Annotated in this window: 46 protein-coding genes (1 of these 46 running past the window's edge); 27 read left to right on the top strand and 19 right to left on the bottom strand. The window is 41.4% G+C overall.

The window, feature by feature from the left end; all coding sequences use genetic code 11:
• The 3 genes in view from VB083_RS05185 to VB083_RS05175 are tightly spaced (each overlapping or abutting the next) and all read left to right on the top strand, a layout consistent with a single transcriptional unit that may run on beyond the window.
• Positions 1-929: the 3' portion of an ABC transporter substrate-binding protein gene (locus tag VB083_RS05185; protein ID WP_213691386.1), read on the top strand. Its footprint begins 214 nt before the window's first position; the window shows 929 of its 1,143 coding nt (coding positions 215-1,143); the start codon falls outside the window, past its left edge; its stop codon occupies positions 927-929.
• Positions 926-1,936, top strand: a complete 1,011-nt coding sequence (locus tag VB083_RS05180) for a FecCD family ABC transporter permease (RefSeq protein WP_213691387.1) — start codon at positions 926-928, stop codon at positions 1,934-1,936. The genes VB083_RS05185 and VB083_RS05180 overlap by 4 nt, the downstream gene beginning before the upstream one ends.
• Positions 1,933-2,955, top strand: a complete 1,023-nt coding sequence (locus tag VB083_RS05175; RefSeq protein WP_213696034.1) for an ABC transporter ATP-binding protein — start codon at positions 1,933-1,935, stop codon at positions 2,953-2,955. Before VB083_RS05180 ends, VB083_RS05175 begins: the two co-directional genes overlap by 4 nt.
• Before the next feature lie 3 nt (positions 2,956-2,958).
• On the opposite strand, the gene VB083_RS05170 is transcribed toward VB083_RS05175, so the two are convergent.
• The 3 genes from VB083_RS05170 to VB083_RS05160 are packed head-to-tail and all read right to left on the bottom strand — an operon-like array spanning position 2,959 to position 4,697.
• Positions 2,959-3,669 carry an energy transducer TonB gene (locus VB083_RS05170; RefSeq protein WP_213690943.1) on the bottom strand — a complete coding sequence of 237 codons (711 nt, stop codon included), beginning with the start codon at positions 3,667-3,669 and terminating at the stop codon, positions 2,959-2,961.
• A gap of 3 nt (positions 3,670-3,672) precedes the next feature.
• A complete protein-coding gene (locus tag VB083_RS05165; RefSeq protein WP_213690944.1) occupies positions 3,673-4,062 on the bottom strand; it encodes an ExbD/TolR family protein in 390 nt (129 codons plus the stop codon).
• Positions 4,063-4,064: 2 nt separating this feature from the next.
• On the bottom strand, positions 4,065-4,697 hold the full coding sequence (locus VB083_RS05160) for a MotA/TolQ/ExbB proton channel family protein (RefSeq protein WP_213690945.1): 633 nt from the start codon (positions 4,695-4,697) through the stop codon (positions 4,065-4,067).
• Positions 4,698-4,919: 222 nt separating this feature from the next.
• On the opposite strand from VB083_RS05160, the gene VB083_RS05155 reads away from it, so the two are divergent.
• Positions 4,920-6,326 carry a sodium-dependent transporter gene (locus VB083_RS05155; RefSeq protein WP_213690946.1) on the top strand — a complete coding sequence of 469 codons (1,407 nt, stop codon included), beginning with the start codon at positions 4,920-4,922 and terminating at the stop codon, positions 6,324-6,326.
• Between the two features lie 71 nt (positions 6,327-6,397).
• On the opposite strand, the gene speE is transcribed toward VB083_RS05155, so the two are convergent.
• Both speE and VB083_RS05145 read right to left on the bottom strand, forming a co-directional pair.
• On the bottom strand, positions 6,398-7,249 hold the full coding sequence (speE, locus tag VB083_RS05150) for a polyamine aminopropyltransferase (RefSeq protein ID WP_213690947.1): 852 nt from the start codon (positions 7,247-7,249) through the stop codon (positions 6,398-6,400).
• A 20-nt stretch (positions 7,250-7,269) separates the two neighbouring features.
• Complete coding sequence (locus tag VB083_RS05145; protein ID WP_307879556.1) at positions 7,270-8,457, bottom strand: type III PLP-dependent enzyme; 1,188 nt, start codon at positions 8,455-8,457, stop codon at positions 7,270-7,272.
• Positions 8,458-8,646: 189 nt separating this feature from the next.
• On the opposite strand from VB083_RS05145, the gene VB083_RS05140 reads away from it, so the two are divergent.
• A complete protein-coding gene (locus tag VB083_RS05140; protein ID WP_213690948.1) occupies positions 8,647-9,597 on the top strand; it encodes an MBL fold metallo-hydrolase in 951 nt (316 codons plus the stop codon).
• A 118-nt stretch (positions 9,598-9,715) separates the two neighbouring features.
• Positions 9,716-10,699 (top strand): glucokinase, encoded by a 984-nt coding sequence (locus VB083_RS05135; RefSeq protein WP_213690949.1) that lies wholly within the window; start codon positions 9,716-9,718, stop codon positions 10,697-10,699.
• Here VB083_RS05135 and VB083_RS05130 read toward each other — a convergent pair.
• The 3 genes from VB083_RS05130 to VB083_RS05120 are packed head-to-tail and all read right to left on the bottom strand — an operon-like array spanning position 10,645 to position 14,046.
• Positions 10,645-11,442, bottom strand: a complete 798-nt coding sequence (locus tag VB083_RS05130) for an LmeA family phospholipid-binding protein (protein WP_213690950.1) — start codon at positions 11,440-11,442, stop codon at positions 10,645-10,647. The two genes, VB083_RS05135 and VB083_RS05130, sit on opposite strands and share 55 nt — an antisense overlap.
• A gap of 40 nt (positions 11,443-11,482) precedes the next feature.
• A complete protein-coding gene (locus tag VB083_RS05125) occupies positions 11,483-12,079 on the bottom strand; it encodes a class I SAM-dependent methyltransferase (RefSeq protein WP_213690951.1) in 597 nt (198 codons plus the stop codon).
• Positions 12,076-14,046: an ATP-binding cassette domain-containing protein gene (locus tag VB083_RS05120; RefSeq protein WP_213690952.1), complete on the bottom strand. Its 1,971-nt coding sequence runs from the start codon at positions 14,044-14,046 to the stop codon at positions 12,076-12,078. Before VB083_RS05120 ends, VB083_RS05125 begins: the two co-directional genes overlap by 4 nt.
• Positions 14,047-14,183: 137 nt before the next feature.
• Here VB083_RS05120 and VB083_RS05115 point away from each other — a divergent pair, with 137 nt between their 5' ends.
• Together VB083_RS05115 and VB083_RS05110 are read left to right on the top strand one after the other, a co-directional pair.
• A complete protein-coding gene (locus VB083_RS05115) occupies positions 14,184-15,500 on the top strand; it encodes an MFS transporter (RefSeq protein WP_213690953.1) in 1,317 nt (438 codons plus the stop codon).
• 108 nt (positions 15,501-15,608) lie between these two features.
• The gene (locus tag VB083_RS05110) at positions 15,609-15,809 is read left to right on the top strand and encodes a cold-shock protein (protein ID WP_213690954.1); all 201 of its coding nucleotides are present in this window, start codon (positions 15,609-15,611) and stop codon (positions 15,807-15,809) included.
• Positions 15,810-15,896: 87 nt separating this feature from the next.
• Here the strand turns inward: VB083_RS05110 and VB083_RS05105 are convergent, their stop codons facing one another.
• A complete protein-coding gene (locus VB083_RS05105) occupies positions 15,897-17,567 on the bottom strand; it encodes a DEAD/DEAH box helicase (RefSeq protein WP_213696038.1) in 1,671 nt (556 codons plus the stop codon).
• 241 nt (positions 17,568-17,808) lie between these two features.
• On the opposite strand from VB083_RS05105, the gene VB083_RS05100 reads away from it, so the two are divergent.
• The 6 genes from VB083_RS05100 to VB083_RS05075 all read left to right on the top strand — a co-directional run bounded on the left by VB083_RS05100 (position 17,809) and on the right by VB083_RS05075 (position 26,170).
• Positions 17,809-19,125, top strand: coding sequence for a TolC family protein (locus VB083_RS05100; RefSeq protein WP_323401821.1), 1,317 nt, complete (start codon positions 17,809-17,811; stop codon positions 19,123-19,125).
• A gap of 11 nt (positions 19,126-19,136) precedes the next feature.
• Positions 19,137-20,198, top strand: coding sequence for an efflux RND transporter periplasmic adaptor subunit (locus VB083_RS05095; protein WP_213690957.1), 1,062 nt, complete (start codon positions 19,137-19,139; stop codon positions 20,196-20,198).
• Positions 20,195-23,230 (top strand): efflux RND transporter permease subunit, encoded by a 3,036-nt coding sequence (locus VB083_RS05090; protein ID WP_213690958.1) that lies wholly within the window; start codon positions 20,195-20,197, stop codon positions 23,228-23,230. Before VB083_RS05095 ends, VB083_RS05090 begins: the two co-directional genes overlap by 4 nt.
• 99 nt (positions 23,231-23,329) lie before the next feature.
• Positions 23,330-24,595: a D-serine ammonia-lyase gene (locus tag VB083_RS05085; protein ID WP_213695964.1), complete on the top strand. Its 1,266-nt coding sequence runs from the start codon at positions 23,330-23,332 to the stop codon at positions 24,593-24,595.
• A complete protein-coding gene (locus VB083_RS05080) occupies positions 24,595-25,290 on the top strand; it encodes a transglycosylase SLT domain-containing protein (protein WP_213690960.1) in 696 nt (231 codons plus the stop codon). The genes VB083_RS05085 and VB083_RS05080 overlap by 1 nt, the downstream gene beginning before the upstream one ends.
• Entirely contained in the window at positions 25,277-26,170 is an 894-nt protein-coding gene (locus tag VB083_RS05075; protein WP_213690961.1) for a DMT family transporter, read from the top strand. Before VB083_RS05080 ends, VB083_RS05075 begins: the two co-directional genes overlap by 14 nt.
• On the opposite strand, the gene VB083_RS05070 is transcribed toward VB083_RS05075, so the two are convergent.
• The gene (locus VB083_RS05070; RefSeq protein WP_213690962.1) at positions 26,155-27,354 is read right to left on the bottom strand and encodes a CdaR family transcriptional regulator; all 1,200 of its coding nucleotides are present in this window, start codon (positions 27,352-27,354) and stop codon (positions 26,155-26,157) included. The genes VB083_RS05075 and VB083_RS05070 overlap by 16 nt on opposite strands.
• 500 nt (positions 27,355-27,854) lie before the next feature.
• Between VB083_RS05070 and VB083_RS05065 the strand changes: the two genes are divergently transcribed.
• The 5 genes from VB083_RS05065 to VB083_RS05045 all read left to right on the top strand — a co-directional run bounded on the left by VB083_RS05065 (position 27,855) and on the right by VB083_RS05045 (position 33,451).
• Positions 27,855-29,153 (top strand): DUF3798 domain-containing protein, encoded by a 1,299-nt coding sequence (locus VB083_RS05065; RefSeq protein ID WP_213690963.1) that lies wholly within the window; start codon positions 27,855-27,857, stop codon positions 29,151-29,153.
• Positions 29,154-29,290: 137 nt separating this feature from the next.
• The gene (locus tag VB083_RS05060) at positions 29,291-30,901 is read left to right on the top strand and encodes a sugar ABC transporter ATP-binding protein (protein WP_213690964.1); all 1,611 of its coding nucleotides are present in this window, start codon (positions 29,291-29,293) and stop codon (positions 30,899-30,901) included.
• On the top strand, positions 30,901-31,944 hold the full coding sequence (locus VB083_RS05055) for an ABC transporter permease subunit (RefSeq protein WP_416242164.1): 1,044 nt from the start codon (positions 30,901-30,903) through the stop codon (positions 31,942-31,944). Before VB083_RS05060 ends, VB083_RS05055 begins: the two co-directional genes overlap by 1 nt.
• On the top strand, positions 31,941-33,047 hold the full coding sequence (locus tag VB083_RS05050; protein WP_374047584.1) for an ABC transporter permease: 1,107 nt from the start codon (positions 31,941-31,943) through the stop codon (positions 33,045-33,047). Before VB083_RS05055 ends, VB083_RS05050 begins: the two co-directional genes overlap by 4 nt.
• A gap of 26 nt (positions 33,048-33,073) precedes the next feature.
• Positions 33,074-33,451: a DUF6672 family protein gene (locus VB083_RS05045; RefSeq protein ID WP_213690966.1), complete on the top strand. Its 378-nt coding sequence runs from the start codon at positions 33,074-33,076 to the stop codon at positions 33,449-33,451.
• A 75-nt stretch (positions 33,452-33,526) separates the two neighbouring features.
• Here the strand turns inward: VB083_RS05045 and VB083_RS05040 are convergent, their stop codons facing one another.
• The 5 genes from VB083_RS05040 to VB083_RS05020 form a co-directional block, all read right to left on the bottom strand.
• The gene (locus tag VB083_RS05040; RefSeq protein WP_213690967.1) at positions 33,527-34,126 is read right to left on the bottom strand and encodes a nitroreductase family protein; all 600 of its coding nucleotides are present in this window, start codon (positions 34,124-34,126) and stop codon (positions 33,527-33,529) included.
• A 23-nt stretch (positions 34,127-34,149) separates the two neighbouring features.
• A complete protein-coding gene (gene mnmE, locus VB083_RS05035; protein WP_213690968.1) occupies positions 34,150-35,517 on the bottom strand; it encodes a tRNA uridine-5-carboxymethylaminomethyl(34) synthesis GTPase MnmE in 1,368 nt (455 codons plus the stop codon).
• A gap of 107 nt (positions 35,518-35,624) precedes the next feature.
• Positions 35,625-36,830 carry a PLP-dependent aminotransferase family protein gene (locus VB083_RS05030; RefSeq protein ID WP_213690969.1) on the bottom strand — a complete coding sequence of 402 codons (1,206 nt, stop codon included), beginning with the start codon at positions 36,828-36,830 and terminating at the stop codon, positions 35,625-35,627.
• A gap of 59 nt (positions 36,831-36,889) precedes the next feature.
• The gene (locus VB083_RS05025) at positions 36,890-38,113 is read right to left on the bottom strand and encodes a PLP-dependent aminotransferase family protein (RefSeq protein WP_213690970.1); all 1,224 of its coding nucleotides are present in this window, start codon (positions 38,111-38,113) and stop codon (positions 36,890-36,892) included.
• A gap of 184 nt (positions 38,114-38,297) precedes the next feature.
• The gene (locus VB083_RS05020; protein WP_323401820.1) at positions 38,298-38,927 is read right to left on the bottom strand and encodes a M48 family metallopeptidase; all 630 of its coding nucleotides are present in this window, start codon (positions 38,925-38,927) and stop codon (positions 38,298-38,300) included.
• A 327-nt stretch (positions 38,928-39,254) separates the two neighbouring features.
• On the opposite strand from VB083_RS05020, the gene carB reads away from it, so the two are divergent.
• Together carB and VB083_RS05010 are read left to right on the top strand one after the other, a co-directional pair.
• Complete coding sequence (carB, locus tag VB083_RS05015; protein WP_323401819.1) at positions 39,255-42,383, top strand: carbamoyl-phosphate synthase large subunit; 3,129 nt, start codon at positions 39,255-39,257, stop codon at positions 42,381-42,383.
• Positions 42,384-42,475: 92 nt separating this feature from the next.
• Entirely contained in the window at positions 42,476-44,437 is a 1,962-nt protein-coding gene (locus tag VB083_RS05010) for a transglycosylase SLT domain-containing protein (protein ID WP_213690973.1), read from the top strand.
• 99 nt (positions 44,438-44,536) lie between these two features.
• Here VB083_RS05010 and VB083_RS05005 read toward each other — a convergent pair whose 3' ends face one another.
• Positions 44,537-46,657, bottom strand: coding sequence for a CDC48 family AAA ATPase (locus tag VB083_RS05005; RefSeq protein WP_213690974.1), 2,121 nt, complete (start codon positions 46,655-46,657; stop codon positions 44,537-44,539).
• A 119-nt stretch (positions 46,658-46,776) separates the two neighbouring features.
• Positions 46,777-47,988, bottom strand: coding sequence for a pyridoxal phosphate-dependent aminotransferase (locus VB083_RS05000; protein ID WP_213701369.1), 1,212 nt, complete (start codon positions 47,986-47,988; stop codon positions 46,777-46,779).
• 156 nt (positions 47,989-48,144) lie between these two features.
• Between VB083_RS05000 and VB083_RS04995 the strand changes: the two genes are divergently transcribed.
• From VB083_RS04995 to VB083_RS04975, 5 genes are all read left to right on the top strand, one after another.
• Positions 48,145-49,356, top strand: a complete 1,212-nt coding sequence (locus VB083_RS04995; RefSeq protein WP_213699341.1) for a 2,3-bisphosphoglycerate-independent phosphoglycerate mutase — start codon at positions 48,145-48,147, stop codon at positions 49,354-49,356.
• 18 nt (positions 49,357-49,374) lie between these two features.
• Positions 49,375-50,394: a 3'-5' exoribonuclease YhaM family protein gene (locus tag VB083_RS04990; RefSeq protein ID WP_307879551.1), complete on the top strand. Its 1,020-nt coding sequence runs from the start codon at positions 49,375-49,377 to the stop codon at positions 50,392-50,394.
• Positions 50,395-51,366, top strand: a complete 972-nt coding sequence (locus tag VB083_RS04985; RefSeq protein ID WP_213696001.1) for an RluA family pseudouridine synthase — start codon at positions 50,395-50,397, stop codon at positions 51,364-51,366.
• A gap of 236 nt (positions 51,367-51,602) precedes the next feature.
• Positions 51,603-51,725, top strand: coding sequence for a hypothetical protein (locus tag VB083_RS04980; protein ID WP_307879550.1), 123 nt, complete (start codon positions 51,603-51,605; stop codon positions 51,723-51,725).
• 268 nt (positions 51,726-51,993) lie between these two features.
• Positions 51,994-53,274: a Glu/Leu/Phe/Val family dehydrogenase gene (locus VB083_RS04975; protein ID WP_213691821.1), complete on the top strand. Its 1,281-nt coding sequence runs from the start codon at positions 51,994-51,996 to the stop codon at positions 53,272-53,274.
• A gap of 55 nt (positions 53,275-53,329) precedes the next feature.
• Here the strand turns inward: VB083_RS04975 and VB083_RS04970 are convergent, their stop codons facing one another.
• Positions 53,330-55,066 (bottom strand): PEP/pyruvate-binding domain-containing protein, encoded by a 1,737-nt coding sequence (locus VB083_RS04970; protein ID WP_213696003.1) that lies wholly within the window; start codon positions 55,064-55,066, stop codon positions 53,330-53,332.
• Positions 55,067-55,115: 49 nt separating this feature from the next.
• Positions 55,116-56,420, bottom strand: a complete 1,305-nt coding sequence (gene asnS / locus VB083_RS04965; protein WP_213691819.1) for an asparagine--tRNA ligase — start codon at positions 56,418-56,420, stop codon at positions 55,116-55,118.
• Positions 56,421-56,506: 86 nt separating this feature from the next.
• Between asnS and VB083_RS04960 the strand changes: the two genes are divergently transcribed.
• Positions 56,507-57,571: a hypothetical protein gene (locus VB083_RS04960; RefSeq protein WP_323401818.1), complete on the top strand. Its 1,065-nt coding sequence runs from the start codon at positions 56,507-56,509 to the stop codon at positions 57,569-57,571.
• Positions 57,572-57,671 lie beyond the last annotated feature (100 nt).

Here is a 57,671-nt window from a genome sequence, read left to right as displayed (position 1 = left end):
CGATTCCCTTAGAGTATAAGAATCTACACGTTATAAAAATTCCAGTAGAGCGAATTGTTACTGCATCAATGACGATGCTCCCCTTTATAGAAAAGCTTGCCCCTCAAGAAGCTCTTGTTGCTGTCGGTGGTAAACGTTATGTTTATTCAGAGAAAATACGAAATATGGATCTTCCTGATGTGGCGTCAGATGCAGGATCTGGTTTGCGTCTTGATATAGAAAAACTTTTAGCTCTTCAGCCTGACGTTGTTTTTATCTATACATATACAGCAGCAGAAAAAGAATCGGTTGATCGCTTGAGAAAATTAGGAATACCGATTGTTATTGCTTCTGATTATTTGGAAGAAACACCTCTTGGGGTGGCAGAGTGGATTAAATTTGTCTCTCTTTTTCTGGGAAAAGAAAAAGAAGCTCAATCTTTCTTCTCAGAAATTGCCGAGAGTTATATATCGTTAAAATCCCTTGCAAGCCAGAGTTCTGATAGGCCGACTGTCATGGTTAATGCAGCCATAGGTGGAACGTGGTATGTTTCTGGAGGTCAAAGCTGGCCGGCTCATCTTATTCGAGATGCTGGAGCATGCTATCTTTGGTCTGAAGTCGAGAAGAGAGGAAGTGTTCCTATCGATTTTGAAAAGGTGGTGGAGAGGGCTCTGAATAGCAATTTCTGGATAAATACTTCTACATGGCAAAGTCTTGCCGAAGGCGAGAATGAAGATTCTCGTTATACGATATTTCGCCCTTTTAAAGAAGAAAGGGTATATAACAATAATGCACGAGTTACATCTGAAGGAGCAAATGACTACTACCAACAAGGTATAATGCGCCCCGATTTAATTCTAAAAGATCTAATTTCTATTTTCCATCCAGATCTTTTACCAACTCATAGCCTCTATTTTTATCGCCATTTAGAGGAGCGTTCTTTCCCATGAAACGTTCGTCTTTTGTTTCTATCTTTTTTTTAAGTGTCTTCTTTACAGGTTGTATTGTTGCTATTCTCTCTCTTTCCTTAGGATCTGTATCCATCCCCCTACGAGATGTCATTCGCGTACTTTTGGGGGATGGAGGAGTGGAAAATGGGTGGAAAATAATTCTTTTTGAGTTGCGTCTGCCCCGAATTTGCACATCATTAGTAGCTGGAGGAGCTCTTTCTGTTGCCGGTCTTGGAATGCAGACTCTTTTTCAAAATCCTCTCGCAGGGCCTTTTGTTTTGGGCATTAACGCAGGTGCCAGTCTAGGCGTTGCCTTGGCAACGCTTTTAGCGGGAAGTTTGGCAAGTTTAGGACTCGCAACTTCCTCGTGGCTGGGAAGCACTGTCGTTCTTATTGTGATGATGGGAGTGGCGGGCAAAGTAAAAAACAATACAACCCTTTTGATACTGGGACTTATGATTGGGTATGGAGTGAGCGCTTTTGTGAACGTTTTAATTCACTTTAGTTCTCCAGAACGAATTCAACAATTTATAGTTTGGAGTTTTGGCAGCTTCTCTTCTGTAAGTTGGCGTCAGCTTTTATTTCTTGTCCCGGCAGCATGTGTCGGATTTTGTGCCATGCTTTTCTTTGCCAAACAGCTTAATGCCCTCCTTTTAGGGGAAGCGTATGCCTCTACTATGGGAGTTTCTGTATATAGAGTACGCCTGGCTTTAATTGTAATAACGTCTCTTTTGGCTGGAAGTGTTACTGCTTTTTGCGGTCCTGTCGCTTTCCTCGGGGTTGCTGTTCCTCATTTATGTCGCCAAGCTTTGAAGACAGGAGACCACCGTATTTTAATTCCAGCATGTGCTTTATCAGGTGGCGTTCTCGCCCTTACAGCTGATTTTGTAGCTCATATGCCAGGAAGCGCGATGGTCTTGCCTCTTAATGCAGTTACGTCTCTTGTAGGGGCTCCCGTAGTGATATGGATAGTGCTTCGAAGTCGCCGTGGAGGAAATGTATCATGAAGCAAAAATCGTTTCTTCTTTCTGCAGAGAATCTTTCTATAGGATATGGAAAAGGTGGAAAAAGGCGAATTGTAGCCCAGAACCTTTCTGCGACTCTTTATGAAGGAGAGCTTGTCTGTCTTGTCGGTCCAAATGGAGCTGGTAAAACAACACTCCTAAAAACTCTTGCTGGAACTCAAAAACCTCTTGCAGGAAAGAGTAAAGCGATGGAAACTGAGATTTCGACTCTTACTCCTATCAAGCGAGCACAAACATTAAGTTTTGTTTTGTCTGGCCGACCTTTTGTACAGGGCTTTACCGTTTTTGAGCTTGCATCTTTAGGGCGTTACCCCTATACAAATTGGAGAGGAGAGCTTCAAGAGAGTGACAAGAAAACTGTTCTTCAGGCACTTTCAGATGTTAAGGTTCAACATCTGATGGAACGAGATTTTTCCGAGCTGAGTGATGGTGAAAGTCAGCGGGTGCTCATTGCCCGAGCCCTTGCCCAGGACACACCAATTTTACTGCTTGATGAACCGACGGCTTTTCTCGATTTACCTCGGAAAGTAGAGCTTCTCTCTCTCTTACGTCAATACGCTTGGGAAAAACGTAAGGGGGTTCTCATGTCGTTGCATGATATAGATTTGGCCTTGCGTTTTGCAGATCGCCTGTGGGTAATGAATCCGAGTGGCTCCTTTGTTGTAGGAACGCCGGAAGATTTGGCTCTTTCTGGTGTGATCGGAGAGGTTTTTTCTACCGATACAATCCATTTTTCAGAAGATACAGGAGAGTGGAAACTCAAAGAGAACTTGGGGGCTAGGGTCTGTGTTGAAGGAGATACCATTCCTAGTTTTTGGACAAGCAGAGCTTTGCAGAGGAAGGGATATACTCTCGTTTCTGTAAGTCAAGGGAGCTGTACCTTAATAGAAATTGAAGTTTCATCAAATTCTATTCATTGGTCGATTACTTTCCCTTCAGGGGAGAAGATCATAGCTCCTTCTATTGAAGACGTGCTTTTTGCTTTATCTCGTTCTTTTTAATCATTATTCCTTAAAAGAAAATGATATAGGTACTCTAACTTTTCCTGTAAAACTCTCTTCAAAAAGCCATGCTTTAAGGGCCTGAGTGGCGGCACGGTCCAACCGATTAAAACCGCTGCTTTGTTCAGTGTTTACCGCTACAACTTTCCCATTCTCAACGTCTGCTATGCAGATAATTTTCCCCTCTTCTCCTTTGCGACGGCTTAAAAGAGGATATTGGGGGTGAACCTTCCTTTTCACCACAAGGGAAGAAACATCGAAAAGTGTATTTGCTTGTTTTCTAGCATGTCCAGAGTTTCCGCCAGATAGCTCACTAAAAGAAGTTGTTGAAGATTTTGTTGATATATTGGTACTCTGCATGTTCCCTTCTTGCGTACTTTGCTTGTCTTCGGTCAATACTTTGTTATTTTTGCGGGTTTTAGAGAAAGTTTTAGGTTCAGGTGCCTCTTTTTTTTTCGGTGTGGTATCTTTTTTCTTTGTGACTGGAACCTCTTTTTTCTTTTCTGTTTGTGCGTTTTCACCCTTTTCTTTTTGTGGAACAGGAGATGAAGCTGATGTGCCTTTCCCCTCAGAGGAAAGAGAGACAAGACGAAGAGTCATTACTTTGGGAGCAGCGATATTAGTTTTTGCTTCGTGGGGTAGTGTAGAAAGACATAGCAATATAAAGACATGAAAGATAAGGCTTAAAAGAAAAGGACGCCTAAAGTGTTTCATGTCTTATTCCTCCTGAAGAGCAAGAGATATTTGCCCAAGTCCCTTTTCGTGAAGGCGGCTTAAGAGAGTGGCAACTTTTCCATAAGGAACGTTTCGGTCTGCAGCAAGCAGTACAAGCGTGTTACTTTTTTCCGCTTCCATTATTTTGATTGCAAGCTCTTCTTCTGATACTGGAATCTTATCCCAAAGGAGAGATCCATCTATTTGAAGAGTAACATATATAGCTTCTTCTGATCGCAAGGCATCGGCTTTCCCTTCTGGAAGTTGCACTTGCAGCTGACTTTGACCAAAAGAGGTGGTCAAAACAAAAAAAATGATCAAGATAAATAAGATATCAATTAGTGGTGTAATGTCTATTTCTGGCAAATGTTTTCTTGTTGGGCGTAATGCCATGATTACTCACCTTGTTTATATAAAGACGGATCAGTTGTTCCCATTAGCTTTTCGCGAATCAAAAAGTCAGCGCCGCGATAAAGGGTCTCTTCCTGGTCGTCAATTTTTGCAGAAAGGTAGGTGTAGGCTAACACAGTAGGTACAGCGATACTTAATCCCGCAACAGTCGTTAAAAGTGCTTGCCAAATTCCTCCTGAAAGAGCGATCATGGGAGCCTGATTTGCTTGGGGCAAGTCTCGAAAGATTTGAACCATGCCAAGAACAGTCCCCAGTAATCCCAGTAGTGGTGCTACTCGTGAAATCGTTGCCAGAAGAGAGAGACCTTTAAGCCATCGAAAGAGTTCTCTTCTTATTTGCTGTTCGAGCAAAAGTTTAAAAGCTTCCGTATCTACTTGCCAGTGTGTTACGGCTGCTATAAAGAGACGATGAAGAGACGAATCTCCTGAGCGCACAATTTTAGTGGCCTGTTCTGCATTATTTTCATAGAGAGCCTTACAAAGAGAAAGTTCAAGTTTTTCGGGATCAGTCGATGATCGCCGGAAAAAGAAAAGTCGTTCTACAAAAACAGCAAGAGCAATAATAGAGAGGAAAAATATAATCCACATAATTGGGCCGCCGGCTCTCATTATTTCCATACTACGTCACCTCTAAAATATAAAGTTATCATAAAAGTATGATGAATATCTTAGGTATTGTCAAAAGCAAAACAATTCAGCGGTTGACTCCAAAGTCCAACTATCTTAAAATTCAATACAATTTAATTCTCTCCCGAGTACGCAGTATACATGACTTTAACTCTTGGAGACATTGCTATTAGCGTTTTGTCAGACATTATCATATAAAGGGAGTGGTTCATAGTGGAAAGTTCGTCAAAACCCAGAGAAGGTTTTTCGTCTGGGTTAGCTGTTTTTTTTGCAGCTTTAGGTTCTGCTGTAGGGTTAGGTAATATCTGGAAATTTCCATATTTGACTGGTTCAAATGGTGGAGGGGCTTTTTTATTCGTTTATTTTATATGTATTTTGTTTGTAGGGATACCTGTTTTACTCTGTGAATGGTATATAGGTCGTCGTACTCGTCGAAATGCTATTGGTGCTTTTGAGACGTTAAAACCTGGAACTCCATGGAAAGGTATCGGTTTTATGGGGGTCTTATCCGCATATCTTATTATGTTTTACTATACATGTGTTGCGGGGTGGGTTTACTTTTACTGCTTTAAGGCATTTACGGGGGCTTTTGCCGCAGTAACAGCAAGTAGTGCAGAGGAGCTTTTCGGTCAGGTTATTGGAGTTGGGACAGCAGGTCAGTCTTTCTTCTCCAAAGAAGTGCTTTCGCCGATTTTTTGGCAGGTTATAGTCCTTTGTGTTGTGGGCACAGGTATTTCCATGGGTGTTCGAGCTGGAATTGAACGAATTACCAAAACACTCATGCCTCTACTCTTCATCCTCATCATTATTTGTGATATTAGAGCTCTTACATTACCTGGAGCAGGCCAGGGTATTCATTTCTTATTCCATGTAGACTTTTCGAAAATTACACCAGCAGTTATGTTAAGTGCTTTAGGACTTGCTTTCTTCAAACTGTCTCTTGCTATGGGAATTATGATTACGTATGGTTCATACTTCACAGAAGATGTTCACATGTTTAAAACGGCCGGGAAAGTTGCTCTTTCTGATACTCTTGTTTCGATGTTAGCCGGATTGGCCATATTCCCAACAGTCTTTTCTTTTGGCATGGAGCCCACAGCGGGGCCTGGTTTGCTTTTCATGACCATTCCTTTGGTCTTTTCCAAAATGCCTTTGGGAACACTGCTTCTTGCGGCTTTCTTTTTGCTCACATCTTTTGCAGCAACGACAGCGTTGCTTTCTTTGATGGAAGTCCCCGTTGCTTTTTGGTCTGAAGAGTTTAATGTGTCAAGGAAGAAAGCAACATTTCTCAATTGCCTTTTTATCGGTCTTGTTGGAATCACAGCAACTCTGTCTGTTGATAGTTCCAGCCTTTTAGGTGGCATTAAATTCTTTGGAGATGGGTTCTTTGATTTTTATGATCATCTTTCCGCTAATATAATTATGCCGCTCGGAGGTTTTTTAATAGCTGTTTTTGTTGGTTACTTTATAAAGAAAGACGATATTCAGTACGAATTATCCAATCATGGAACATTATGTAACGAGTCATATATTTCCTTTTTCTCTTTCGTTGTTCGTTATGTTTCACCTGCACTTCTTATCATCATTTTCTTGAACACGATCGGTGTCATTGCTTTTTAGTTTATAACGAAGCAGAAATGGAAAAGCCCTCACTTTTCATTGTCAAAAGTGAGGGCTTCTTTATTCATTATTTACGCGTTATCGAGAAGATTTTTCAAGAAGGGTGGCAATGTAAAAGCGGACCTATGTATATCTTCTGTATAATATTTCGTTCCTTCTGGAATAGCGCTTCGGGGAACAGACGGATCTAGTTTTTTAGAACCTATAGTATATGTCCACATCCCAGTGGGGTAAGTGGGCATAGCCCCCCAACAAACAGAAACGACTGGGTAGACTTTTTTCATCTCCGTGTAAGCTCCTGTCATAACATTAGCATCGGAAAAAGGAGATTCGGTCTGAGCTAACATCATGCCGTCTTCTTTCAGAGCATTCTTTACATCTTCATAGAAATTAGCTTCAAAGAGTCCTGCGGCGAATTCAACTGGGTCCGTACTATCAACTATGGCTACGTCAAATTCGTTAGAAACTGAACGAATATAGGCCAAAGCATCCATGCTTCGAACATCTGCCCTTGGGTCGTCCATAGCACAACTCAGTGTCGGGAGATATTTTTTCGCTGCATCAATGACGTCTTTATCAATGTCGATCATTGTTGCTTTTTCGACATTTTTATGACGTAATACCTCTCGCAGAACTCCGCCATCACCTCCACCAACAATAAGTACTCGTTTGGGGTCTGGATGAGCGCAGAGAACAGTGTGTGCCATCATTTCCGAGTAACAAAACTCATCTCGTTCGGCAATTTGTATTGCACCATCAAGAATAAGCATGCGGCCGTATTCCATAGTCTCAACGAGAGTAATATCCTGATACTCAGATTTCTTATTGACAAGAACTTGATTAATACGAAGACTGAGCTTCATATTGGGGGTTTGTTCCTCTGTAACCCAGAGCTCGTTGAATCTTTTAGCTCGACGTTCCAATATTTCTCATCTCCTTTGACTTATTTTTCTCGTGGCAAAATATATGCCGATAGAGGGGGGAATCCATTAAAATACACAGAAGAATAACTTTGTGTGTAAGCTCCAGTAGATAATACGTATATTCGGTCCCCTTCCTCAAGAGTTAATGGCAATTCGTACTTGTACTGTTCATAGAGAATGTCCATACTGTCACATGTAGGACCTGCAATGATAACGTCTTGTGCAAGCCCCTTCTTTTCAACATAAATGGGGTATTTTATTGATTCATCAAGTGTTTCGATAAGTCCCCCAAATTTTCCTGCATCGAGATAGACCCATCGGTACTGGTTAAATTCTGATTTCCTTGAAATAAGAACAACTTCAGAGATTAAAACACCAGCGTCACCTGCCATATAACGTCCAGGCTCAAGAATAATGTCAGGAAGATTTTCTCCAAAGTCTTCTTTCAGGAATCGTGTGATTTCAGTTCCATATACATCCGGCCCCACTGTAGGGTCAATATAACGGGAAGGAAATCCTCCTCCGAGATTTATCATCTGGAGATGGATACCTTTTTCTGCTGCCGAGTCAAAAAGATACTTGCATGTAGAAATAGCGTGATCCCATTGTCCTATATCGCGTTGTTGAGAGCCTACGTGAAAAGAGACTCCGTACGGATCAAGCCCGAGGTCTTTGGCCATAAGTATAAGTTTGTAAATTGTGTCGGGATGAGCCCCAAATTTTCTGGAAAGTGGCCAGTCTGCCCCACTTCCATCAGTAAGAATTCGGAAGAAAACTTTCGAGCCAGGGGCATATTTCGAAAGTTTGTAAAGATCGTTTTCCGAATCTGTTGCGAAAAGTCGAACGCCCTTTTCATAGGCATAAGCAATATCTTTAGCTTTTTTTATCGTGTTGCCGTAGCTTACACGATCTGGTGTAGCTCCCAGAGCTAGAACTTGATTGAGTTCATAGACTGATGCGATATCAAAACAGCTGCCCTTTTTTACGAGCAGTTTCACCACGTCATCGAGCGGATTGGCTTTGACGGCATAATAAATTTTTGCAAAAGGCATGCCTTTTTGTAGAGAATCGTATTGATTTTCGATGACATCAAGGTCAACGACAAGGCACGGCGTTTCTTTATCAGCCGCAAATTCCTTAATACGTTCGAATCGTTCTCTCGTCATAAATCGTGAGAGATCAAATTCGTAGTGATGGGATGTTTCCACTGCAGCACCTCCAATAAATATTTTAGTTTATCTGTACTTATGGTAACGGTTTGATGCTTTTTGTACAAGAAAAGAAAGTGTTATTCTTGACAGCTTCGTCAGACTCTTCTTACACTAGTAACCTAAAACATCAAGTATAAGAAGATACATGATTTTTCTTTAAAAAGATAGACCATGGAGGGAAAAATAATGTTGAACGTTCATACACTTTGTAAAAAATCGTTATTCCATCTCGTAGCCACCTTTTCTAGTGGCTCTTTACATCTTATCGACTTGCCTTTGCCACGCCCTGGCTTTGAAAATTTCCTTTCGACCTGGCTAATCAGAGACACTAAAAGAAAGAGAATCCTTTTAGTAGATCCAGGTCCTACGTCAACTTTGCCTCAGCTTTATGATTCACTTGAAAAACTCGGTATTTCTACCATAGATTATGTATTACTTACTCATATTCATATGGATCACGCAGGAGGAATGGGAGATTTCTTAGCAACCTTCCCAGATGCAAAGATTGTTGCTCCTTCCAATGGGATTAAGCACCTTATAGATCCTTCCAGGCTTGAAAGAGCAAGTAGAGAGACATTGCGAGAAATGGCTGAGACCTATGGACGGATGAGGCCTGTTCCTGCAGATGCTTTTATAGATCCGGAACAGATAGAAGGTATATCATTTATGATGACGCCTGGCCATGCACCTCACCACCAGTCAATTTTTTATGATATTGAAGAGGAGGCTCCTTTGCTTTTTGTTGGAGAGGCAGCGGGCACATATATTGGTGATGCAGAGGGAGTAAACTTCTACTTGAGACCTGCAACGCCCCCTCGATTTTTCTTTGATAAAGCTGAAGGCTCTGTTATGAAATTGATGGAAAGAGCATCGTCTCTTTTATGTTATGCACACTATGGATATGTTCGGCATTCAGAAGTGTTTCTTTCTAGAGCGTTAGCGCAGTTGAGGTTGTGGAAAAGCATACTTGAAAAAGAGTCTGGAACACTCGAAGAATTAATGGATATAATATTAGAAAAAGATAGCAACTTAAAATCTTTTTCATCTTTGACAGCAGGAGAGCAGGCACGAGAACGATACTTTACTTTGAATAGTCTCAAAGGTTTTGTAGAAGAAATTGCCTCAAAAAAAGAATAAGGAGATTTTGAATGAAAGAAAAAATAATGCGACTTTGTTTCATTCTCCTTTTTATAGCGTGTATTGCGTGGCTTCAGATTTTCTTGGCTCGTCTTTTTTCGAACTGAGGAGGCAAATAATGCTGATATTAGCAGCTGATATTGGAGGAACATCAAGTCGTTTTGCCCTTTTTTCCATATTGAAAGGGAAACTTTCTCTCGAAAAAATAATACAAAAAAAGACAAAGGAGTATGCATCTTTTTTTGAGATTTTGGAAGAGATTGCTAGTGAAGATTCCAGCTTTTCTTTTGACAGTGTATCGAGTGGTGTTCTTGCGCTGCCTGGTCCGGTAAACAGTAAAAATGACGTTGTTTTAACAAATGTTTCATGGTCCGTTCCTATACGGGCCCTTCGGCAGCAATATAACAAAACTTCTTTTTATGTCGTTAACGATTTTATTGCTCAAGTATACGGTTGTCTTGCTCTTAAAGAGGAGGATTGCATTATTATTCAGAAAGGGAAACCTGATCCTGGCGGAGTTCTTGCGGCCATTGGCGCAGGAACTGGATTAGGGCATGGTGCAGCAATTCCTTTACCTTCTCAAAAATATATTCCCCTTCCATCAGAAGGAGGACATTCGACGTTTTCTTTTCTTCAAGAAGAACATTCATATGAGTCTTTTTTAAAAAAAAGACTTTCTCTTTCATATATAACGAAAGAGATTGTTGTTTCTGGAAAGGGACTTTCTCTTTTACATGAATTTTTAACGGGGCGCTACCTTTCTCCGCCAGAAGTTGTTTCGAATACTGTCGGTTCTTCACTTACTACAATGCTTTTCTCTTCGTTTTATGCGCGGGCATGCAGAGATTTATGTCTCTACACTTTGCCCACAAGAGGACTTTTCATTACAGGAGGCATAGCCATTTCCAACCCGTGGATCATAGATAACAATATGTTTAGAAAAGAGTTTAATTTTTCCTTTTCACACAGCCAGCTTTTGGGTCAGATCCCTGTGTATCTTCTCAGAAATGAGGCCAATGGCTTGTGGGGCGCTATCTATTATTTTCTTCAGTGTCTCTCTGGTGCTGAACACATAATTGGTTTTAATGATTCTTTTTCATAACGGTAAATAATGCCGTCAAAAGGTTCAGGTTCTTTTGCACTGGAAAGCGTAATAGACGTGTCATCATACGCTATAGAAGTAAGCTTTAACGGAAAAACAAATTTGCTTAAATCTAGAAGAGGTTGAATTTGTGATACAGCTTTTTCTGTAACAAAATCAGGAACATCGACTCGATTGACCCGAACTTTATAATCGTCAAGCCAGATTTGTTGTTGGTTTACTATTTTTAGGCGGCTTTCAATTTCTATAAGGATGTCGAGTTTCAGAAGCAGACGAACAAGGTAATATCCCTTAGCATAAATTCCATCGGGACTAATATCTAATTGTATATTATGCCAATGATCATCATCTCCAAATTCTTTTTGGAGTAAGTTTCTGTTTATGTCATCTTCACAGATGACACCTTTAGCATGGATATTCATAATATAGTTAACTTGAGGGCCTTCTTCGCCCCATGTAGTTATGGGGGAGAGTTGTACTCCCATGGCTCTAAGCGAAAGACTTTTGATACGAACTCCACCAATAATAGCCCCCTGTATATCCATGTACATATCACGAATATATCCATTTTCGTTGGGTTCTTCATCAAAAACAATAGTCATCTTTTCGGGATCAAGTTCTTTAATGAAATGATGTTGAAGACGTTGACCTGTAGTCAGCGCTGATATTTCTTGCCCCCAAAGAGGAGCGGAATGAAATATGAGGATAATGGAAAGCAAGCACAGAAGAGAGTTTCGCCTCATTGTATACCCTCCTAAGGAATTAAATAAAATAGACCTAAAGTCATTTTATCATTAATAGATTCTTTTTTTGATAGAGATGGATAAACCAATATCCTTTGTTAATTTCTTTTTGCAAAATATAATTTCGTTGAGAGACTTTTTCTTTTAGTTTTTGGGGAGTAACGTAAAAAACAGGAGAGATGAATTTTTCTTCAAGCCAGCCTATCATTGTGGCAAGAAGAGAGCTTTTGTTAAATTCGTAAATGAGTAAAAATCCATCAGGAGAGAGAATACGGTCAATTTCTTCAAGAAGAGCGTCTTGTTGTTCTATATGATGATATGCGTCAGAGAGGATTATTCCATGAAAATAGTTATCTTTATATGGAGTAGATTTGCCGTCACCAATAGTAGTTATTACAGGGGAATCGTCTAAATAACGGATCATATCTGGACTCGTGTCTATAACATGTATTTCTCGCTGTTCTCCAAGGAGCTTGCGAGCCAGATAACCGGTTCCTCCTCCTATGTCAAGAATGCGTTGATTAGCCTTGAGTGGGGCTAATTTTAAAATATGTTTAGTTTTATAAAGGCCTGTGACGATCATGAAAAAATCGTAAAAATGAGCAAATCTTTTGAAAGGATCCTGAACTTTTTTCATGATGAAGTCTCTTGCATCACTTCTTTTTCAACGAAGTCTATCTGTTCCATAAGACTTTCCCATTCTTTCATATATTGACTCAACAAAGCATTAATTTCGTTATATCGAACCATGATTTTTTGCACTTCCTGAGAATTTTCCAAGAAAGTGGGGTCGCAGAGCATTGATTCAATCTCTTGTTTTTCTTCTTCTGTCTTCTCAATTTTTTCTTCAAGAGGAGAAAGATGTTTCATGATTTTTTGCTTCTCCCTGTAAAGCAGATTTCTTTGTTCTGCTTCTTTGCGTTTTCTTTCTTTTTCGTCATTTTTGCTTGATACGTTTTCTTTTTCTTTGCTAGCTTCTATATCTTTTTGCTGGTTAAGCCGTTCAGCTCTTTTTTCTATGAAATATGAATAATTTCCGGGGTAATCAAATATTTCCCCATCTCGAATTTCTATAACTCTCGTTACAAGATTATCAAGAAAATACCTGTCGTGAGAGACGATAATGACAGTCCCTCCATATTCAGTTAGTGCTTGTTGAAAAACATCACGAGTTTGCATATCGAGATGGTTTGTAGGTTCGTCTAGGATAAGAAGATTGGTTTCTTCTAAAAGAAGTTTCAACAGAGCTACTCGCGATTTCTCGCCACCGGAAAGAACGGAGATAGATTTATATATATCATCCCCAGAAAAAAGGAAGGCCCCGAGAAGGCTTCTTTTTTCCATATCTGTTCCAAGATATCCTGTATGTGAAATTTCTTCCCAGATTGTACGGGAATAGGTTAGGTTTTTAGCACTTTCCTGAGAAAAGAACCCCATTTTTACATTGTAACCAAGAGATACTTCTCCGTATGTAGGTTGTTCCGACAAGCTAATAAGGCGAGATAGAGTGGATTTCCCCGCGCCATTGACACCAACAAGGGCAATTTTTTCCCCGCGATGAACAGTAAAGGAGATGTGTTGAAAAACGGTGTGATTCCCGTAATCCTTTTGCACGTCTTTTACAGATAGAACTTCATGCCCGCTACGGGGAGATTGAGGAAAATGAATGCCAATAACTTTTTGAGAGTCATCGATTTCAACAATATTCATCTTTTCAAGTCTCTTTATTCTGCTTTGGACTTGAGTTGCCTTTGTGGCTTTATAGCGAAAACGTTCTATAAAAGCCATTTCTTTCTCTATTTCAGAGCGTTGTTTGCGAGCTATTCGTTCTAGCTCCTCTTCTCGTCGTGCTTTTTCTTCCAGATACCATGTAAAATTCCCTTTATATACAGTAATGTTTTCATGAGAGAGTTCTGCGATTGAAGAACAGATTTTATCAAGAAAATGTCTATCATGTGAGATCGTTATAAGCGTTCCGCTAAAATGAGAGAGCCAGTCTTCAAGCCATTCCATACTTTCAGTGTCAAGATGGTTCGTAGGTTCATCAAGAAGAAGAACGTTAGGGGAAGAGAGCAGAATGGCAGCCAGAGAGATTCGCATTTTCCATCCTCCAGAAAACTCCCCTGTATATCGTTGTCCATCTTCTTCTGCGAAACCAAGCCCCTTCAGTACTTTTTGTGCCATTGCCGTAAATTCATATCCACCCAGTTGCTCATATTGGTGAACGAGAAGATCGTGTCTTTTTAAAAGAGTTTTGTATCCTTCCCCTTGGTTTTGAGCTGTTTGAGCAACGTTTTCTTCAATGATTCGGAGCTCTTTTTCCAAAGAATCTATTCCAGCCTGTTTTTTCAGATAGTTGAGAAGGGGGATATTTTCTATCTCTACCAGATCTTGCGGAAGATATCCGATACGCGAATTTCTGGGAAAGGTTATATTTCCTTCTTTGGGCTCAATCAGCCCCATTAAGATTTTAAGAAGGGTTGTTTTCCCACTTCCGTTATTTCCTACGAGCCCAACTTTACTGCCCATATTGATGGCCCAGTTAAGATTGCTATAGAGTTGTTGTTCCCCAAAGAAATGCGTAATATTTATTAATTGAATCATTCTTCTCACCTTTTATCCCTATTCTGCGGCAGGAATTATACCATGTAAACATAAAAGAAGAAGAGTCCTCTTGTGTATGCTATGATACTATTTTCTGATGATTGTAGAGAGTTGACCGTTTATCGGAGGGATTTGTAATGCAAAGTAAGGGTGGAATGAGCAAAGGATTACATTATCGCTGGGTTGTTTGGGGAATTATGGTTCTAGCCTACATGGTTGTTTTTTTCCATCGTCTTGCAGCAGGAGTTGTTCGCAGTGATCTTGTAGATTCCTTTGGTTTGAGCGGCGCAGCTTTTGGTACATTAGCTTCTCTCTATTTTTATGCATATATGATTATGCAAATTCCTGTTGGTCTTTTAGTTGATTCTCTGGGAGCAAGGATCACAGTTTCTGTTGGTATTTTTATAGCTGGAATAGGAGCTCTTCTTTTTGGGTCTGCCCCTACCACTTTTGTTCTTTTTTCAGGCCGTTTTTTTGTCGGAATAGGCGTAGCCACAGTTTTTGTATCTATACTGAAGGTACAATCAAAATGGTTTAGGGAACGTGAATTTGCTACGGTTTCTGGCATGACGTCTCTTATTGGTAATGGAGGGGGCCTCTTGGCTCAAACACCTCTTGCCTGGGCTGTTGCTCTTCTTACATGGAGAAACACCTTTTTGGCAATAGGCATATTTTCCATCTTTTTAGCTGTTGCATGCTATCTCTTAATTCGTAATACTCCTCAAGATTTGGGATTCCCTCCCATTAACGAAGTTGATATATCAAATAGTGATGTTCTAAAAAAAGAGATAGAGAAGAAAGAGAGCCTAAAAGAAGGGTTTAAACAGGTTCTTCGAGTTCGGCGTTTATGGCCTGTGATCCTCTTCTTCGCATTAAATCAGGGAGCAAGTCTCTCTTTTACCAGCGCTTGGGGCGTTGCCTTTATGGAATCTGTCTATGCTCTTCCTACATCTGTGGCTTCTTCGTATATAGCAATTATATTGGTGGGATTAATGCTTGGCAGCCTCTTTTCAGGTTGGTTTTCAGATAAAGTGGGGCGAAGAAGATGGCCTATGTTTTTGCTCGTTTCTTTAAACATTGCAACATGGGGTATTTTAGTTTTCTATAATGGAGGACATCCGCCGATTTGGTTGTTAAAACCCCTCTATTTCGTGATGGGGGTGTCAACTACTGCGTATGTAATGTCATGGGCTCTTGCGCGTGAGTTGGCTCCCTCACGCTTTACAGGTATTGCCATATCCTTAATGAATACAGGTTGTTTTTTATCTATAGGGCTTTTTACGACACTCATTGGGAAAATTCTTGATCGTTACGCTGGTATTCTTGATAGTATTCCCCTTTTCCAACGGGCATTGCTTCCGTGTTTTGTTGCGGTAGTCTTAAGTTTTATTTGTATATTTTTTATTCCCGAGACAAAATGTATAAATATTTATGAAAAGAATTGTGCAGGATGATAAAACCTTAAATATTGCTTGACAGTATTTACTCGATCAGGTATCGTTTAATGGCCGTATTAATGTGTATAAACGGCTCTATATTCTGCATTAGGAGGATTCATTTTTATGGCTCAGGGCACAGTGAAATGGTTTAACGATAGCAAGGGTTACGGTTTTATAACAACAGATGAGGGTAAAGATGTTTTCGTGCATTATAGTGCAATTATGGGTGACGGATTCAAGACCCTAAGTGAAAATCAGAGAGTGTCTTTTGACGTTACTCAGGGGGATAAGGGGCCCCAGGCTGCTAACGTTCAGAAAATGTAATTACGATCATACTTTACATTCGTTGAAATAGACATTAGTCAAAATAAAGAGAGGAGCCTAGGCTCCTCTCTTTTATATTTAATGTTCCTATCGTTTTTTACGTTGTCTTGGGGCCTTATGTCCCCATTTCTCACTGGATTTACGTTGTGGTTTCTTTTCTTCGGCAAGTAAACCTCGCTCGATAAGGCGATTTCCCAATCGTTCAAAGTCTTTTTCTGCTGCTGGTAACAGTTCTACATGGGCATGATCATTTTTAAGGCGAATAGCGCCAACTCCGGACTTATTAATGTTCAAAGTTGAGCATATGACTCTTAATATTTTCCCTACATCCCAACCGTGATCAGTGCCTCTCTCTATTCGTATGACGGTTTTATGAGAGTGACCAGAGCCAAAGCTTTCTTTTTTCCTGTTTCTTCTAGATGTCCGTCCTTGTTTCATTTCTTGATCAAGGTCTGCTGAGAGTTCATAGCCAGCATTTTTACGAGAAAAAAGAAGGCCAAGTAGCCGCGAAGCTAGAGCACGACTTTCGTGACACTCGAGAAGAGAGTCTGCCCACTCGAGATTCTCCTGTGTTTCATAATGTTCAGCAGCAAAAATTTTTTCTTCATAAAGAATACGTTGTTTCTTACGGATATCCTTGGGGTCGGGAACATTTTTCCATGTTATGGAGATATTCGAAGTTCGTACCATACTCTTGAAGGCTGCGGCTTCTTTGGGAGAAAGTACAAGTAGATCTCGTCCTTCATGACCAGCTCGTCCTGTTCTTCCGCTTCTATGTACAAATGTTTCTCTGTTATCGGGCAAGCCCATCTGAATAACGTGAGAAACTCCCTGAATATCCAGCCCTCGAGCAGCTACGTTTGTAGCAACAAGAAGAGGAACACGTCCACTTCTAAATTGAGAAAGAGCCATATTTCTTTCCCTCTGGCTCATTTCACCATGAAGGCAGACAGCCTGAAAATTCTCATCATGAAGTTTTCGTGCCAGTTCTACTGTTTCCGCACGTGTATGGCAGAAAAGAATTCCCCTCGTTGGTTTTTCCCACAAAAGGGTATTGACAAGCCCTTCTTCTTTGTGGCGAGATGGCACCAGGTATACTTCATGAACAATGTCCTCATTGGCCTCGCCCTCTTTATTCAAAGCGATAAAGAGAGGAGTTGTAAGGTATCTTTTTGTAAGGTTCTTGATTTCTGCAGGCATAGTTGCAGAAAAAAGCCATATTTGCTTTCGATCTGGAAAACTATCAAGAATGGCTTCTAGTTCCTCTTTGAAGCCGAGATCAAGCATATGGTCTCCTTCATCAAGAACAACAGTCTCTATTCCTGACGTGTCGAGAGTTCCTCTTCTGATATGGTCTAAAACTCGTCCAGGCGTTCCCGTTACTACGCAAGAACCATCTCGCAGAGAACGAATTTGCCTTGACATGTCCATTCCACCGACGAGAGATGCTGTAGAGATATTAAGATATCTCCCGAGCCAATCGGCTTCTTTCCATATTTGTTGAGAGAGCTCTCGGGTAGGTGAGAGTATTAACGTTTTTGATTTTCTATCACCAGGGGTAACTCTCTGTAGTAAAGGGAGAAGAAACGCCAATGTTTTACCAGAACCTGTTTCTGCTCTGACAAGAACATCTTTCTCCCAGATATTTTCAGAAAGAACTCGGTCCTGCACTGGGGTTGGAGAAGAAAAACCTCTCTCTGAAAGGGCTTTAAGAAGTTCTGGCCGAAGTTCGTATTGCTCAAAGTTGTTTTGTTTCATGAATACAAAAATGCCTCCTGTTTCTCATTGGGCATAAAAAAGTGGCCACCCTCAAGAGGGGGCCACTATCTAAAATACCCGTTCTTGTGTTCTCCTATTATGCAGAAGTTTTGAACTTTGTCAACTAAATTCAAAAATAGTCTTATTATAGTTTGTTTACTTTCCAGACCTCTCTGCGACTTGACAGTAATGAAATTGTTAGAATATTATACTTTTAAAATTAGAGTTTTATAAAGAGGAGATGAAAGTGAAAAATAAAGGATGGAAATGTATATTTCTTTTGTCGTTTTTATGCCTATGTCTTTTTTTACAGCCGAATCCTGTTCTATCTTCTACTCTCATAAATAGAGAGGAGTATCTCAGAATAGTGGATACTCAGAATCCTACTCTTTTAGCTCTTGTGAAACAAGCAAAAGCTAAATTCTCAGAAGTTCAGTCCTTAGTTGCCCATCAGAGGCTTGCCATAAATCTTCAAACAGAGAATATCGTTTTTACTGGAAGCAATAAAAATGAACAGACATTATCTTTAAACGTACTTCAAAAAATAGATATTGCTGGAAAATATCTTCCTGAAGAAGAATACTATCTTATTGAATATGAGAAATCTATTTTCCAATATAAAGATGAAAAAAATAAAATTCTTGCGCAGGCCGAAAAGGCCTTTTGGGAAGCTGCGTGGGCTAAAGAAAATGTAGAGTTACAAAAAAATATTCTTTATGAGAGACTTGAACTATTAAAAGTAGCTCAAGAAAAATATAAGCAGGGAATGGTTCCAGAACTTGATGTTATTAGAGCATCTACACAAGTAGAAGAAAGCCGGAGCTTTTTGACTGAAGCTGAAGCTTTTTTCCAAAATGCTTTGACCTCCATGAATGTTCTTGCGACAAATCAACATTTGAATATGATTCCAGAAACAGCCCTTTCTTCGTTGAGCATATCAACCTCGTCTGTTCTATCTGTAAATTCATCAACTATTGAACTAATTTTAGCCAACAGAGATGATTTGAACATACTCAATTTGACGTTAAGACAACTGGAACTCTCGCGCATTCTTGCAGCCAAAGGACTTTCTCCAATGCTTGAAGCTAGTTTAGGATATGTAGCCCTTACCGATAGCGAGCAAAAAGAGTCTTTGGAAGGTGATATCCGTCTCTCGTTAGTAATGACAGTGCCTATTATTGATGGACAAAAATCGAAATTGCAACAGAAGCAATATGAAGAGTTAATACAATCGACTCATTACAATATACAAGCTAAAGAAACCTCTATATATCAAGAAGTGGTAGAAGCTCAAAATGATTGGGAAAAATCGCTAGCTTTGGAAAAAAGCAGAAAACAGCAATTGGATCAGAGTACCCGAGAGTTGGCTATTACAAGGTTGATGTACCAAGAGGGAATGGGCAATCAACTTGATCTTTTACGTGCTCAAGTAGAGAACCAGAGAGTCCAGACGGAATATTTGGCAGCCATTCGGGATGTGTATAAATCCTTAGCGGAATTAAAAAGAGTTGCTGGAGGGTATAGTCATCCTGAAAGCGGACCAGACAAAGAAAGTTAGAAAAGGTGTCTATGATGAAGACAAATAAACGTTTTATGTTGTTTCTTATCATATTAATTTTCTCTGTATTGATTATGATCACGTATAAAAAAAACAATAAAAAGCTAGATTCTGAAGAGATTAAAACGGTAGCTGGCATACAGGCTATTCCAGTTACATCGTATGTTGTTGAGCGTTCCTATTGGGATTATTGGAAAACATATTACGGAAAAATTCGATCTGTATCAGAGCAATCAATAACTGCCTATGTTCGAGAATTTGTATCTGCGGTCTATGTAGATGTGGGGGATAAAGTTTCTGCTGGTCAAGTGCTTTGCGAGCTTGAAAAGATTACTCAAACGACGGAACTGGCATCTCAATTAACAGACTTTCAAAATGCAAAACGTGATTTAGAGCGAAAAAAGCGTCTTTATGATGCTGGTGGAATTTCAAAAAAGGAAGTTGAGCAAGCTTTGGCTCTTCTTAATGAAAGGAGGGCTCGATTACAGGAAGCTCAGACAACAATGCACAGAACAGCTATACGGTCTTCAATGGAAGGGGTCGTTATTTCTAAAGATATAGATGTCGGAGAGGTCGCAGAGCCGGGAATAGAACTTTTTCGCTTAGCAGATTTAAACAAGCTTGAAGTAGAGGTTATGTTGGCTTCTTCCGATGCAGTTACTCTTGATGTAGGTAGTCCCTGCCGTATTTTATGCAGAAATACCATAACTCGTGGATTTGTTAAGAGAATTGATCCTGAAGCGCAGTCTGAAACAGGTATGTATAAAACCGTAATCTCTCTTGAGCGGCCGGTTAATCTTTATCCCGGAACGTTTGTGGAAATCCAGATACGTTTAGATTCGAGGAAGAATACAATAGTTATCCCAGATGATTTATTGAGGAGAGAACGTAATGAGGTCTATGTTTTTATAATTAAGGAGAATCAGGCATTTAAGAGGAAGATTGTTCCAGGTCGTGCACAAGATGGTCTTTTAGAAGTAAGAAGCGAGCTTGAAGAAGGAGAAATTTTAGTCAGGCGAGGTGTAGATCAAGTTTATGATGGGGCTCCCATTCTTGAAGAGGTGTCTCCATGAAATTCTTGAGAGTCTTTATAGAACGTCCCGTTTTTACTAGCGTAACAGTCTTACTGGCAGTTGTTCTTGGTCTCTATAGCTATTTTAATATTGGTGTAGCCCTCGTTCCCGATGTGGATATCCCCGTTGTCTCTGTTATGACGGCTTATAGTGGAGCAGGCCCTTCTGAAATTGAACTTTTGGTGAGTAAGCCTATTGAAGATGCGGTTTCCAAGGTCGAAGGAGTGAAGCGTATTCGTAGTTATTCCTTGGAAGGTGTTTCTTTTGTTGTTGTTGAATTTGAGTATAACGTGAATATTTCAGAAGCAACTATGGATATTTCTAACCGTGTCAAAGCTATAAGCGCCACACTGCCAGATGATTCGGAAGATCCTGTTACTGAAAAATTCGATATCAATGCCTTTCCCTTCATGACCATTGCCATTTCGTCAAATCTTCCTCCTGAATATGCTTATGACATTGTAGAAGATAAGGTTCAGCGCAGATTGACACAGATACAGGGAGTTGCCAGTGCTGAAATTCTTGGTGGATTACAGCGCGAAATTCACGTGTACCTAGATCCTGTAAAACTCTATCAATATAAAATATCCCCAGAGAAAATTATTCAGGTTCTGAATGCGAATAACGTTAACGATCCCTCTGGACATATTATTCAGGGTAGAAAAGAACGTTCCGTTCGTGTGTTAGGAGAAGTGAAGGATCCGGATGAACTCGAAGATATCAGAATCTCTCTTGAAGGAACCACCTCTATTCGTCTTGGAGACGTAGGACAGATTGTTGATACGACAGAAGAACCACGAGGATATGCCAAATATGAGGGAAAAGAAGCCATACTTATCGATTGCATAGCTACTCCCGGGAGTAACGTTGTTGAGGTTAGCGATAGGATCAGATCAGAATTGGAAGATATTATCCCCTTTTTGCCGACAGGATTTGAAGTTACCATTACTGATGATATCTCCACCTTTATACGAGAGGCGATACGCAATGTTTTCCGAGATATGCTAATTGGAATTCTTTTGACAGGCCTCGTCCTTTTTCTATTTTTGCAGCGTTTTTCCCTGACTTTCGTTGTGGCGGCTGCCATGCCTACAGCTGTTATCTCAACATTTATTCCTATGTATATTTCAGATATAACTATGAATATGATGAGTACTCTTGGTTTAGCTATTTCCGTTGGAATTCTCGTTAATAATTCTATTTTGGTTCTTGAAAATATTTACAGATTCAGAGACTTGGGAGAGGAAGCATTTGTAGCATCAGAGAAAGGAACGGCAGATATTGCTCTTTCTGTTTTTTCCACTACGGCTACAAATTTAGGGGTATTTATCCCAGTAGCTTTTATGAAAGGGATAGCTGGACAATTTTTACAGGATTTTGCCCTCACTATTGTTTTTGCTACTATTTTTTCTCTATGGGTTGCTATGACATTGACACCCATGGTTGCTGCCAGAGTGCCCTATGGTACTGAACCATCTGACTTCAGTCGAAAGGCGACAGCATGGTGGTCTTGGCTTTATTCTAAATTTGATAAAGCTCACGATGTTCTTGTTGATAAAGCTCTTGACCATAACTATCTGACTCTTGGCCTTTTTGCACTTGCATTTTTGGCTTCGCTTTTTTTAGTTCCTTTTTTAGGTGTTGAATTTATTCCGCGAGTGGATAGAGGTTTGATGGAAATATCTCTTGAACTTCCATCTGCTTCATCCCTTGCCTATACAGAGGAAGTTACAGAAAAAGTTGAAAAATACGTTCGTTCTTTGTCGGGAGTGAAGGCTATAGAAATTGCCGTTGGCGGCAGTCGTTCAGAAGTTGGCGTGAATAGAAGCAGGCTCAAAGTGGTTTTGACCGACGATCCGAAGCGACCTTCTTCCTTTGAATTAGCAGAACGTCTTCGTGAATATTTTGCAGTTATACCAGATGTTACAGCAAGCATAAGTGCCTCCGTAAGTGGAGGGGGATCACCTGGTAAACCTATACAGATTCTCATTTCAGGCGAAAATATAGGTGAATTGAATAAAATTGCCGGTCAAGTTATGGAAAAGATGCGCCAGACTCAAGGCGTTGTGGATGTCGATACGAATTGGCGGTTGGGGCGTCCTGAATTTCAAATTCTTCCGATACCATGGAAGCTCGGGCTTTTAGGAATTTCTGTTCGGGATGTTACAGAGACGGTTCGAAACTATATTACCGGGAAAAAAGCAGGTGTGTTCAGAGTTGAAGGGAAAGAGTATGATATTGTCTCACTTCTTGATTTCCAGCGTAGATCTTCTCTTAATAAAATTGAAGAATTCCCTATTGCTACACCTTCAGGTTTTGTCCCCCTTTCTTCTTTAGCTGAATTTACCTATGGTGTTGGTCCGACGAGTATTCTTCGATCTGATCGGATACGTGCCATAACTATTGAAGCTGATGTAAATGGACGTAGCGTTGGAAGTGCTTTTGAAGAAATACAAGATAAAATCCACGAAATTTCTTTGCCCACTGGCTATCGCTTTTCTTTTGCAGGAGAAGTGGAGGATATTCAAGAAAACTTTTATTATCTATACGTTGCTTTTGGCATGGCTATAATTCTCACATTTTTAATGATTGCTGCTATTCTTGAATCATATCTCTATGCCTTCGTTATTATGATTACTCTTCCTCTCTCAGCTATTGGAGTTATACCCTTCTTATATTTTACAAGAACGGCTGTCTCCCTTTACGGCTTGCTTGGTGTCGTTATGCTTGTGGGACTTGTTGTTAATAATGCAATCGTTATTATTGACTATGCAGAAAAAAGCAGAAAAGGAGGTCTTGCACCCCGCGAGGCTATCCGTCAGGCCTGTCTTGTCAGATTACGTCCTATTATTATGGCTGATTTAACATCCATTATTGCCATGATTCCATTAGCGCTCGGGCTAGGTGCAGGCGGACCGTATCGAGCTCCCATGGCCATAGTGGTTATAGGAGGTCTTATAGCGGGGGGGACACTAGCACTTTTTGCTATTCCACCTATTTACACCATTCTTCATAGAAGGACTTCGGTATAATAGCGGTTGATGAAGATTCAATATTCTATTAGAATACCTCCTATTGTTAATTAAACTTTATGGCGACACTCTTTCCAAAGAAAAAGAGGTGTTGATTTTATGGAGAAGACGAATACTGTGCTTCAGCGTGTCTTGAAAATGGAGCCTGTATCATGGGTTAACAATCAAAAAGAGGACGCAGTAAAACTTCTTGAAACGCTTCCCATTTCATTTATGCAAATAAAGGATGCAGGCGATCGTTTACAACGGTTTGCTCCATTCTTAAAAAAAGCCTTTCCAGAAACGGAAGATGGCATAATCGAATCTCCCCTGTGTGAAACCCCCAATCTTAAAGAAGCGATGGAGACTCTTTACAAGCATAAAATAAATGGCCGATTTTTTGTTAAGTGCGATAGTGAACTTCAAGTTGCTGGTTCAATAAAGGCACGGGGCGGCATTTATGAAGTGTTGAAACATGCGGAAGAGTTAGCTCTGGAAGAAAAATTACTTTCTCCTGATGACGATTATTCTGTTTTTTATGAACCACGATTCCGTCACTTTTTTTCTCAATATAAAGTGGCGGTTGGTTCGACAGGGAATCTTGGAATGAGCATTGGAATTATTTCGGCCACCCTTGGCTTTCAGGTAACAGTGCATATGTCTCGAGATGCGAAAGAATGGAAGAAGTCCTTTTTGAGGAATCATGGAGTTATAGTCAAGGAATATGATGACGATTACTCGAAAGCCGTGGAAGAAGGGAGAAAAGAGTGCGCAAAAGATCCTAGAGCTTACTTTGTAGATGATGAAAACTCGGTGGATCTCTTCTTAGGATATGCTGTAGCGGCTTTTCGACTTGAAAAACAGCTTAAGAAATATGGAATTGTCGTAGACGATCTTCACCCTCTTCAGGTTTATTTACCGTGTGGTGTTGGGGGCGCGCCAGGTGGAATAGCTTTTGGGTTGAAGCATCTTTTTGGCGATGCTGTACGTTGCTATTTTGTGGAGCCGACTCATGCTCCCTGTATGCTTCTTGGAATGCTTAAGAATGATGATTCTATTCGAGTTTCAGATTGTGGTATTGATGGAGTAACTGAAGCTGATGGTCTGGCTGTTGGTTCTCCCTCTAAACTAGTAATGAAGCTTGAAAGAAATTTGATAGAAGGAATCTATACAATAGAAGATAAAGAACTTTATCGTCTTCTCGCCCTTCTTTATGATACGGAAGAGAAAAGAATAGAACCTTCTGGAGCTGCGAGTATAAAAGGGCCGTTGGTTACACCAGAAATTCCAGCAGAAGGAACGCACATAGCCTGGCTTACAGGAGGGCTTTTTTTGCCAGACGATCTTTTTAATAAAATGTATGCTAAAGGGAAGGGGCTCAGGTAATGAGTAGTTTGACTTCAAAAATAAATGTCAAGAACATTTCACTTATCATTTCACTTCTTTTCGTAGGATTTTTCTTGTCTTCTCCAGTTTGGGCAGAGGGGCAGTGTTTAACTCTTCCCTCGGAGATGTACGCACAACAAGAGAGAGATAAAGAACTCAGCAAAGAAAAAGAAATAGAAGAGAAGCGGCAACAAAAAGAGATGGAGACTCAAGTACGAAAAGAAGCCATTGCCGAATTTTTTAGAGAAAAAAATAAAAATCTCGAAGTAGATCGTGCAGAAAATTATGCACACTATGTATTAGAAGCAGGAAGTCAATTTGGTGTCGATCCCTTTATTATCGCTGCCATTATTATAAAAGAGTCAAAAGCCCGACACAGCGCTCGTTCTAGAGTCGCTTATGGTTTGATGCAGATCAACTGGCGTGTTCATAAACAAAATATAGCGAAAGCCTTCTCCCATATAAAAACTCTTTCAGATATGATGAAACCCAAAAATAACATTATGGTAGGAACATATATTTTTTCGTGTTATTTAAACTCTTCAGAAGGTGATATTATCCGTGCTTTATCAAGGTACTATGGTGGGAAGAGTGAAAGGTACGTGAGAGGAATTTTTTCTTACCGTCAGGAATTGGATAATCGTTTCGCTCAAAAAATAAACTTGCTTATCGAAGGTGCCTATGGTGACATGTAATCCTAATGTACGAGCTCGAATAGAAGCCCTTCTGGCTGTACTTTTTTGGGGCGGTTCCTTTACTGCCATCAAAGTTGCGGTATCACAAATATCGCCAACAACCTTGTTGTGGCTTCGTTTCGGAATCGGGACTTTTGTCTTAGGTGGCATCCTTTACATTAAAAAATCATTTATACATCTTCCGACACGTCAGCTTGTTGAACTGTGTGGCTTAGGTTTTTTGGGAGTCTTTTTACATAGCTATATACAGTCTGCTGGACTTCGAACGGCTGCTGCAGGGATTTCTGGATTGATTATTGCCGGGACTCCCATTCTTATTGCTTTACTTGGTAGTTTTTTTCTTAAGGAAAGAATTACAAAGAGACAATCTTATGGAATTATCTTAGCTGCTTTTGGGGTTTTGGTGATTCTTTCGAAGGGGAATATACACTTTTTTACGAAGGCTAACTATAATTTCGGAGAATTACTTGTTGTTTGCTCAGCTTTTACATGGGCGCTTTTTTCAGTTCTATCGAGAAAAACTGTGCAAACTCTTCCACCTGCTTTGTCCATGTTTTTTGTTATTGCCTCTGGGTGGATTTTTTGTTCTATACCTTTATTTGTTCATGGTTTACACGATATTTCCTATCTTGATGTTGCAGGATGGGGAAGTGTGGCCTTTTTGGGCGTTCTTTGTTCTGCTGTCGCTTATGTATTTTGGTACGATGCCCTCAAGGCTCTTCCCGCGTCAGAAGTCGGCGTTTTTCTTTATCTCAATCCTATAGTTGCAGTATCAGTTGCATGGTTATTTCTTGGAGAACCCCTTCTTTTTTCCAGTCTTTTGGGAGGATTGCTAGTTTTAGTGGGTGTAGGAATTGTCAATTATCACAAGAAAAATTGATGGTCACTCCTATTGAAAAGTTCATTGATGAGAATGGCTGTATAGAGAGAAAGTATCTCTTTGAAATTTTGAGAGTCAAGTCCACATATGGATTCGATTTTATTGATTCGATAGTTTAGGGTATTTTTATGAATATTGAGCGTGCGGGCCGCAGCACTGGGGCTGAAACGATGCTCACACCAAACTCTGAAGGTGTGTATAAGTTCTTCACCATCAGAGGCTTTTTTCAGAGGGGTCAGATGAGATGCCCTAAAACGTTCAGCAACATCTCGGCTGGCAGTTGTCAGAAGATCTTCCAACATCATTTCGTTAATAGAGTAGATTCCTGGTTTTTGATAAATATTTTTGCCAATAGTGACAGCTTTCCATGCATCTCGATGTGAAGCAGGAAGTCTTGATGTATCGTGAGCAAGAGTTCCTATGCCGATAACAATTTCCAATCCTTTTTCGTTTAAAAGATTTTGTAACGTTTCACATTCCTTTCGCGTTCTTTCCACCACTTGTTTCTCGTTGAGCAAAGCATTTGCCGCTCGAAGTATTTCGTAACGGTCGGGATCAATCATTGTTGAAATATCCTGTGGTCTGTTAAAAGCTGTTCGTATAGCCATCAGAACATCCATTTGTGTATATGGAGTAGAACCAACGCCAATTTCGTCGTCGGTCGCTCGAGAATAGAGCAGTTCTGCCGCAATAGCAATCCGAGGAATTTGAAGTTCAAAACCTAATCCGCGAGCGGAAACAAAAAGTGATGTTTCATCATCTTTTTCAGGGTCGAAAGCGGCAATTTGTTCCATAAGAGTTTGTATAGCCCGACTTCGAAGAAAAAAAGCTTCAGAAAACATTTTTTCACTCAAAATAAGTTCTGTGTGTTTTTTTACAAGCAAACCAAATTGGGTAACTTTTGAGGGCATCCCAGCAAGAGCTATTGTTCCAATTCTTTTTCCTGCGAATTCTATAGGTAAAGTGACTCCTGGTCTTATTCCGTCTAGAAGTAACGTTTCATTTTCTTCCTGTATTGAATTTATTCCCGTTCTTATAACATCAAGAGAGGGTTTGTGAAGACTTCCTTTTCGGCTAGGATCGCTGGCTCCAATAATAATTCCTTTTTCGTTTGTAATGATAATGTCGATGTTAATGAGTTCTGCTGTAGAAGATGCTATTTTTTGCGCAATTTTATCAAGCATTGGTAGCTGCTCCTTTTAGTTTGTTGTGGAAAAATATTGTTCAAAAGCACAAATATATGTGTTTATAATACATAATAACTGTTCATTTGTCTCATGTCTTCGTGTCTTTCTTGTGTATAATATAACTAAGCAATAAAAAAGACAACTTGTTACTAAGGAGGCAATAACCATGAATGACAGATTTGTTCTGTCAGCCTGTGCCGGAATAGCCTTTCTGTGCGTCGTATTTATGGCAGGTTTAGCAGAGGTTATATAACTATAAGGTAGAGGATTGGTTCTTTATGAATGGCCTGGCCGTGCCATTAAAAATATATTCCCCTTTCCCACGGGAGGACAAAAGTGTCCTCCCGTTTATTTTTTCTTAAATTTGTTTACTTTGGTAAAGAAATAAATAGTTAAAATAACAATTCTCTTGTCTTTTCTATGCTTTGACAATAAAATACTATAGTAGACTCTTCAATCATGTGTATAGATCTATACTATAGGTGGGGGGTAGGGTAATGAAGAAACAGAAACTTGTCATTTTAGTTATCGTTATTTTAGTAGCACTTGGTGGTTGGATGATGGTGGGGAACAAACCCCAGGAACAGGCTCCAGCTCCTCAACAGCAGGCTGAGCAGCCAGCTGAGAAAACAGCTGAAGCCCCGGCGGAGAAGCCGGCTGAAACTTCAGTGGAAAAAGCGGCTTTCCATATTGGTATTTGCACCGGTACCGTTTCTCAATCTGAAGATGACCTTCGTGGTGCAGAACGGCTTATTGAAGAGTACGGCAGTGTAAGTGACGGCGGAATGATTCAGCATATTACTTATCCGGATAATTTCATGGTTGAAATGGAAACCACTATTGCTCAGATAGCTGGTTTGGCCGATGATCCCATGATGAAAGCCATTATCGTTAACCAGGCTATTCCGGGAACAACCGAGGCTTTCAGAAGAGTTCGGGAAAAACGCCCTGACATCCTTCTCTTTGCCGGAGAAGCTCATGAGGACCCAGGTGTTATCGAGTCTGCTGCTGATCTTGTAATTAACTGCGATAATATCGCCCGTGGTTATCTGATCGTAGCGGCTGCCCAGAAAATGGGTGCCAAGGAATTTGTTCACATTTCCTTCCCGAGACATATGAGCTACGAACTTCTTTCTCGCCGTAGAAACATTATGGAAGTTGCATGTCAGGATCTGGGTATGGGATTCCATTTTGAAACAGCTCCAGACCCAACAAGTGACGTGGGAGTTGCCGGAGCTCAGCAGTTTATTCTTGAGAAAGTTCCTGCCTGGCTTGAAAAGTATGGTAAAGACACAGCATTCTTCTGTACGAATGACGCTCATACAGAGCCATTGCTGAAGCGTATTGCTGAAGAGGGTGGATATTTTGTAGAAGCAGACCTTCCTTCTCCTCTTATGGGATATCCCGGAGCTTTGGGGATAGAACTCTCTGACGTTAAAGGCGATTGGCCTGCAATACTTAAGAGAGTAGAAGAAGCAGTTGCTGCTAAGGGCGGATCCAAGAGAATGGGAACATGGGCCTACTCTTATGGTTACACCACAACAGCAGCTCTTGGCGAATTTGCCAAACGGGTTGTTGAAGGGTCTGTTGAACTCGAAGATTCTGATGCTCTCTTTGAATGCTACGGAAAATATACGCCTGGCGCAAAATGGAACGGAAGTCTCTACACAGATATCGCTACTGGCGTTGTCAAGAAGAATCACGTTCTCGTTTATCAGGATACCTATATATTTGGCCTTGGCTACCTTGGCATGACCGATGTTACGGTTCCTGAAAAGTATTTCTCTATTAAATAGTCAAATAGGCCCCATAGAAATAGCGACCTAAAAACGAGCCTTTTCTTAGGGGAGGAAAATCCTTTCCTCCCCTTTATTTCTGCTCCTAATTTTCCAGGAGAATTTTTCCAAGGCTTGGAAGTGGAGAGGTGACAACAATGGCTTTATCTGAGCCCTTATTAAAGATGGAAAAGATAGGCAAGGCGTATTTTGGCAACAGAGTCTTGAAGGATGTGAGCTTTACCCTCGAGAAAGGCCAGATTCTCGGGCTTGTTGGAGAAAATGGTGCGGGGAAATCTACATTAATGAATATCCTTTTCGGAATGTCTGTAATCCAGGAAACTGGAGGGTATGAAGGTAAATTCTTCATTAATGGGGAGGAAGCTCAGTTTAAGAATCCTCTTGATGCTCTGGATGCTGGTATCGGAATGGTGCACCAGGAGTTCTCTTTGATCCCTGGTTTTACCGCTGCAGAAAATATTGTATTGAACAGAGAGCCTACACAATATAACGTCCTCGTAGAATCTTTTGGCGATCGTCTTCGCACTCTTAACACAGATGAAATGGAACTTCGTGGAAAAACTGCAATAGAGAAACTTAACGTTGTTATTGACTCTGATACTCTCGTTTCAGAAATGCCTGTAGGACACAAACAATTTACCGAGATAGCAAGGGAAATTGATAAAGAAAAGACCCAACTTCTTGTCCTTGATGAGCCTACGGCGGTGTTGACAGAATCAGAAGCAGAGATACTTTTGGCTTCCATGCGAAAATTAGCAGCTATGGGAATTGCCATCATCTTTATATCTCACCGATTACATGAAATCATTGATGTGTGCGATAAGATTGTTGTTTTACGTGATGGACAAGTTGTTCATGAAACGACTCCGGCACAAACAAACGTAATGGAAATAGCCACTCATATGGTGGGACGGAATATTGAGTCTGCTTTTGCTAGGGAAGAAACAGTAAGATCATTTGCTAAAGACATTCTCAAAGTAGAGCACCTTTGGGTAGATATGCCAGGTGAAACGGTGCGAGATGTTTCTTTTTCAGTAAAAGAGGGAGAAATATTTGGTATCGGGGGATTGGCGGGTCAAGGTAAACTTGGAATTGCTAATGGCATAATGGGAATGTACCCTTCAGGCGGCAGTGTTGTTTTTGATGGAAAAGAAGTTGTTTTAAATGATCCTCGTTCCCCTCTCTCTATGGGAATTGCGTCTGTTTCCGAGGATCGTCGTGGTGTTGGTTTACTACTAGAAGAGCCCATTTCATGGAACATTATTTTTACAACCCTTCAGATGCAAAGTAGATTTTTGAAACCAGTTTTTGGCGGTTTGTTTAAAATTCGTGATGAAGAAGCCATAAGAGAAGCTACACAAAAGTATATCGAGGCTCTTGAAATCAAGTGCACAGGTGAGCATCAGCGCGTGCAGGAGCTCTCAGGTGGTAACCAGCAGAAGGTTTGTCTGGCGAAAGCCTTTGCGCTTCACCCTAAATTACTCTTTGTTTCAGAACCTACACGAGGTATTGACGTGGGAGCAAAGAGAGTTGTACTCGATACATTGAGAGAATACAACCAGAAGAGAGGCACAACAATCGTCATGATCTCTTCAGAACTTGAAGAATTACGGTCTATTTGTGACCAGATAGCTATTGTCAATGAAGGCAGAATCGGTGGCACACGTCCTGCTACATGCCCATCAACTGAGTTTGGACTTCTTATGCTTGGTGAAATTAAAAATGGTGTGGAGAAGGTGGGTGTATGATGAACAACATACGCAGTTTTATTGAAAAAGCCGGCTGGCCAAGGGTTATTATAGCCCTTTTTCTTCTCGGACTTTTTGTCATGGCCCCCTTTGTTAGGGTTCGGGTAGACACTTCAATTAGCGATACTCTCGTTCGTTTTGGCATGAACGGAGTCATGGTCCTTGCTATGGTACCTATGATACAGGCAGGATGTGGTCTTAACTTCGGTTTGCCTTTGGGTATTATCGCCGGCTTGCTTGGCGCGGTAACTAGTATTGAATTAGGAGTAACAGGTCTTCCCGGGATTTTTACAGCCATGCTCATCGCTACTCCCATAGCGATTGTTCTAGGATGGTTGTACGGCCAGCTTCTAAACAGAGTAAAAGGTGGCGAAATGATGATTGCTACCTATGTAGGCTTTTCCTCTGTTGCTTTTATGTGCATTATGTGGCTGGTTCTTCCGTACAAAAGTCCTAATATGGTTTGGGGATATGCCGGAGCAGGCTTACGTACGACTATTTCGGTAGATGGGTACTGGAGTAGGGCTATTAGTGACATTTTGGCCTTTAATATAGGCGATTTCTTTTATTGTCCCACAGGGATGATGCTCTTCTTCGCTTTTCTTTGCTTTGCAATGTGGATGTTTATGAAGACAAAAATAGGCACGGCTATGACGACAGTGGGGTCGAATCCTGAATATGCAAAAGCAGCAGGAGTAAATGTCGATAGCATGAGAACTCTCTCCGTTGTTTTGTCAACAGTTCTTGGTGCTATAGGTATCATAATGTACGAGCAGAGTTTCGGATTCATACAGCTGTATATGGGGCCTTTTTATATGGCTTTCCCTGCAGTAGCAGCTATCCTCATCGGGGGCGCATCAGTAAATAAAGCGTCTATACTCAATGTTGTTATTGGTACGATTCTCTTTCAGGGAATCCTGACAATGACTCCATCCGTTATCAATAGTCTCATTGAGACTGACATGTCAGAAGTTATACGAATCATCGTTTCTAACGGTATGATTCTGTATGCTCTCACGAGGGTGGTGAAAGTGAAATCATGATGACTAAAAAATCGTCTTTTCAGGATAATTTATCCCATTTCTTTGTTAGTAACGCGGTGCCAATTATCTTTTTGGCGCTAAGCGCAGTGGCTATCCCTATTTCTCGCTTTTCGACTCAGTATCTAGTACAGGAAATGCTTGTTCGTCTGGCGCGAGACTCTTTCCTTGTCCTTTCCCTGCTTATCCCTATCATGGCAGGAATGGGCCTTAATTTTGGAATGGTGCTGGGAGCAATGGCAGGAGAGATCGGGCTTATTCTCATTACTGACTGGAACATTGTTGGTATTCCTGGAATGGTTCTGGCAATGATCATCTCTACTCCTCTTGCTGTCTTGTTAGGCTGGATGTGCGGAGTTATCTTGAACAGAGCCAAAGGGCGGGAGATGGTTACATCCTTTATATTGGGCTTCTTTATGAATGGTGTATATCAGCTTATCGTTCTTTATGGTTTTGGAAGTGTATTTCCGATAAAGAGTCCAGATCTTGTTTTATCGAGAGGTTTTGGTATTCGAAATGTAACGAACCTTGAGAATATCAGAAAATGTCTCGATAACCTTATTCCTCTTTCAATTGGTGGCGTAGCTATTCCTATTGCGACATTTCTTGTTATCGCTGCTTTTTGCGTCTTTGTCGTATGGTTCCGCAAGACAAAGTTAGGGCAAGATATGCGAGCTGTGGGACAAGATATGGATGTAGCCGAAGCAGCAGGTATTCCGGTAGAAAGAACTCGTATTATTTCTATCGTAATTTCAACGGTACTCGCATGCTACGGCCAGATTATTTTCTTGCAGAACATTGGTACTATGAATACATATAATAGTCACGAGCAGGCAGGGATGTTTGCTATAGCTGCTCTTCTCGTTGGTGGCGCCAGTGTTACTAAAGCGACTATTCCCAATGTGTTTATAGGTGTTATCCTTTTCCACCTTATGTTTGTTGTTTCTCCTATGGCAGGGAAATATCTCATTGGACAGGCGCAATTAGGAGAATACTTCAGAGTCTTTGTCTCGTATGGAATTATAGCCATAGCTCTTGTTTTGCATGCGTGGCGTCGTCAGCAAGATAAAGATAGAGCGCGGCGAGCCTTACGTGGGAATGCCTGACAAGGCATAGACAGGAGGCATAAGATATGAGACGATCAGCGGTTAATGTGGGGATAATCATATTTTTTGTGATTATTTCCGTATTTCTTTATAACGCAGGAAAAGGATATAACTTACTTGTAGATAATAAGGCTATTACGATTGATGGGCAGGAACTACAGCCCTATGCTTGGGTCAATGTGGATGTGAGCACATCTAAAAAGCCAGTTCTATTGAAAGCTGGCGGACGAGACGTTGTTTTTGTCATCGGAAAAACTCATCAGATTCATGTAGAAATCATGGATGAACAAAAAAACGTTATCAAGAAGATCGAAAAGAAATTCAAGCTGACACGACAGTCGGGGGATCTTCTTAGTATCCCTGCCCTCGGATCAGATGTTTCGCAGTGGATTCAGAAAAGATAGTAGCGTTTAAAAAGACTGTTATATAGTTATAAAAAAGGAGGAGCTAAATAACTTTGCTCCCCCTTTTTTTATGCTCTATTCTGATATAAAGTTTTCGCCCCATGTGCAAGCGAAAATAAAATCTTTTAGACTTTTTCTTTGTCGTGGCTCCATTTCCTTTTCTCTAAGAGCAGCGGGAAGAGTGTTCGGATCTCCTGGAAATCCTATGGCAAGAGCTGTTACAGGATCGTATCCCTCGGGAATGTTATACGTTTCCCGAGTACACTTTTTTGAAAAACCGGCCATCGGATGTATCGCCAATCCCATTCCTGTTGCCTGAAGGGCAATGTTTTGTATGGACATTCCAAGGTCATGAAATGCATGAGCGTTGGGTTTGCCGTTAAGAGAGAATGTTATTCTTGCCACAGATATAACGAGTACAGGTGCTTGTCGAGCCCATATCCTGTTTTGCTCAACAAGACAGGATAGCATTTTTTCGTATTCCTTTGGGTTTTCTTTTGTGGCGACAATAAAAAACCACGGTTGATCGTTATAACATGAAGGAGCCCAACGTGCTGCTTCAAAAAGGGAAAGAAGTTGGCTTTGACTTGGCATCATGTCTGTGAAGGATCGCGGACTCCATCTGTTTCGGATGAGTTCGTGAATAGGATATGCACTATCTGCGCTTTTTTCCATTTTTAGGCCTCCTCATATTCTTGTTATTTGCCTACGCAAAATTGGCTGAAAATTGTATCAAGCAAAGCATCATCAATGGAAAGCCCTAGAAGACGCTCCATACATCCTCGCGCGTCGTATAAACAGGTTGCTACAATATCTTGCCCAAGACCTTGTTCAAGAGCTGTTACGCCTTGAGCTAATGATTGAATAGCTCGTCTAATTTCCTCAACTTGTCGAGATGAAGCATTTAAACCGGAAGTTAGCGTTCCTCCACCAGCAATATTTGCCACAATGGTATCTTTTAATGTCTCTATGCCTTCTCTTTTTTCTGCTGAAATATTGCAAATCAGGCTTTGGGGTAAAAGGCCGCTCACCATTTCCTCACTTATGACGAGTGGAAGATCTGACTTATTGATTGCAACTATATGGTTTGTTGATGATAGTTTAGGAATGAAAGCTAGATCTGCAGGTGTGAAGGGTTCACTCCCATCTATTACCCAGACACGAATATCAGCTTCTGCCATAGCTTTTTCAGCTCGGGCAATGCCTATAGCTTCAATTTCATCAGAAGGGGCATCAATTCCGGCAGTGTCAATAAGACGAATAGGTATTCCGCGATATGTAAGCACTTCTTCTATTACATCTCGCGTTGTTCCTGGTACAGAAGTAACGATAGCCCGTGATTCTTTAAGTAATGCGTTAAGCAGAGATGATTTCCCCACATTTGGGCGGCCAACAAGAGCTACTCTGATACCTTCACGAAGAAGGAATCCCGTATTGCAACGATCAAGCAAATCTTCAAGACTTTGTTTGAGAGTGGATAAAGATGCTTCAACGTCACTGCTATCCATATAGGGAATATCTTCTTCAGGAAAATCAAGGCCGACTTCTATAGATGCAGAAATTTCCATAATTTCGTTGTAAATATCACGAGCAAAGCTGGAAAGTTCTCCCCGTAACGTACGAGTGGCGGCGCGAAGGGCTTCTTCACTTTTTGATCGTATTATTCCTAATACTGCCTCTGCCTGAGAAAGGTCAATTTTCCCGTTTAGGAAGGCTCGTTTTGTAAATTCCCCTGGTTCTGCCAAAACGGCTCCCTTGCTGATAAGTCGTTCAAGACATTTTTGAGCGACTAATGTTCCTCCATGGGTGGATATCTCGACCATATCTTCACCGGTGTAGCTTTTAGGAGCTTTAAACCATGAAAAAAGAACCTGATCAATTGGTTCTTTATTTTCATCAAGCAAAAAACCATTTCGCAAAAAACGAGGAGAGGTTTCTGCTAATGGGCGGACTCCTTGAACCACTTCGTCAGCCAATTGCCGGGAAGCTGGTCCTGAAAGTCTTATAATTGCAATTCCTGCTTCTCCCCAGGCTGTAGATATAGCAGCTATTGTTTCTTCTGACATGAATGTCTCCTCCCCATCTTCGGGTTTATATTTGTTTCTCCATGCCAGTATCTTATAACAAAAAGGACCGCTTCTGGAAAGCGGCCCTTGAATTGAATAAAACAAATTTAAAGAAGCTCTTCCATCGATTCTGCTAGTCGTCGAATTCCTTCATCAATCATTTCAGGCGATGCAAAAGTATAACAAAGCCTAAAATGATGTTCTCCACCTCCATTGGGGAAAAAGGGCGCTCCTTTAACAAAGGCTACATTTTTTTCGAGAGCTTTTTCAAAAAGATCCTCTGCCAAAATGTCAGGAGTTTTTACCCAAAAGAAAAAACCACCTGATGGAATGTTGTAAGAAGCAGTTTTTTGGGGAATATGAAATTGAAGAGCATCTTTCATATGATTTCGTTTTTGACGGTAATGCTCGACTATGCGTGGTAGAAAGTTATCAAGGTGACCTAGGCGACAATATTCGTAAACTAAGGCCTGGGCTACAACACTTGTACACGTATCGACTCCCTGCTTGAAAACAGCCATTTTTCTTATAATATCTTTATTTCCACAACACCAGGCTACTCTGGTTCCAGGCGCTAAAATTTTGGAAAAAGATCCTGCATAAATAACGAGTCCTGATGTATCAAGAGAGAAGAGTGAAGGTAAATGCTCTCCTTCAAATCGAATATATCCATAAGGGTCATCTTCCAAAATAGCAATGCCGTACTGATTGGCTATAGAAATAAGTTTTTTTCTCCTCAGAAGGCTCATAGTGGCGCCAGAGGGATTGTTGAAGTTAGGGATAGTGTAGATATACTTTATTTTTTTGCCTTCAGAACGAGCTTTTTCTATAAGCTCTGGAAGTTGCTCTACTTGCATGCCTTCAGAGTCACATGGAACGCAGATAAAACGCGCTCCGTGGTTATACATATCAATGGTTGTGCCCAAGAATGTAGGTTCCTCAGTAATAACATAATCGTCCTTGTCTATTGTAGAGAGGGTAAGAAGATCTGCTGCCTGAATAGACCCTGAGGTTATAAGCATCTCATCCATCTCTACCTTGTGCCCAAGTCGTGGTTTCAGCCATTCTATTAGAAATTCTTTAAGTGGAGGGTACCCCTCCGTAATGCCATATTGAAGAATATCTCGTCCTTCTCTTTTGATGATTGAGGTTGCTTCGTAGAATTGCTCAATAGGAAAGATGTCAGGATCAGGCATACCTCCTGCAAAAGAAATCATGCCTGGTTTGCGTATAACGTGGAAAATATCTCTAATGGGAGAAGGTTTGATTTGTAATGCTGAATGACTATACAAAGCATCCCAATAGGTATTCACTAGTTCTGATTTCCCTCCCTTATAGAATAAGGGGCCTTTTGAAAAGGCCCCTGGAATATCTATGCGGTAACGGTTTGTGCAAGTTCTTGTATGGCTTCTGCCAAACGTTTGACTCCTTCCTCTGTGACTTCCGGCGTCGGGAAAGTGTAGCAAAGTCGAGCATTGTGAGCTCCGCTACCAGGATTAGTACAGAAGGGTTCACCAATGACAAATGCAACTTTCTTTTCAATAGCTTTATTGAAAAGATCCTTGGTATTGACCTCAGGGAAGTGCAGCCAGTAGAAGAACCCGCCTTCAGGTTTAACCCATGTTACGCCAAGTGGTTCCAGATGGCGTTTAAAGCTTTCTTGCATAGCGTCACGTTTTACGCGGTAGTTATCAATTATGACAGGAAGATGTTTATCAAGATATCCGTTACGGCAATATTCAGCGACAAGAGCTTGTGTGATGGTACTGGTGCACAAGTCAGTAGCCTGTTTGAACACAGTCATCTTTCTGATGATTTCTTTAGATCCGGTAACCCATCCTATGCGGCTTCCAGGAGAAAGAATCTTCGAAAATGAACCAGCGTAAATAACGCCATCATTATCGTCAAGAGAGAAGATAGACGGCAAATGTTCTCCATCATAGCGAACATAGCCATAAGGGTCGTCTTCAAAAATTGGAATAGAATATTTGTGTGAAATCTCAACAAGTTTTTTGCGCCGTTCTAAGGTCATTGTAGCGCCGCCTGGGTTTTGGAAGTTGACGATGGTATAGATAAACTTTACGTTTTTACCCTCTTTACGAGCTTTTTCGATGATTTCAGGAAGAAGATCAACCTGCATACCATCTTTGTCCATAGGGACTCCTAAAAACTTAGCTCCATGGTTATAAAAAGTGGTGAGAGCTGCAAGATACGTGGGATCTTCGGTGATGACATAATCACCTCTATCGATCATTGCCCACGAGAAAAGGTCTAAAGCTTGCTGTGATCCTGTAGTGATCAACATTTCTTCTAGGGTTGCAACTTTCCCCATACGAGGGGCTGTCCACTCGGCAAGGAATTCTTTTAAGGGAGGGTATCCTTCTGTTGTTCCATACTGAAGAATATTTTTCCCATCCTCTTTAAGAATATGTACCCCTTCGTAAAATTCGTCCACAGGAAATACTTCTGGTGCAGGCATGCCACCGGCAAAAGAAATCATTCCCGGTTGTTTAATAACAGCCAGCATTTCTCTTATTGGTGAAGGCCTGACATTCTTAGCATTGTAGCTAAAATTCCCTTCCCAAACCTTACTCACGCATATCGCCTCCCCATCAGCTTTTAATAAAATACATCAATTCTGAAAACGATGAAGTAAAAGGCAGTAAATTGTAGACTACATTGATATAAATAAGAAAAGACAAGACAGTACACGACAATTATAGCATTGAAAAAAGAAAATAAATGCTTTTAGAAGAAAGGATAAAGTATACAGAGAGAGCCTATTGCTGACTATATGTTCGTGCCGTAGCACGTATATGTTGTAAGCGACGTTCTGTTGGTGGGTGTGAGTTGAAGCCGCTTGGAGATGTTTCATATCCGGCATCTCTCATTTTTTCAAGAGCATTGACGAGTCCCCAAGCGCTATAGCCAGCCTTTACGGAAAGTTTAATTCCGTAATCGTCGGCTTCAATTTCCTGTTCCCTGCTGAAACCAGATTCTGCTAGGCCGACTCCGAGACTTGCCAAAAGCTCAGAGTTGCGATCTCCCTTAACATTTTTAAAGAGGAGAGCCCATAGCAAATTTCTACCTATAGTGCTTCCATAGTGGTTAAGCTGTATATGTCCTGTTTCATGACCAAGTATACCGGCTATTTCGTCTTCCTTATTGAGAATTTTTAATAAGCCAGTCGTGACATAAACAGCGTGATCGCTTCCTGAAAAGCGAACCCATGCATTAGGCTCCTTTTTATCTTCTATTGTTATCGACGTTGTCTCTATGCCAGCAGCCTCTGAAATTCGTTTCCATGCTCGCTCAAGCTGTTGCGGGGAGAGCGCAGCCTGGGCAGCTTCTGCAAACAGGCAAAGCACAACGGTTATCAACACAGTGGTTACTGTAAGGTGTTTTTTCATATTCTCACCCTCTTCCTCTATTTTTCAATGCTATCATAGAATAGTTCTGCTCTCCAATAGGTAAAATTGTAGATTTTTTATATTAAGGAATTGACGAAAATAACGTTACGTGGTATAAAACCTCTTCGGATCAGATTCTATTGACCTTTACTTTATATTCCGAGGATGATAAAATGTTTGTATACAAGAAACCTGATGTTCTTCTTTCGACAAATAAAGAAAATATAATGGGAGAAGGAATTGGTGTTTTCTTTTTTGGAAATAAGGCTTCAAAGCGTTAGGCTTTGAGGCCTTTTTTTTATATTCATTGAAAGTGAGGCTTTTATTATGTATAAGAAGGTTCTTATTTTAGGTTCGGGCCCCATTCGTATTGGACAAGCAGCAGAGTTTGATTATTCTGGAAGCCAGGCATGTAGAGCATTAAAAGAAGAGGGATGCGAAGTTATATTGCTCAATAGTAACCCTGCAACAATACAGACAGATGTTGAACTTGCAGATTATGTGTACATCAAACCTCTTACAGTGGAAACAGTAGAACAGATTCTTCAGGTTCATTCTCCCGATGGAGTTATAGCAACTCTGGGAGGGCAAACTGGTTTGAATCTATGTGTAGAATGTGAAGAACGTGGAATTTGGCAAAAATATGGTACCAAAGTTTTGGGAACCTCCGTTACGTCAATACGTGAGGCAGAAGGGCGACAGGCTTTTAGAGAGCTCATGATAAAAACAGAGCAGCCCATCATCGAGAGCGTTTACGTTTCTTCTATTGATGAGGGAGTAGTTTTTGCCGAAGAGACGTCATTCCCTTTGATTATTCGTCCAGATTATACATTGGGTGGAACGGGCGGTGGTGTTGCTTACACCATGAAGGAACTAAGTGAGCGCCTTGAAGAAGGATTACGTGCATCCCCTGTTCATAGGGTACTCCTCGAAAGATATTTAGAGGGATGGCATGAAATAGAAGCGGAAGTTATCAGAGATGAAGCTGGTAATAAAATTTGTGTTTGCGGTATGGAAAATATTGACCCCATGGGAGTTCATACCGGTGATTCAGTTGTTGTTTCTCCCGTTTTAACATTGACGGACGATCAGTGGCTAAGATTAAAAAAAGCTGCTCTTGATATAGTGGAAAGCCTTGAAGTTGAAGGGGCTTGTAACGTTCAGTTTGCTCTCTCCCCCGATGGTGAAGAATATGCCGTAATAGAAGTCAATCCTCGTGCCAGCCGTTCCAGTGCTCTGGCAAGTAAGGCTACAGGATACCCCATTGCTCGTATTGCGGCGAAAATAGCATTAGGGAAGACCTTGCCAGAAATTCCCAACCCAATGACGGGCAATGGAAATGCCATGATTGAACCTGACCTTGACTATATAGTTCTCAAGTTACCTCGTTGGCCATTTGATGCTTTCCCAACAGCCAATATGGAACTTGGAACGAAAATGAAAGCTACAGGAGAGGTAGTCGCTGTAGGGAAAACCCTTCCCCAGGCTCTTCTCAAGGCCTTCCGTTCTATTGATGGTCGAGACCAGCTTTTTGGTGATGATCTGAAAGAATTGGCGAATGAAGATCTCTGGGACCACGTTACAACTCCAACATCTCAGAGAATCCCTGCCATGTTCGACTTATTGCGAAAAGGTTTTTCTGTTTCTGAGATTGCACAGCGAAGCGCTTTTGTTCCTTATTTTATAGAAATTATGAGTCATATTGTAGCAATGGAGAAAAAGTTGAGAGACGAAGGTCTTTCCATTTTGGCAGAAGCCAAAAAGCTAGGCTTTTCTGACCGCGTTATTGCCGCTTTAACGAAGCACTCGATAAAAGAAATAAGAGAAGAAGAAAACCGTCAGAAAATAAATATGATTTATAGGGAAATAGATGGTTGTGCCACAGATGAGCCGGCAGAATCTGGATACTACTTTGGATATTACGATCAGGCAGAGGTTCAGCACAAAGAGGCGTCAGAACGAACAATTGCCGTTCTTGGTTCAGGTGCTATCCGTATAGCTCAGGGAGTGGAGTTTGACTATTGCTGCGTGAAAGCTGTAGAAGCACTTCGCCGTCGAGGAATTCGAGCCGTTATGATCAACAATAATCCTGAAACAGTGAGTACCGATTACGATATCTCCGATGCTCTCTATCTTGAACCCCTTACCGAAGAAGATGTGGATCATATCTTATCCCAAGAGGGAGCGGAAGGAATTCTGGCTTCTTATGGTGGTCAGACGTCTCTGCGTTTAGGACAAATTTTAGCTTCTCAGGGAGCTCCTATTATTGGTACGTCTTTCAATTCAATTAATATGGCCGAAGATAGGGGAGCCTTTGCCAAACTCCTTCGCCAGCTTAAAATTCACTATCCTGAAGGCGATGCTGTTACATCTTTGGAAGAAGGAATTGCTTTAATAGAAAAACTTGGTTTTCCTCTTATGGTGCGGCCAAGCTTTGTTATAGGTGGCGTTGCCATGCATGTAGCAACACGATTTGAAGATTGTGTAAAAATTTTGGAGATGGCCTTTTCAGCGGAACCCGATCAGTCTGTCATGATCGATAGATTCCTTCCGGGCAAAGAATTTGAGGTTGATGCCGTTTGCGACGGGAAAGACATTTTGATTCCTGGTATCTTTGAACATCTTGATCCTGCCGGAATACACTCGGGAGATTCAATCAGCATCTTTCCCGATATCTCTTTGAATCAGCGACAGCGACAAGAAATAGTTGATATAACCAGAAAACTTTCAGAAGCCCTTGACGTACATGGCTTGCTCAATATCCAATTTGTGCTTTCCTCAGGAACTCTTTACGTTATTGAAGCAAATCCGCGTGCCAGCAGAACTGTACCTATTGGCAGCAAATTAACAGGTATTCCTTTGGTTGACTTATCCGTGGGAGTTGCTTTGGGAGAACGACTTGTAAACTCTTCATGGGGGACAGGCCTATATCTTTATACAGGGCCTTTTGGTGTTAAAGCCCCAGTCTTTTCCACCGAAAAACTTCCGGGAATAGATTCACGACTTGGCCCACAGATGCAATCCACAGGAGAATCTTTAGGCGTAGCCGATACGGTTTCAGATGCTCTTTTCGATGCATTACAAGGTGCTGATCTTTCCATACCAGAAAAGGGTCGAGTCCTTTTCTCCGTTCGTGATGATGTTAAAGACAGAGTCTATCCTGTAGCTTCCATGTTATCAGCGTTAGGATGGGATATAGATGCTACTCCTGGAACAGCTACACTTTTGAAACGATGGGGCTTGCCAGTGAACCCCATTAAAAAAGATGATTCCCTTTTTGAAGGAGTGCGGAACGGTCGGTGGCAGTTGATTGTCAATATTCCTGGCTTATTCATAGAGCCTTTGACGGATGGTGCAAAAATTCGTAAAGCAGCGCTCGACGGATCTATAGTGTGTCTCCATTCCCTTGAAACAGCAGCTGCTGTTGCTTCGGCGGCTATTGCCAGGAAAAAGTAAAGGTATGAAATAAGTAAAATTACTTCGATAGAAGTTCGTTCATCATCTATAATGGGAAACCACGACCCAGAGCGGAAGAAGGAGTGATATGGATGATAAAAAAACTTCATGTTCTGGTGATAGTGTTTCTTTTTGTCTTCATAGGAGAAGGAGTAGCTCATAGTTCAGCTTTGCCAAATGCGCTCTCTATGGAAGAGGCTTTTTTGAACAGAGATTGGGAGACAGTAGACATGCTTCTTCTAAAAGAAGGTTCTTCTCTCTCTTCAAAAGAGCAGTCTTTGGCTGCAAATGCTCTCTGGCTACAAGGTCGCTGGGGAGAGGCTCTTTCCCTTATGGAATCTATGGATGATGAACAACTTCCATCTTTGATCTCTCCTTATAGAGATATGATGACTCTTCTTGCATATGAAAGAACCGGCGAGAAACAAAAGGCATATGAAGCGGCAGAAATTCTTTTACCCAAGGCCCCTGAAGAGTTAAGTTATTATGTGGCTTATGCTCTTGCTCGACTCTCTTCGGACCCGGCTCTTCACCGGCATTGGCTAGAAATAATGCTTCAAAAAGCTTCCAATCGATCTCAAACTACACAAACGTTAGGCGAACTGCTTGAAACTTCTGGAGATAATATGGCGTATGCGCTGCAATTGTTGCAATTCGAGCCGATGAATAAACGGGCTTTAGCTGTTTTGCAAAAGAGTAAAAAACCATTTAGTGCCCCGATTTCCAACGCGTTGGGATATGGTGCCTATCTTAATGGAAACTACTCTCAGGCTATTCCTCTCTTTTTGGCTGTTCCGCTGAATTCAAAGGAAGGACTTAAATCTCGTTATTACAGGGCTGTTTCTCTTTATCGACTTGAACAGTATGAAGAGGCGCTAGATCTTTGGGAGTGGCTGGCGTTACATGGTAAAGGCTATGCAGAGTCTTCTGTGCGTCGTATTGGAATACTTGCCGGTCGAAACGAAAAAGAGAAATCTCTTTCTGCTTTGGAACATATAGTCAGAGAGGGAAATGAGACTGTTCGAGCCAGGGCTCTATATTCTCTTTATACGCTTGTGGAGGAAGAGAAAAAGGAACTCTTTAAGCGAGAACTTATAGAGAAGTATTCTACTTCGGAAGGCGCTCAATCTATCCTTTGGGATGATGCCTGGCGTGCCTGGAAAAAAGGACAGATAAGCGAGGCTCTCGGCATATGGGAAAAACTTCTTTCACAGAGTAGCGGAATTTGGAGAGAACGTCTCTTATATTGGACGGCCAGAGGGTATGAAAAATTGGAAAGAAAAGAAAAAGCAGAAGAGGTATTTCATACACTACTCTCAGAATATCCTCTTTCGATCTATAGCTTTTTAGCTTCGCCAGGAGGGCCATCTTTTACTTCAGACACACCCGAGGAGCTGCAAAAAAGACCGGATATTCTCGAAGATTGGGGATTCATTTTTTATGCGAGATTAAGACTCCTACGGGAAGGAAGTCCAGCGGCACTTTATCGAGCCGCAGTGCTTTCCAAATGGCTCGAAGATGAACCAGGGGCCTATAGTGCGGCTTCTTCCTTAATGTCTTTGTTTTTAAAATTTCAGCCCTTGCCCAAAGAGGGGATTCGCTTTTTATACCCACGTCCCTTTGGGGGGTTTGTGCAGCAGGCTACAACCCGATTTGGTGTTGAAGCAAACCTCATTTGGTCTGTAATGCGCCAGGAGAGTGCTTTTGATGCAGAAGTAAATAGTTGGGTTGGCGCCATAGGTCTGATGCAACTTATGCCTGCGACAGGGAAGGAAGAAGCTCGTCTTATTGGTATGGAAAACGCTGATTTATGGAATCCAAATACAAATATTCTGCTCGGTGCCTCTCATTTGGCAAGACTTCAGAAGCGTTTCCGTCGCTTGGAGTGGGCTGTTGCGGCCTATAATGCTGGAAGTGGTGCAGTAGGACGTTGGATTAAAGAGGGTGAGGAACGTCCTTTCGATGAATGGATGGAAGATATTCCCTATAATGAAACGAGGAATTATGTGCGGAAGGTAATGGGAAATCTCTTTATTTATCGCATGCTTTACTAGGGCTTTCGGATCATATATGCTTAACTGTGTTTTTAAAAAGTAAGAGGGATCTTTCGTTAACGAAAGATCCCTCTTACTTTTTTAGTATAGTATGGATTTTTATCCTTTTTGAAGATTGCTTTTTAAAAAGGATAAGGCTGTTTCAAAATGTTCTTTCTCAATACGAGGAATATCGCTTTTCCCATTTTTAAGATAGTCTCGAATAGCGAGAGCTGATGCTTTTCGACATATAAAATCTATATCGCCACCGCTTCGACCTTCTGTGACAGAGACCAGATCTTCGATATGAATGTCTTCCGCTAGAGGCTTTTTCTGCAAATGTATCTGGAAAATCTCAAGTCGAGCTTTTGCATCAGGCATGGGAAGTTCAAGAACAACATCAAATCGACCGCTGCTCAGAAGAGCGGGATCAATAAGATCTATTCTGTTGGTTGTTGCCAGGACTGTCACTCCCTTAAGCTCTTCAATTCCACTCATTTCTGCGAGAAACTGACTTATGACACGCTCTGTGAAGCTGGCCCCAGATCCACTATCTCGTCCACGAATAGGAACGAGGGATTCTATTTCGTCGAAATAAAGAATAGAAGGAGAAGCTTGCTTAGCTTTTTTGAAGACTTCACGAATGGCTCTTTCACTTTCTCCAACATATTTAGACATAAGGGCAGGACCTTTTACAGGAATGAAGTTAACGCCGCTTTCGTGTGCCAATGCGCGAACAAGCAACGTCTTTCCTGTTCCGGAAGGTCCGTATAACAAGATACCTTGTGGTGGAGTTATTCCAAATTTTTCATAAACATTACTGTGTTCAAGAGGCCATTGAACAGCTTCTATAAGCTCTTGCTTTATTGATTCAAGTCCTCCAATATCATTCCATGTTACGTCAGGTACCTCAACAAATACTTCGCGTATTGCAGATGGTTCGACCTCTTTCAATGCGTCAAGAAAATTCCCCATAGAGACATTCATTGAAAGGAGTTCATCGTAAGGAATATCGGCTTTTTCATAATCGATACTGGGAAGAATACGTCTAAGGGAAGACATGGCTGCTTCTTTGGCCAATGCTTCAATATCTGCACCTACGAAACCGTGGGTAATTTCGGCGAGACGCATTAAATCAACGTCTTCTGCCAACGGCATTCCCCGTGTATGAATTTGTAAAATTTCAAAACGTCCATTGCGGTCGGGAATAGGAACAGAAATTTCCCTGTCGAATCGTCCGGGACGACGAAGTGCTGGATCTAAAGTGTTGGGAATATTGGTGGCACCTATAACGATAACTTGTCCTCTAGATTCAAGTCCGTCCATCAGAGCGAGAAGTTGCGCAACGACACGTCGTTCCACCTGCTTTTCCCCGCCCATTTCTTCTCGTTTGGGAGCAATTGCATCTATTTCATCTATAAAAATAATAGCTGGAGCATGTGCCTGTGCTTCATCAAAGACATTACGAAGGCGCTCTTCGCTTTCTCCATAAAATTTTCCTATAATTTCAGGCCCTGAAATATGAGTGAAATATACATCTGTTTCGTTTGCGACAGCTCTGGCAATAACAGTTTTACCTGTTCCTGGCGGGCCATATAAAAGTACTCCTTTGGGTGGTTGAACGCCGAGTCTGTCAAAAACTTGAGGAAAACGCAGGGGAAGCTCAATCATTTCTCGAACGCGCTGTATTTGAGGCCCAAGACCGCCGATGTCTTCATAAGAGATACGTGTAGCTTTTTGTTCTTTTGTCATTTGTTTTTCAACGTTTATATAGGTAGCACTGCTGATAAGAACAATATTCTTAGGCGTAGTGTCAACAACAAGAAAATCACATGTCCTCGTACCGTAAAGGTTGGTTCGTATGCGATCTCCTTCTACAACAGGCAGACCTTCAAGAAGAGAACTAAGATAGACGGAATCCCGTTCTTTTTCGAGAAGAGGGGTAGACGTCAGAGGGCGGAGAGTAATGCTGCCCGCAAAGTGATGGTCAGTCTTCCGTATAGAAATCTTTTCGTCGAGACCTACGCGAGCGTTTTCTCGGGTTATTCCATCGATTTGTATCGTTTTTTGTCCCATATCGCCAGAATCGCAAGCCAATACTCTGGCTGGAGTCTTTCTTTTGCCTGCAATTTCTATGATTTGACCTTCAGACAGTCCATATCTTTTAATATCTTCTGGGTCTATTCGTGCAATACACCTTCCCACATCTTTCGATAGAGCTTCTTTGACTCGTAGTGGCATTCAAAAGCGCTCCCTTCTAAAAAATCAACCAGAGTATATGCTACCACAAAGGCCCTTCCCGGTGAATCTTCCGGAAAGGGCCTTAAAGAAGTTTCTATTAGTCTTTTAATTACCGATTTTTACTGAGCTGATACAGGCTCTACACGTCCTGGATAGGCTTCAAGAGCACCTTTAAGAATTTTCATGGCTTTTACAAGATCTTCATTGTTGAGTACGTAGGCAAGGCGAGCTTCGTTTTTGCCCAGGCCTGGAGTGCCGTAGAAGCCTTCAGCTGGAGCAGCCATCATTGTTTCTCCGTTGATGTCATAATTCAGAAGCATCCAGATGACAAACTTTTCGGCATCGTCAACGGGCATTTTGACTACAACGTAGAAAGCGCCTTTAGGCTGTTCGCAAATGACACCGGGTATTTCTTTCAGTGCATTGTAAAGAGTGTCTCTGCGTGTCTGATACTCCTTATTTACATCTTCAAGATATGAAACGGGGGTGCTATACAGGGCAGTAGCTCCTACCTGCTCAATGGTAGGAACACAGAGACGACCCTGGCAAAGCTTGAGAATTTCTTTCATAAGAGCTTCGTTTTTCGAAGCTATACAACCGATGCGAGCTCCACATGCGCTATAGCGTTTTGACACGGAATCAACGATAATAACTCTATCTTCCACGTCAGGAAGATTGCCAAAACTTGTATATTTAAGTCCGTCATAGACGAACTCTCTATAGACTTCGTCAGCTATGATATACAGGTCGTGTTTCTTGGCAATGTCGGCTAGCATCTTCATTTCTTCTATTGTGTAGATGGCACCTGTGGGGTTACCGGGGTTGGAAATGAGAATGCATCGTGTCTTGGGAGTAATGACCGCTTCGATTTTTTCCTGCGGAGGAAGGTGGAATCCTTCTTCAGCTTTTGTAGTGATTGGGACAATATTGACGTTAACGCATCTTGAAAAGGCGTTGTAATTAGCGTAGAAAGGTTCGGGAATAAGAATTTCATCACCAGGGTCGCATGTAGCCATAATAGAAAACATAATGGCTTCGCTTCCGCCGTTTGTTACGAGAATGTGATCTCTTTCGAAGTGGATGTCATAGCTTTCGTAATATTTTCTCATGGCATCTCGAAGTTCATTGCTGCCCTGAGAAGTGGAGTAGGCGATAACATCCTGTGCAAAATCTTTAATAGCCTGGAGGAAAGAGGGAGGAGTCTTGATATCCGGCTGTCCGATATTCAAATGGTACACTTTTTTCCCTTTTGCTTTTGCCTCATCTGCGTATGGAATGAGCCTTCTGATAGGAGAAGACTGCATAGCGGTGATTCTGTTAGAAAACCTCATGTAACAACGTCCCCCTTATACGTATAATTTGAAGCAGAACCTCTTTTGAATGATAGCATAAGAGAGTGAAAACGTTAACTCATTCTCAAAGCATAGAATACAGTAAAGAAAAATAGAGCCGAAGGATATATAATGCAATGTTTTGGAGGTGTAGGCATGATTTCCCGTATGGATTTATTGCAATCATTAGCGATTGAGAACGAAAAAAAGATGGTTTTACTTGTTATGGACGGTCTTGGCGGACTTCCTGGGGAAGATGGTCTGACGGAGCTTGAAAAAGCAAAAACTCCTTTGATGGATCGCCTTGCCGCGGAATCCGAGCTAGGGCTTCTTTCTATGGTTGATGTAGGCATTACTCCAGGAAGCGGGCCGGGGCATCTTTCTCTTTTTGGATATGACCCATTGACATGGTCTATTGGCAGAGGAATTCTCGAAGCTCTTGGAGTAGGAGCCCATGTTGGGGCTGGGGACATTTGCGCTCGGGGAAATTTCTGCACGGTCGATGCTGATGGCGTTATTCTTGATAGACGGGCGGGGAGGATTCCTTCAGAGGAGAGTGCCCGAGTTGTTGAAAAGCTTCAGAAGGAAATAAAGAGTATAGAAAATGTGAAAGTAACATTTTATCCAGGTAGAGAGCACCGTTTCGTCGTTGTCTTTTCAGGAGAAAACCTTTCTGAGGAAGTAAATGACGCTGATCCACAAAAAGAAGGGCTCCCTATGCGCTGGGCAGAAGCACGTAATGAAAAAGCTCTTCGTACGGAAAAAATTATAAATGCTTTTATTAGAAAAGTATGGGAAGTTTTGAAGGATGAGAATCCTGCCAATGGTTGTTTGTTGAGAGGATTTTCTTCTGCCCCTCACATTCCGTCATTGAAGGAGCTTTATAAAATAAAACCTATGGCGTTGGCAACATATCCTATGTATAGAGGGCTTGCACGCTTGGTTGGCATGGAAATCGGAAATGCCGGAGAGACGCTGGAACAGTTATTTGACGCTGTTGGGAACTACTGGAAAGATTACTCGTATTTTTATGTTCATGTAAAATATACAGACAGCCGTGGAGAAGATGGTAACTTTGCTGAAAAGGTAAAAATTATAGAAGAAGTGGACCGTCTCTTGCCCAAAATTCTTGATTTGAAACCAGATGTGTTAGCTATTACTGGCGATCACAGCACGCCTTCCTTTCTTTCTGGTCACTCTTGGCATGAAGTTCCTCTTTTGTTGTGGAGCCCCTTTGCACGACGTTGCAATGCTGTAGAATTTGGAGAGAAAGCCTGCTCAGCAGGGACGTTGGGACGTATGCAGGGAGATAAACTTATTGGCCTTATGATGGCTCACGGTTTGAAGCTTAATAAATATGGTGCATAGAAGATTGGAAGTGTTATCGTGGCTGAATCAGGATATTTGAGTACTAGTTCGATTAAAAAACTACAAAAAGACAATAAATTTTATTGTCTCGGTGTTGTTAGCAAACTGATTTCTAAAAAGGACAAAAATAACAAAACATATTGGGAACTTTCTCTTATGGATAGCGACGGAGTTATCGAAGGGAAAATATGGGGCAATGCTCAGTGGTGGGATCGGAGAACGGATCCTCAGAAAACAATAGATCCCCTGGAATGGGAAGAAGTATCTGATCTCTCAGGTCAGACTATTGGAGTGCTGGGGCAAGTTTCCGAATTCCGGGGGCAGCTACAATACAACTTCAATGCTATTTATTATGTAGATCAAAATCAATATCCGCCTCATTCTTTTGTGCAAAGGTCACCGTTCCCTTTAGATGAGATGGAAGCTGAATTTGGGTCTCTTATTGATAGTTGTGCATCTCCAGTTCACGACTTCTTAAAATTTGTTTTTAGCGGTATTTTCTGGGAACAGTTTAAGGATTGGCCAGCGGCTGTTTCTCACCACCACGCCTATGTTTCCGGATTGCTAGAGCATACACTCGGTGTTGCGCGGTTGGCTTGTTCCATGGCTGATGCCAGTAGCAAATCAGGGTACGGGGCGAATCGAGATCTTGTTGTAGCAGGAGCTCTCCTTCACGATATTGGTAAAGTCGATTCGTATAAACTCTCTCCTGCTCCAGAAATGACGGTAGAGGGAACAGTTATAGATCACATTGTTTTGGGGTATCATCGTCTTTCTCGCCTCGTAGAAGAGTTTGGCCTCGAAGATAAATATGCATCAGCTTTAGGTCATATCATCGTAAGTCACCATGGAAGCAAAGAATTCGGATCTCCAGTCGTTCCTGCCACTCCAGAGGCGATGATTGTGTCAGCCGCAGATGAACTTGACTTTAAGCTCTATTGTTGGCGTGATGCTGTTGATCAGATTGACGATGGCAAAGAGATATCTGAATGGAACTACTCTGCTCAGCGGCGTTTCTGGAAATGGGAGCAAAATTAAATGTCTTATACCTTTACTGTTTCCGAGCATCATGACGGAAGAAGGTTGGATAAAGTCATTCGAACATTGTGGCCAACTCTTCCCCTTGGAGCAATGATGAAGGGAATTAGAAAAGGGCTTGTTCGAGTAGATGGGAAAAAGGTTGCGTGCTCTGTCCGTTTGGAGGAGGGACAATCTGTTTATGTCCCTTGGGAGAGGCCAGAAGAACATAATCATAGTTTCGCAATGCAAAAAAATGAAAAGAAAAAGACAACACAGAGAAGAATTCCCCTTGCTGTTGTTTATAAAGATCAATTTCTTATGGTTCTTAACAAAAGAGCTGGCCTTCTTGTTCAACCTGACGAAAGTGGAGAAGAGAGTCTTATTGAGCAGGTTTGGGCAGAAGTGCCTCCCGAAGAAGATTTTCGTGCCTGTGCCGTACATCGTCTTGATCGGAATACAACTGGTCTTGTTGTAGTGGCTCTTCATGGGCAGGCAGTGAGGGAGCTTCAAAGAGCTTTTAGGGATGATGATGTACGAAAAACATATTTAGTTGCAGTATATGGAAAAACGCCTCAGGAAGGAGATATTACATTGCCCTTGCTTAAAGATAGGGATAAAAATATTGTAAAAGTTGATCCTTCGGGGCAGGTGGCTCACACCCATTTTGAGAAGATAGCAGGAGATGACAAATATTCTCTTCTAAAGGTGCATTTATTGACGGGACGTTCTCACCAAATACGAGTGCATTTGGCCTCTTTGAATTACCCTGTCGTTGGCGATGTCAAATATGGAGCGTCTGCTGTCAATAAAGAATGGTATAGGCGAATCCACCTGAGTCACCCTCTTCTTCATGCTTGGTCCATTTCCTTTCATAATATGAAAGCACCTCTTGAGTATTTAGAGGGAAGAGTATTTCCTGCGGAGCCTGACAACCTTTTTTATAAGTTTTTGCAAATTAAGGGTTGGCAGAAATACTGCAAGGGGGTATAATACATACAGACAAGGGGTATGGAGGTGTGTAGCGAATGAGAGATTTAAAAATATCGGTTTCTGACAAGGCTTTTGAACGACTGTCAAAAATGGGAGAAGGATTTCTTATTGAGAGAAATATAGGCGGAGGATGAGCCGCTGTTCGAGCCGTTCTCGTTGAGAATGGACAACCACCTGCAAAAGAAGGATATTCTTCATACAATGTAGATGGTGTAACTCTTTGGATTCCTGATTTCATGTCTTTTCAGAATGACGAGGTAGTAATAGATTTGAAGGGCTTTTTGTGGGCAGCAAATTTAGTTGTTGTTTCTGCCCTCTCAAGTCGAGGCTCGGGATGTGGTAGTTGCAGCTGCCATTAAAAAGAGATACAATATAAACTATTAAGAAGGGACTGTTCAAAAGGACAGTCCCTTCTTTGATGTAAAGGATTGAATAAAGAATACAGTATAATTTATACTTTTTTCAGATTGGAAGTCCTTTTTTAGGTATTAAGGATTATTTGCAGGAAAAGTGCGTATTTTATTGGTTGGTATGTAAAATTCGTGATATCATTATCAACAAAGTGCTCCATTCAATGGAACACGACTAGCGGCGTGAGCCGTCAGCATATCAGGAGGTGTTTGTTAGATGTCCGTGGTTAAGCGTACGTCCTCTAATGTGCTCCTTGACACAGCTCTGAACAACTTTTATGCAGCAGCTGAAGAGATGGGTCTTGAAGATGGACTTATCGAAATTTTAAGTCATTCCGAAAGGAAATTAGCGGTTTCTATTCCAGTGGAGATGGATGACGGTACAGTCAAAGTTTTTGAAGGCTATCGTGTACAGCACTCCTCGGCTATAGGGCCATCCAAGGGCGGAGTCCGTTTCCATCCGGAAGTTTGCCTTGATGAATGTGAAGCTCTTGGAATGATGATGACCTGGAAATGTTCCTTGGCTGGTATTCCTTACGGCGGCGGCAAGGGTGGAGTTTGCTGCGATCCTCTCGAAATGTCAAAACGAGAGAAAGAGCGTGTGGCAAGAACATATGCTGCTCGTATAGAGCCCATGGTTGGTGCATGGACAGACGTTCCTGCTCCAGACGTGAACACAGGTGGTCCCGAGATGGTATGGTTCATGGATACCATCAGCAAAATGAGAGGCCGTCTTGAGCCTGCGATTTTTACAGGTAAACCCATAGGCATGTGGGGTTCAAAGGGCCGTACAGCAGCAACAGGTTACGGTGTTGCTACATGTGCTCTTGAGCTTTTCAAGGCTTTGAAAAAAGACGTAAAAGGCGCTACTTTTGCAATTCAGGGCTTTGGTAATGTTGGAACCTACGCAGCCAAGACCTTGCAGGATGCCGGCGGAAAAGTAGTTGGTATCAGCGATATTACAGGAACATACTATTGTAAAGATGGTATTGATATCGATAAGGCTATGAACTATGTACAGAACGTTCATCCAAAGAGACTTCTTGAAGGTTACGAGCAGCCTGGCCTTGAGAAGATGGGTCTTACCGATATTCTTTTCCTTGATGTCGATCTCTTTATCCCAGCCGCTCTTGAGGGCGTTATCAATGAAAAGAACGCAGATAAAGTAAAGGCAAAATATATTGTTGAAGCAGCTAACGGCCCTCTCACTCCAGGAGGAGACGCAATTCTTGATGAAAAAGGCGTAATGATTGTTCCTGACTTCCTTGCCAACTCCGGTGGCGTTATCGGATCTTACTTTGAGTGGGCTCAGGATCTTGGTGGATATTTCTGGAGCATCGAAGAGTACAACGAGCGTCTGATCAGCATTATGAAGGGCAACTTTGCGAAAGTCTGGGACTATTCTCAGGAGAAGAACGTAAGAATGCGTCGCGCAGCCTTTATGGCAGCGATTCAGAGAGTTGCAGATGCTGTTCGTATGAGAGGTATTTTCCTTTAGGTTTTAATTATGTACAGAGAAAGGAGCGGTTTTTAGCCGCTCCTTTTTTTATGGTTTATTCATTTACTATGATAACGCCCTTTTCCTTGTCACCATCCAAAAAAACAGAAAAATCTCCAGTGTAAAATCGAACAGCAGGGTGTCTCTTTTGTTCGTATGGAGCAGTGTTAAACCATTCATGATTAAAGATGTTGTCTTTGAAACCGGAAAAAACAGGTAAATAAAGAATTCCATCGTTATCGAGATCTAAAAAGAAATGAGTTCCATAAGAGAGTTCAGGTGTATAGTTTTTTTCTGTGATTCCGACTTCTATGAGACAGCCGCAATTACAGATTTCGTTGTAACGTACTGGTGTTCCCAATTTGGGGTTTGAACTTCCCCATCGACCAGGACCCACCAAAATATAGTTAGTTCCGGCGAGTTTTTCATTAATTCGCCCTATTTCTCGGGCAACTTGATAAAAAGTGTCATCTTTGCCATATAAATATGGGTCTACATATACAATATGTTTTATATGTTCAAGACGGCCATTGCTGACCATTCTGTTCCCTCTAAGTATGATCTGATCTTCTCTGACCTCTGGAATGCGTACTTTTGCCATTTCTTCATAGGCTGCTAAAGGACGCAACTGTACAATGAACAATTGCTCACTTGCTGTGTCGTAGGTAAACTCGAAATCGACAGGCATTCCCATAGATTCTTCCAAAAAGTGGGCGAGATCCTTCATGCGAGAGAAAAATTTAGGATGTCTTTGAGGAAAGGATGAAAATGTAAAAAGAGGTAATCCATCTTTTCTTCCAAGACTTGATCCTGCCCAATATAGAAGATTATCACAGTAAATTTCTATAAAGGATGAAGCCATAGGATGTTCTTTTAAAATAAAAGAAAGATGATCTCCTACGTTTGCTGTTGTAAATTCACCTCTGTTACGGTCAACAAAGTCAAATTCAATCTGGCTCGTTTGTGCAATATCTTCTGGTTGGTTCCCCTGAGGGCGCAGAGAGGGGTGAGACAAGAAAACCTGACATGCTTTTGCCCTGTCTACTGTTCGAGTTCCCATACCGAAACAATAGCGCATAATACCATCATCTTTTTTTATGCGAGTAGATGGTCTTCTATACACTTTAGAAAAGACAGTTCCTGCTATTTCGGGATAAAACATGTTCCCGTGAGGCTTTCCCATCACGGGTTGAATAATCACGGCCATTGCTTCATTTTCGTCGCAGAAACCATGTTTTTTCCTGTATGCCCGTGCAGCGGGATTGTAAAGAGACGCCCAAACTTCCCGTATAGCCAGCTCAATTTTTTCGTAACGTTCTTCTATAGACCCTGTATTGGCAGAAAAACGAGTTCCGTACTTACCTGCAAAAGAGAGTTTTTTTGAGTCTTCGAGAAGAGAGCTTGAACGAATAGCCAGAGGAATGTCTCCAATCTCTTCTATTACACTAATTAGGTTTTTTTTGAAAGACTCTCTGACCTTTCCGTTTCGAAAAGCTTCTGAAACAACGGCAAAGATATATTCAGCACCGTCTTCCTCACTACTTTCAGGAGCGGCATCAATTGCGTCAGCAAGAATTTTTTTAATCAAATTATCCTCGACAAATTCTTGAAAAATGTCTGTTGTTATCACGTAGTTTATAGGAGGCAGATCCACAAAGGATTCGAAGGTGCTGCCTGTTATGATGGTATGAGCAAAGGCTAACCCTTTGGCCTTACCTCCCACCTTACCTGTGCCTATAAGTCTTTTATAATGCCTATAAACAGGAATGGGATCAAATTCTTGATATGACATTGCCCTCCTGCCTCCTTTCTACGTTGATAATAAAATAATAATTACATTATTATGGTTTTATCCTATAAATAGTTCTGGGCCAGGGAATAGCTTCCCGAATATGGTCAAGACCGCAAATCCAGGCTATAACGCGCTCTATACCCATTCCAAAGCCGCTATGGACGAAGGTTCCATATTTTCGCAGGTCAAGATACCAGTCATAAGATTCTTCTTGTAAACCTTCTTCATGAATTCTGGCGAGAAGCCGTTCTAGATCATCTTCTCGCTGAGAACCTCCGATGATTTCTCCGTATCCTTCAGGTGCAAGCAAGTCGTCACACAATACTAAATCTGGATTTTCAGGATGCTCTTTCATGTAAAATGCTTTGACTTTTTTGGGATAGCATTCTACGAAGATAGGTTTATCAAATTGTTGAGTAAGAATTGTCTCATCTTCATTTCCAAAGTCATCTCCATAGGGAGTAGAACTTCCGAGTTCGTGAAGCATTTCCATGGCTTTGTCATAGGTTATCCTATAAAAAGGAGCTTTTACCTTTTCCAGTTTCGTTATATCGCGGTCAATAGATTCAAGTTCTTTCCTGCAATGGAGAAGCACTTGTTCCACGATGTAAGAGACTAAATTCTCTTGAAGTTCTATGTTCTTTTCGTGATCATAGTAGGCAACTTCTGGTTCGAGCATCCAGAACTCTGTTAGATGCCGTCTGGTTTTGGATTTTTCAGCTCTGAATGTAGGGCCAAAACAATAGACTTTTCCAAAAGCAGCAGCTGCTGCTTCTGCATAAAGCTGTCCAGTTTGTGCAAGATAGGCTTTTGTATCCTCGAAATAATCAAGCTCGAAAAGCCCTGATGCACCTTCTCCTATAGAACCGGTTAAAATAGGGCTGTCTATGAGCATAAAACCCTCATTGTGCAAGTATTCTCTTGCTGCCCAAATAACTCGTTCCCGTATTTTCATAATAGCTTGCTGGCGGCTGCTGCGTAACCAGAGATGTCGGTGATCGAGAAGAAAATCGATGCCATGATCCTTTTTCCCTAACGGGTATTCTTCAGTGGGGTTTTGAATAACATGTAAAGCTGTGACAGTCAATTCCACCCCGGATGGCGCCCGTTCATCAAGCCGAACAATGCCTTCGACTTCCACAGATGCTTCAAGCCAGAGCCGTTTGGCATCTTCGAAAGCTTCTTCTGATACTTCTTTTTTTACCATAACGCCTTGAACTGTTCCTGTACCATCTCGAAGTTGAAGGAAGTGTATTTTCCCAGAACTTCGTTTGTTGTACATCCATCCCTTTACGGTAACCTTTTGGCCTTCATGTTTGACCAGATCTTTGATATAAATCCATGATTCGGACATCTAGACCAACCTCCGTCTTGTCATGTATATTACGAGTGACTTATATGATACACTAAGTCACATATCTGTAAAAAGGAGCGTTTTCTTTGGATATTCCCCGACTTATAATTGCGGATGAAAGAAGAACGGGTTTTATCCCTCCTGCAGTTTTAATAATCAGTGCAATGCAGCAAATGGGATATCCTGTTCGTATCTTCGTTTCCGAGCCAGATGAAGAACTCATCCAGATTTTACAACTTGTATGCTCACAACCTGTTACAGTTATTGATCCCTTTCTTTGTGGTAGCCAAAAAACGTTAAAAATCCTTTTTCAACATGCTGCTCAAAAAGATGCAATCAATTTCATTGTTGCGCCACTCGGAGAACGTCAACGTGAAGATACGTTGACAGTATCGTCTGATACTCTTGAAATTGCAAGAGCTTTAGGATGTGGAATTGTTCCTGTCCTTTACGGAGATACATCTGCGACTCTTACTGCCCGATCAGTTGAACACATTGTCTCTCAATGCAATGGCATAGCAGGTGGCGGTGCTTCTATCTTGGCTATTTTATATATGTCTGTCTTTAATCCCAGAGAGTATCAGCTTTTAGAGATTGAACAGGGAAGAAAAACGCCTTTAATTGGCCTTGGCTATATTCCTAAATATCTGGAGCGAGAGAGTGTTTCTTTGTTACACCTTTTGCTTGAAGACAGGGGAAGACAGGTTGCATTGTCTTTAAAGACAGCAGCAGCCCAACTTATAGCTCTTGTTGACCAAGTGGAATGGGCTACTTTTGCAACATTGTCGAGAATTGATGAGAAGTTTGAGGCAGTGAGTGATTCAAATCGACGACAGTTGCCTTCTTTAACAGTGGGTATTTATGATCACCCGGCTTTTTGCCTCAATGGCGATAACGCAACTCAGCTTTTTTCGTATTTGGGATGCTCCGTGGAGAAATTTTCAGAGCTAGACGAAAAGAAGCTTCATAATGCAGATGCTCTTTACATCCCGCATGGTATGGGGTTTCTTGCTGCCGAGATGTTAATAGGTTCTAAAGAAAAATCGAATGTGCTAAAAAATCTTTTCCTTTCCCGAAAACCAATATTTGTCAATGGTGGAGCGGCTCCTCTTTGTAGATGGGCCAGAGTTTCGTTCCGTTTACTTAGGTAAAGTGAAAGAGATAATGAAAAAGGCGGGCACCTCTCCTTTATACTGGTGTTGCTCAAACAACCAAAATAAAGGATATAGGAGGTAAACCCGCCATGACATC

Source organism: Aminobacterium sp. (assembly GCF_034926885.1).
Lineage (GTDB): Bacteria > Synergistota > Synergistia > Synergistales > Aminobacteriaceae > Aminobacterium.
The sequence above is the reverse complement of the archived record's forward strand: the minus strand, read 5'-3'. Positions and strand labels throughout refer to the sequence as shown.

What these genes read in the sequence shown, in the direction of transcription:
- VB083_RS05180 (WP_213691387.1), top strand. Translation starts at nt 926, where the DNA reads ATGAAACGTTCGTCTTTTGTTTCTATCTTTTTTTTAAGTGTCTTCTTT.
- VB083_RS05175 (WP_213696034.1), top strand. Translation starts at nt 1,933, where the DNA reads ATGAAGCAAAAATCGTTTCTTCTTTCTGCAGAGAATCTTTCTATAGGA.
- VB083_RS05170 (WP_213690943.1), bottom strand. Translation starts at nt 3,669, where the DNA reads ATGAAACACTTTAGGCGTCCTTTTCTTTTAAGCCTTATCTTTCATGTC.
- VB083_RS05165 (WP_213690944.1), bottom strand. Translation starts at nt 4,062, where the DNA reads ATGGCATTACGCCCAACAAGAAAACATTTGCCAGAAATAGACATTACA.
- VB083_RS05160 (WP_213690945.1), bottom strand. Translation starts at nt 4,697, where the DNA reads ATGGAAATAATGAGAGCCGGCGGCCCAATTATGTGGATTATATTTTTC.
- VB083_RS05140 (WP_213690948.1), top strand. Translation starts at nt 8,647, where the DNA reads ATGTTGAACGTTCATACACTTTGTAAAAAATCGTTATTCCATCTCGTA.
- VB083_RS05135 (WP_213690949.1), top strand. Translation starts at nt 9,716, where the DNA reads ATGCTGATATTAGCAGCTGATATTGGAGGAACATCAAGTCGTTTTGCC.
- VB083_RS05130 (WP_213690950.1), bottom strand. Translation starts at nt 11,442, where the DNA reads ATGAGGCGAAACTCTCTTCTGTGCTTGCTTTCCATTATCCTCATATTT.
- VB083_RS05125 (WP_213690951.1), bottom strand. Translation starts at nt 12,079, where the DNA reads ATGAAAAAAGTTCAGGATCCTTTCAAAAGATTTGCTCATTTTTACGAT.
- VB083_RS05120 (WP_213690952.1), bottom strand. Translation starts at nt 14,046, where the DNA reads ATGATTCAATTAATAAATATTACGCATTTCTTTGGGGAACAACAACTC.
- VB083_RS05115 (WP_213690953.1), top strand. Translation starts at nt 14,184, where the DNA reads ATGCAAAGTAAGGGTGGAATGAGCAAAGGATTACATTATCGCTGGGTT.
- VB083_RS05110 (WP_213690954.1), top strand. Translation starts at nt 15,609, where the DNA reads ATGGCTCAGGGCACAGTGAAATGGTTTAACGATAGCAAGGGTTACGGT.
- VB083_RS05105 (WP_213696038.1), bottom strand. Translation starts at nt 17,567, where the DNA reads ATGAAACAAAACAACTTTGAGCAATACGAACTTCGGCCAGAACTTCTT.
- VB083_RS05100 (WP_323401821.1), top strand. Translation starts at nt 17,809, where the DNA reads ATGAAAGTGAAAAATAAAGGATGGAAATGTATATTTCTTTTGTCGTTT.
- VB083_RS05095 (WP_213690957.1), top strand. Translation starts at nt 19,137, where the DNA reads ATGATGAAGACAAATAAACGTTTTATGTTGTTTCTTATCATATTAATT.
- VB083_RS05090 (WP_213690958.1), top strand. Translation starts at nt 20,195, where the DNA reads ATGAAATTCTTGAGAGTCTTTATAGAACGTCCCGTTTTTACTAGCGTA.
- VB083_RS05085 (WP_213695964.1), top strand. Translation starts at nt 23,330, where the DNA reads ATGGAGAAGACGAATACTGTGCTTCAGCGTGTCTTGAAAATGGAGCCT.
- VB083_RS05080 (WP_213690960.1), top strand. Translation starts at nt 24,595, where the DNA reads ATGAGTAGTTTGACTTCAAAAATAAATGTCAAGAACATTTCACTTATC.
- VB083_RS05075 (WP_213690961.1), top strand. Translation starts at nt 25,277, where the DNA reads ATGGTGACATGTAATCCTAATGTACGAGCTCGAATAGAAGCCCTTCTG.
- VB083_RS05070 (WP_213690962.1), bottom strand. Translation starts at nt 27,354, where the DNA reads ATGCTTGATAAAATTGCGCAAAAAATAGCATCTTCTACAGCAGAACTC.
- VB083_RS05065 (WP_213690963.1), top strand. Translation starts at nt 27,855, where the DNA reads ATGAAGAAACAGAAACTTGTCATTTTAGTTATCGTTATTTTAGTAGCA.
- VB083_RS05060 (WP_213690964.1), top strand. Translation starts at nt 29,291, where the DNA reads ATGGCTTTATCTGAGCCCTTATTAAAGATGGAAAAGATAGGCAAGGCG.
- VB083_RS05055 (WP_416242164.1), top strand. Translation starts at nt 30,901, where the DNA reads ATGAACAACATACGCAGTTTTATTGAAAAAGCCGGCTGGCCAAGGGTT.
- VB083_RS05050 (WP_374047584.1), top strand. Translation starts at nt 31,941, where the DNA reads ATGATGACTAAAAAATCGTCTTTTCAGGATAATTTATCCCATTTCTTT.
- VB083_RS05045 (WP_213690966.1), top strand. Translation starts at nt 33,074, where the DNA reads ATGAGACGATCAGCGGTTAATGTGGGGATAATCATATTTTTTGTGATT.
- VB083_RS05040 (WP_213690967.1), bottom strand. Translation starts at nt 34,126, where the DNA reads ATGGAAAAAAGCGCAGATAGTGCATATCCTATTCACGAACTCATCCGA.
- mnmE (WP_213690968.1), bottom strand. Translation starts at nt 35,517, where the DNA reads ATGTCAGAAGAAACAATAGCTGCTATATCTACAGCCTGGGGAGAAGCA.
- VB083_RS05020 (WP_323401820.1), bottom strand. Translation starts at nt 38,927, where the DNA reads ATGAAAAAACACCTTACAGTAACCACTGTGTTGATAACCGTTGTGCTT.
- carB (WP_323401819.1), top strand. Translation starts at nt 39,255, where the DNA reads ATGTATAAGAAGGTTCTTATTTTAGGTTCGGGCCCCATTCGTATTGGA.
- VB083_RS05010 (WP_213690973.1), top strand. Translation starts at nt 42,476, where the DNA reads ATGATAAAAAAACTTCATGTTCTGGTGATAGTGTTTCTTTTTGTCTTC.
- VB083_RS05005 (WP_213690974.1), bottom strand. Translation starts at nt 46,657, where the DNA reads ATGCCACTACGAGTCAAAGAAGCTCTATCGAAAGATGTGGGAAGGTGT.
- VB083_RS05000 (WP_213701369.1), bottom strand. Translation starts at nt 47,988, where the DNA reads ATGAGGTTTTCTAACAGAATCACCGCTATGCAGTCTTCTCCTATCAGA.
- VB083_RS04995 (WP_213699341.1), top strand. Translation starts at nt 48,145, where the DNA reads ATGATTTCCCGTATGGATTTATTGCAATCATTAGCGATTGAGAACGAA.
- VB083_RS04985 (WP_213696001.1), top strand. Translation starts at nt 50,395, where the DNA reads ATGTCTTATACCTTTACTGTTTCCGAGCATCATGACGGAAGAAGGTTG.
- VB083_RS04980 (WP_307879550.1), top strand. Translation starts at nt 51,603, where the DNA reads ATGTCTTTTCAGAATGACGAGGTAGTAATAGATTTGAAGGGCTTTTTG.
- VB083_RS04975 (WP_213691821.1), top strand. Translation starts at nt 51,994, where the DNA reads ATGTCCGTGGTTAAGCGTACGTCCTCTAATGTGCTCCTTGACACAGCT.
- VB083_RS04970 (WP_213696003.1), bottom strand. Translation starts at nt 55,066, where the DNA reads ATGTCATATCAAGAATTTGATCCCATTCCTGTTTATAGGCATTATAAA.
- asnS (WP_213691819.1), bottom strand. Translation starts at nt 56,420, where the DNA reads ATGTCCGAATCATGGATTTATATCAAAGATCTGGTCAAACATGAAGGC.